Raw genomic sequence first — 57,671 nt, 5'->3', positions numbered from 1 at the left:
GGCTGAGTCTTAGCTACTCGTTCATTAATGCGCAGACCAACATCGCGCGATCCTGTGAAGGATACGAAGCGAGTACGCGGATGATCGACAAGATAGTCGCCAATTTCGGAACCTGAACCAGGTACAAAGTTCAAGACGCCTGGAGGAAGTCCAACCTCTTCCATCAATTCAACGAACTTTGCTGCTATGACAGGGGAAGCGGAAGAAGGCTTTAACACGACCGTATTCCCAGACACAATTGCAGCACATGTCATACCAGCCATGATCGCGAGCGGGAAGTTCCACGGTGGAATGACAACCCCAATACCAAGTGGAATATAAGTGAGTCGATTGTCTTCCCCTGCCAGAGCTGTTAAAGGTTGAGGGCTGCTTAGTCGAATTATTTCTCGAGCATAGAACTCTAAGAAATCAATGGCTTCTGCTACATCTGCATCAGCCTCGGCCCAGTTCTTGCCGACTTCGTAGACAAGCCAAGCTGCATAGTCGAATTTGCGGCGGCGCATGATGGCTGCTGCCTTGAACAGATAACCTGCACGCACATCTGGAGCGACGTGCTGCCACTTGCGGAATGCCGCATCCGCAGCTGCAATCGCCGATTCAGCAAGTTCAACGCCAGCTTGGGCAACATGGCCAACGACTTGTTCAATATTCCCTGGATTTGTGGAGGTGCTTCGCTTCTCGGTTATGATTCGCTCGCCGCCGATTACAAGCGGGTAGGTGCGTCCCAACTGCTCCCGCACGTTTTCCAAGCCCTTTTGCATTGCTTCACGATTCCCCTCTGCCGTGAAATTCGTGAATGGCTCATTTCGATAATCGATTACTGTCATGTTAATGACCTCCTTAACCATCCGTTATGTTTGATTATTCTTGATATGAATATATAAAAAGTTCAGTGCAATCATTCTGACAATGTCCCTCGTTAAGCTGGCTACGCCTTAAACATGGATTTGAGCACGAATCCAACATTAGCTGGCCGTTCAGCGAGTCGGCGCATGAAATATCCATACCAGTCGTTGCCATACGGGACATACACGCGCATGGTGTAGCCTTCGTCGGCAAGCTGCTGCTGCGCTTGATTACGGATGCCGTACAGCATTTGAAATTCAAATTGTGTGCGTGGAATGTTATGAGTGCGAACGATTTGCTTGACGTGCTCGATGATGTGATCGTCATGTGTGGCAATGGCGGCGTAGTTGCCGTTGGCTAGATGCTGTTCAATGATGTGGGTGAAATTGCGGTCGACATCAACCTTATCCGGGTAAGCGACCTGTGGTGATTCTTTATAAGCCCCCTTGACGAGACGCAAGTTCGGCTTATAGCGATTCAGTTGATCGATATCCTCACTGCTTTTGTACAGGTAAGCTTGAATAACGAGTCCAACTGTACTGCCGAACTCTTCTCTCAGTGTATTGAACATCTCGATGGTGGCTTCGTTGTGACCGTAGTCCTCCATATCAATGCGCACGAAGTTGTTATGGCGTTGAGCCGTATCGAGGATGGCGCGCATATGATCAAGGCAGAGTTCGGGCGAGATGTCCAGGCCTAGTTGTGTCAGCTTAACCGAAAGATTGGATGTTACCTGATGAGCGGCGATTTCATTTAGCGTGCGAATACAATATTGTGCTGACTCTGCTGCTTCTTCTTTGGTGGAGATAAATTCGCCAAGATGATCCAATGTGGCTACGATGCCGCGATCATTAAGCTGCCTAACCGTTGTAATCGCTTCCGAAATTTGCTCTCCCGCGACGAAGCGCTTAGCTCCGAACCGCAAACCGTATTTTTTGGCGGTTCGATTGGCAAGCCGATTCTTCGAGAGAAAGAGAAATGCATTGCGCATGATTGTTTCCATGGCGTGTAGCTTCCCCTCTGTACGATATTGTTGTTTGCAGTTTGGTTGAAATAGTGTTCAAAAATTATACACAAATATAATTTATGATTAATTATAATCACATAATATACATAAAGTAAATCATTATTTTAGCATCATATGGAAAATGGGTTGCCCGATAATTGACGCTTGCCAAGCGAGATATTTGTGTTTTCATTGCTTTTTTACACTGTTTTTGCCATAATTTAAGAAAAAATAGAGAAGAATCGGTGATAGAATGCTAGAGTCGCAACAGATACAATCATGGTTCGAAGGCGTGCTGAAAGCGACGAATGACGCAGTTACAATCGTAGATCCGGAAGGGACGGTTATGTATTGGAATGAGGCTGCGGAGCATACGTACGGAATCAAAAGTGATGCAATCGTAGGTAGGAAGATAGGGGACTATTTTCAGCGGGAATCCATAATGCTGCTGCAAGTTATGGAGAGTGGACAGGAAGTTCGCCAAGTATATCATGAGCCGAGCCCAGGAATGCATGTCATGATTAACGCCATCCCGGTGTTCAATCAGGCACAGCAACTAATAGGCGCTATTTCGATAGAGCGTAATGTAACGCAGTATGTAAAGCTTAGCGCCGAGATGGTCAGCCGTCCGATTGAAGAAGGAATATCGAATGCATTGCTGCCGCTGTCCAAGGAGAAGCAGAGCAGCTTGGCAGCTTTAGCCCGAATGAGATGCCCCTTGCTGTTGACCGGATCAGCTGGAGTTGGAAAGAAGTCGGTTGCGAAATGGATGCATTCATTTTGCGCCCGTGAAGGGCAGTTCGTATATGTGAGCTGCAGCGGCATTCCAGCAGGTTTACTAGAGGCTGAACTGTTCGGGTATGAGGGAGAACATCCGCGTATAGGCAAGCTGGAGCTGGCTAGGAATGGAACCCTCTATTTGAAGGATGTGCATATGCTTCCGGCTTCGGTGCAAGAGAAGCTTGCAGAGGCGCTGCAGGAGGGGAAATATTATCGTTCGGGAGAAGTTGAAGCGAAGCAGCCGATTGAGCTTGATGCGCATGTAGTGGCCTCTATCCCGCATGAAAATGGGGAGAGGACAATGCAGCAGCCGCCTCAATCCGTCTTGCAGGAGCTATACTATGTGTTCCAGACGGAGCATATCCCTTCTCTGGCGGAGCGTCAGCAAGAGCTACCAGAGCTGTCGCGTTACTATATATACGAAGCGGCGGAGAAGATGGGCGCTGGCATCCCGAATCTCGGTGCAGATGCACTGGCTGCGATTACATCTTACAGTTGGCCTGGCAATATGGCGCAGCTGGCCAATGCGATGCAGTATGCATTAGTATCCTATATGGGACGCGGCGGTGATGGATTCGTTTCTGCGCAGGATTTGCCGGACTATGCCCGGCTTACGACGCTAAATGAATTGACGCAGCCGGAGCTTCCGTTAAGTGTGCATTCGGAAGAGATGGAGAGAGCGCTTATCTCAGAGACGCTGAATCGGACGAAGGGGAATAAGGCGAAGGCGGCAAGGCAGCTCGGCATATCGCGCGGAGCGCTATATTATAAGATGAGGCAGTATGGACTTGAAGGTTCATAGATTTACAGCTGCATCATAGAATAGACAACTTAGAAATGATAGGAACAGGTGAGACATCAGATGAAACTTGGATTGGCCTCATTTCAGTGGCTCGTATTTATTTTGGCGGGGAGCCTCGTTGCCCCGCTGGCTGTTGGTCATGCATTTGGATTTTCGCCGCAGGATATTGCGGAATTCATGCAGCGGACTTTTTTAATTATTGGGATCTCAGGCGTCCTGCAGACGATGTTCGGCCACCGGCTGCCGATTATGGAGAATCCGGCCGGGTTATGGTGGGGCGTCTTTGCCGTGTACGGCGGACTCGTCGCAGCAGGTACACTTACGCTAGAAGGCGGACTACGCCAGTTGGAAATGGGGATGCTGATTGCGGGCGCACTCTTTATCGTCATAGCAGTGTTGCGCTTGACAGCGGTGATTGGCAAGCTGTTTACCCCGCTAGTCGTGGGAACCTATTTGCTTCTTCTCGTTGCACAGCTAAGCGGCTCCTTCATGAAGGGAATGCTGGGTGTCGGATACAGTGCCTCCACACATGTGGAACTTCAGGTCGCCATTCCCGCGCTTATCACATTATTGTGCGCCATGCTGCTGCCTCGAAGCTCGAAGGCGTTTTTGCGCAATTATTCAGTGCTAATCAGCCTGTGTATAGGTTGGCTGCTGTTTTATCTGCTTGGTATTACGGAGCCGATTCAGCCTTCTTCTGCTTGGGTGTCTGCTCCGATGCCATTTGCTTGGGGATTGCCTGAGCTCGATTCGGGGATCGTTATGACATCTCTGTTCGTCAGTCTGCTCCTTATTGCGAACATGATGACGAGCATTCGCGTTATGGAAGGCGTAATGAAGAATGCTGGAGAGAAATCCAAGCCGGTCAACTATGATCGTACGATGCTGATGATGGGTGCGAATACTGGCTTAGGGGGCATCTTCTCGGCAATGGGGTGCGTTCCAATTTCCGGTACGGCAGGATTTATTATGACGACTCGCATATATGAACGTCTGCCATTTATTATTGCTTGTGTGTTGATTGCGGGCATTAGCTTTTTCCCGCCCGCAACGGCCTTCTTCGCATCGATTCCGATGCCGGTTGGTTACGCTACGATTTTTATACCGTTCGCTTCGATGGTTGGACTTGGGATGAAGGAATTCCAGTCGATCTCAATGAATGAACGCAATCGTTTTATATTGGGCGTGTCGATCATGATGGGAATTGGATGTATGTTCATTCCAGCGGAAGCAGTTGGTGAACTTCCAGGACTGCTGAAGACAATGGCGAATAATGGCTTGATCGTAGGCATGATTCTCAGTATGGCAATGGAGCAGGGAAGTCGATTATGGGATCGTAAAGCCGGGAAGATTGAGCTGAAGCAGTAAAAGGAAATTGTGTTTACGAACTAGATCAGTCAAAACCAGGCTGATGAAAAAATGATAAAGGCGTCGGTGTCAATTAGAATTTGGCCACGGCGCCTTTCTTGCTGTATTACAGGTAGAATCCGGTATTATTCGTTCAGTTCATCATTTTTCAAAGTCAGGAAGATCAGTACCCCCATCATGAATGTTGTCAGTCGATCAGCGGTTAACAGTCCATTCCACTCCGTAGACATCCACATACCGAACCATTCGCCCCCGATGACCTGAAAGCCAAAGAACCATACACATAACCCTAGTATGAGTCCGATGATGGATACCTTTTTGGCCTTGTGGAACGAAGGCGAGTCTGCCTTAAGGTGAGTAAACAAACGAAGGGAGCCCCACATACAAATGAGTGCGATAGCTGCCTCGGTAATAATAATCGCAATATACCCGATGTGATGAAGTGTCGTTCCGGTTATAGCGCGATACCTAATGTTATTGTCGGGAAATGTTGTATCCATGCTTAGTACGTGCTTCACGAATTGAAAGTTCGTGTTGTAGTCCGTAATATTGCCAAAGGCAACGAGGAAAACATATAGCCCGAAGAATAAAACGGCTAATGCTTTCGTAAATCGGATCAGCATGCCTGTCGTAAGATCCATTTACAATTACTCCCCCTTTTTTTCTATGTCATGATTTAACAATTTTACTATAACAGTCATGAATATGGTGTCAATTTATGAATGTTTATGTGGTATAATTTAGTAATTGATCGAATTACATTTACATCATGAATGCTAGGGAGGATCTTCATATGGATATCGCATATAAACGCTCACTTATACACCAGCTCGATCTAGCTGTACAGTCGATTCATGGCATTATGGAACAGGTAACGGATGCTCAATTGGACTTGCAGCCAATGCCGAATAAACGTTCCTTGCGGGAGATGCTTGCACATTTGGCGCTCATTTGTGCTGCTGATCTGCATATTATGAATGAAGCAACTCAGAAGGAAATGGAACATTTTTATCATATACATACGCCCAACACGATAGATGATATGAAAAATACGCTCGCAAAATCCCATCGTTCTCTTGTTGATGAAATGAATTTATGGTCGGAGGAGCAATGGATGGAAATCAAACATGCTTATTGGGGAACAGCCTATTCTCGCTTCGAGTGGATGCTGGAAATTGTGCTTCACTTGGTGCATCATCGAGGTCAACTGTTCACATTGCTGTGCGAGCATGCATCAGAGCCGAAAATTCTAATGTTTGAATAAGGCGTTGAATGGAGGTTGAATCGTAATGGATGAAGCAGAGCAGAAGATTGAGTTGAGGCCTCTCCAGCTTACGGACGGGTACGAACTGTATGAAATGCTTCAAGCGATCGGACCGGGGGAGAACGGCTTTGTAAATAGCGCGTACGGAATGAGGAGGGGGCAATTTCGAAGTTTCTTGAGACAGCATTGGAACATTTCTCAAGGGATCGGTCTACAGCCCCAATATGTCCAGCAGACGATTTATTGGCTGTATGTGAATGGTAAGGCAGTCGGCTATGGAAAGCTGCGGCATAGACTGAATGAGGCGCTGCTGGAACGGGGCGGACATATTGGGTACGTTATCAGGCTTGATGAGCGGGGGAAGGGCTATGGCACCTTGATTTTGCGTGAGCTTGTTCGTGAAGCAGCCCGTCTTGGTCTTACTGAAGTGCTGCTGACAGTTGATAAAGATAATATTCGTTCCCGTAAAGTGATCGAAGGCAATGGGGGAACGCTGCGTGAATTGAAAGATGGAATATGCAAATATTGGATTCCAATTGGTTCGGATTTGGATGTTTGAGATGAGGCGTTCATCTTGTAGTTCGCTCAAGGGGAGGACACTGCATGGGGGTAGGATTCAATGAACCGTTTTCCATGTTCGATTCGATGTCTGCCATCTTTCCGATTTTCTTTATTGTATTTATAGCAATTTTCCTCTTTGTGATCATTAAGAATATAATGCAATGGAATTATAATAATCAACAACCGATCCTTACGGTGGAAGCGATAGTGACGGATAAACGTACTGAGGTGTCCCATCGGCATCATGCGAACCATCACAATTACTATTCTACGCATTACTACGTAACGTTCGAGGTAGAGAGCGGAGATCGGCTGGAGTTTCGTATAAAAAATAAGGATTACGGTATGTTAGCTGCAGGTGATCGGGGGAAGCTGACGTTTCAAGGGACACGCTTTCAGGGATTTGAGCGATATCACGTTCGATGAATTGGATGTAGATATGCTATGAACGGCACTGCGACTGGCGAATTCATTTGGAAGCGGCTATCATAAAAGAACATACTGACTAGGAACTACACAAAGGATGATTGTACATGTGGTGGATTGGAGCAACAGCGCTATTCCTTATTCTATGCATCGTTATTGCAACACTAGCGGTGAGCCGATATGCTTTCCGCCAGGTGACCATGTGGGAGCGAAGCACACTTGATAAGGCATTTGAGACAGTGGAAGGGTTCGGCTTAATGAGCAGGCAGGAGTTTGATGCCATTCATAAAGAGGACGTATCCATTAATTCGGCTGATGGTCTTGTACTAAGAGGGTACTATATCGAGCCTTATCCTGATCGCAAGAAGGTTGTCATTATCGTACATGGCTATACGGCCAATCATATCATTGGATCGCAGTTTATTCGCTTATTTATCGATGAGGGCTATAATGTGCTCCTTGTCGATCAACGCAGTCACGGCAGAAGTGAAGGGATGTATGCGACGTACGGCTATTATGAACGTGAAGACCTTGATCGCTGGGTTGAATGGGTACGTGAACGAGTTGGCTCCGATGTCTATATTGGATTGCATGGTCAGTCCATGGGCGGAGGAACGGTGCTGATGTATGCAGGCATCAATAAGCATGCTAAGTTTATTATTGCGGACTGCCCGTATTCGGATATGGAAGACTTAATGAAGTACCAGATGAAGGAATTGAACCGTGTGCCGCATTTCCCTTTTATTGCACTGCTGGAACGGCGCCTGAACCGACTTGCGAAGTTTTCGATGAAGCGGGTGAAGCCGATTCAGGAGGTTGCGGATAAACCAATCCCGCTATTATTAATTCACGGTGGCGAAGATACATTTGTTCCGACACGCATGAGTGAGCAGATCTATCGAGAGAAGTCAGTAGGAATGACAAAGCTGGTGATTATCGATAACGCTGTACATGCGAATGCGTACCCTACAGCTCGGCAGCAGTACGAGGCTGCCGTGCATGACTTCCTACAGGCAGTATATAAGCACAACGGCGAGGGTGGAAATAAGACCTGGGGAAATAACGCTGCGAATGGAGCATGATGCTCTGCTATTTGGTACAGTTTCATGAGAAATATTAATACACTGCATTAGGACGATGACGGAGAAGAATGACTGCAGCATGCAGAAATTCTTCTCTTTTTTTTCAAACTCCTTGTTTCAGGACTGAAGCATGTTTTCTGAAAACGATGTCGAAACATTGAAAAAATAACACTAGTAAGCATATAAATATAGTATAATATAGGCTACTACATGACAAAAAATAGCAGATTTCGTACTCCTCTCGGGATCACTCCATTCATAACTGCAACACAAGTATTCACTCCGAACGAGATCATGTTGCCTATTTCATCATGCATCAATCAACCTAGACCTTTCATACTGACACATCATGACAATAGTCAACGTTTGAGAGGACGACATTCTATCTTTCTAATTCTGTTATCTCTCATTTCATAAGGGACTGTCTCCCTGTTCGTTACACACTTATGCAGCTAGTTCGAACAGGCGTATATTTCGCTAAGGGGGGATGCTTGCTGCCAAGATCATCGCAATTCAGATTGTTAACGTAATTAGGCATGAGGGGGGATGTCGACTAGAAACAGACAGAAAACAACATAATTCCAAAACAAACAATATTATTCGTTGCGATTCCACAATGATGGTGATAGTATGAGATCAAATACAGGTAAAATAAACCAATTACGAGGCGCGTGGATTATCTAATTTATCCAAATTGTTGAGGAGTGTATTCGATGAAACGAAGCATGTTCAAAGTACTTGTCCTTTCCTTAATGGCTGTAGCGCTTGTTGCAACTGGGTGCTCTACGGGAAGCAAATCTTCCTCAAGCAAGGCGGAGGTGGATAAGGGGGCGATTTCCGATCTTCCACAATCAATTAAAGAGAAAAATATAAAAATCATGGTGATTCGCAAAATCGGCGGTGACGACCATACTGCGCAATTTTTGGCAGGAGCGAAGCAGGAAGGCGAGTCAATGGGCTTTGTCGTAGATACGTTCTCTGCGAACAATGATTCTGCCAAGTTTCATGATGCGATTGCACAAGCAATGGACAAGAAGTATGACGGGGTTATTATTTCCCACGGTGATGACGCTGCTACGATTGAAGATGTGAAAAAGTTGACAGAAAAGGGCATTCCGGTCGTTACATTCGATTCTGTTCCGGAAGTATCTTCTGTCAATGGCGTAACGATGACTTCTCAGGATGATGGACAATTAGCAACCTTAGCTCTCGATAGCATGAACAAACAGCTCAATGGAAAGGGGAATATTGTGTATTTGTGGGTTGACGGATTTCCTCCAATGGTAGCCCGCAACGGAATCTATCAGCAATTTTTGAAGGCTAATACCGGCATTAAGGAAGTAGAGCGCTTTGGCGTTGCTGCTTCAGATACATCGGTACAAACGCAAAATGCAGTCGCAGCGATGCTGACCAAGCATGGCAAGGGCGAAATTGATGCAATCTTCGCAACATGGGATGCGTTCGCGATCGGAGCTGCGCGGGCGTTGAAAGAAGCAGGTCGTGAAGAAATTAAAATTTATGGCATCGACGTCTCGAACGCAGACTTGCAATTGATGCAGGAGAAAGACAGCCCATGGAGCTCAACCGCTGCTGTTGATCCGAAGGTAATCGGCGCAGTTAACCTGCGTTTGCTGGCGAAGAAGATTGCTGGCGAAGATACACCTCCAAAGTATGATCTCAAGCCGACCTTGATTACTCAAGTACAACTGAACTCATTAGGCGATGGTGTCAACATGGAGAGCCTCAATAAGATTATTCCAGGCTGGGGCATGAGCACAGAATTCGAGGAAGACTGGATGAAGGCGCTCAAGAAGGCTCATAAGTCTCAATAACACGAGCTACATGTATACACAGTGACAGCGGACAGGCAAGCGCCGGATTTAACAACCGGCCAGCACAAGCAGCGCTTGCCTGCTTACGGTGACAGGGGGCAGGGAGATGGAGAAGACAAGCAAGATACTCCTGGAAATGAAGGATATCTCAATACAATTTCCCGGTGTACAGGCACTGAACAGGGTTCAATTCACGACAGAAACAGGGACTGCACATGCGCTGATCGGTGCTAATGGAGCAGGGAAATCAACCTTGATGAAGGCATTGTCGGGTGCTTACAGCCACTATACCGGCGAAATTCGGATGGATGGCGAGCTGGTGACGATTCGTTCGCCTCGCCATGCGAAGGATCTTGGCATTCAGATTGTATACCAGGAAGTTGATACAGCGCTTGTCCCCTATCTGACGGTAGGAGAGAACATTATGCTGGATGAGATGGTTCACGCGATGGGATCAAAGCATTGGATGCGTTGGAATGCTATACATTCCGCAGCTGCTCAAATTTTGCGGAGGATGAACGTTCAGGTACCTACCAGGAAGCTGATAAGTGAATTAACGCTGGCAGAAAAGCAAATGGTGCTCATTGCGCGGTCGATTTCGAAAAAATGCCGTTTTCTAATTTTGGACGAGCCGACGGCACCTCTGAGCCACGCAGAGACTGCGGAGCTGTTTCGCATCGTGCGCAATTTGAAGGCGGAAAATGTGGGGGTTATTTTTATCTCTCACCGCTTGCCGGAGTTGTTCGAAATTTGTGACGATATCACCATTATGAGGGACGGAAAGCTTGTTACGAAGATGCGGATTTCGGATACAAGTCCAAACGAAACCGTTGAGCTCATGCTGGGCAAAAAGCTGGATGAGCAGTTTCCTGAACGGATCAGTTCCATTGGCGATATGCAGTTTGAGGTTCGCAATCTGTCAGATGCCTGTAAAATTGCAAATATTAATATGCACGTGTGCAAAGGCGAAATCGTGGGTATTGCCGGATTGGTTGGAGCGGGCAAGACGGAATTGTGCAAGGCCATGTTCGGGGCGTCGGACATTCGAGCAGGGCAGACCCTCCTTCATGAACGTGTGCTGAAAGTTCGCAATTCCTATGATGCGGTAAAGGCTGGTCTGGCACTTGTGCCGGAAGAGCGGCGCAAGGAAGGAATATTAATATTTGAGTCGGTCGTAAATAATCTCACCGCTGTGAATCTATCGAAGTTTTGCAGGTGGGGGTCTTTTCTGCAATTCCGCAAAGAGAGAGAAGAAGCTGAAAGATTGATCGGGGAACTGGACATAAAGACTCCTAACGAGCAGACAAAGGTGCAACATTTATCTGGGGGCAATCAGCAGAAGGTGGCGATCGGCAAGTGGCTATTGGCTGATGCGGAAGTGTACATATTCGATGAGCCTACGAAGGGTGTGGACGTTGGGGCAAAGAAGGACATCTTCGAACTCATTTCGAGGCTGGCAGAACAAGGGAAGAGTGTAATCTACGCCTCCTGTGAATTGTCGGAAATCGTGGGGATTACGGATCGTGTGTACGTATTGTACGACGGGCATATCGTGAAGGAGCTGCACACGAACGATACGAATGAAGAAGAATTATTGTTCTATTCAACAGGAGGGAAATAGGCATGAGTATAATTCGTCGTAGTCAAGCTCCAAGTAGAGCGCCCAAATCGTTTGACTTTTTCGATTTCCTATATAAATACGGTACGATTATTACCATTCTGCTATTAATTGCGGTTTTTGGTTCGCTGTCAGACAGTTTTTTGTTGCCGTCCAATATTATTAATATTTTGCGCTCGATTTCTATCGTTACGATTATTTCGATCGGGATTACGATTTCGTTAGCAGTTGGCGGCTTCGATCTATCGGTCGGTTCCGTCGCTTCGCTTGCGAATGCGATAGTCATTTCTATGTTTGTCTGGCATTCACAAAACTCCTTAGTCGCCATTCTGGCAGCAATTGCAGTGTGTCTGGTTGCAGGTGTGGTGAACTCTTTTATGATTGTGAAGGTCAAAATTCCCGACATGCTCATGACACTTGCGACAATGTTCATTATTCAAGGGTTAGCGCTTACGTATACAAGAGGCGCTACTGTCTCGCAAAACATGGTCATGCCAGACGGGTCATTTGCAACCGGTAAAATAAGCGCGCTATTTTCTAAGATTGGACAAGTTCCTTGGATTATTATCATCATGCTCATCGTTGTGATAATTGTTCATGTGTTCCTGAATTATACGAAGCACGGCAGATATATGTACGTTATTGGCGGGAATATGGAGGCTGCCAAGCTGTCCGGTATTGCGGTTAATAAATATCGGGTGATAGCTTATTTGATGTCTGCCGGTTTTGCAGCTATCGGCGGCATCATTCTTGCTTCTCGTGTCATGACAGCAGAAGTTAATGCAGGGGCTCCATATTTGATGGATGCTGTTGCGGCTGCCTTCATCGGCTTTTCCGTAGCGGGAGCAGGGAAGCCGAATGCATTTGGTACGTTTGTTGGAGCGATTCTCATTGGTATCCTGCAGAATGGTCTAGTCATGATGTCTGTTCCTTACTACGCGATGGACATTGTGAAGGGAACGGTTCTTGCATTCGCGTTGGCTTTAACGTATTACAAGAAAAAATGACGCTTCAGGAGGGAAAGGAATATGAAATATTCGACGTACTTTACAATGAAAGAAGCAGATGTAATCGACTATACGTTAACGAAGCTGAATGTATTTCCTGAACATGCGAACTTAACCTGCACGGAGATTGGCGACGGCAACTTGAACTATGTGTTCCGGCTCGTAGATGAGGAGTCGCAGCGCTCTATTATTATTAAGCAAGCAGGTCCTGTTGCTCGTATATCTGATGAATTCAAGGTATCTCCTGACCGCAATCGAATCGAAAGCGAGATATTGAAGATTCACAACGAGCTGGCACCAGGGCTCGTTCCTGAGGTATATCACTATGACCCGATTATGAATTGCTGTGTGATGGAGGATTTGTCCGATCATGTGATTATGCGTACGGCATTATTAGACCGGCAGCAATTCCCGCTGTTTGTCGACCATATCACGACATTTATGGCGAACACACTGCTGCTTACTTCTGATGTGGTTATGAATCATAAGGAGAAGAAGGAGCGGGTTAAGGCTTTCATTAATCCCGACTTATGCGAGATTACGGAAGACCTAGTTTATACGGAACCGTTTTATGATTGTGCGCGGAACGATGTTTATGAACCGATTCGCGCATTTGCGTCTGAGCATCTATGGTCAGATAAAGCGCTGTTGCTGGAAACTGCGAAAATGAAGTATGAATTCATGACGCATGCACAGTCTCTCATCCATGGTGATTTACATACAGGTTCAATCTTCGTCAAGCAGGATTCGACGAAAGTAATCGATCCTGAGTTTGCTTTCTATGGGCCGGCAGGCTATGACGTAGGGAACGTTGTGGCGAATCTTATTTTTGCCTATGTGAATGCTGAGTGTACGATGGAATCAGGTGATTTGAAGGAGAAGCACAAGGAATGGCTCGCTGATACCATTCAGGAGATCGTTGACCGGTTCCAGTTCAAATTTTTGGCACTGTGGTCCACCTCTGTTCGAGATAAGACGGCTGCGTATCCAGGCTTCGATCGCTACTATCTCGATTCGATAATGCAGGATGCAGCGGGTGTCGCAGGCTTGGAATTGTGCCGGCGAACGCTTGGTATCGCTCATGTAAAGGACATTGCAGCAATCGCAGATGCTGCTGCAAGAGAACGTGCTGAACGGATGTGTCTCATGATGGGCAAGCGACTGATTATGGAGCGTTCTGATATGATAAAGGGCAGTGATTATTTCCGTATTATCAGTTCAAGCAGTGAAATGTACAGCCGCTAGAAGAAGGGGAGGGTGGAAGGATGAGTCAAGTTAACAGCAGCAATACAGTCAGCATGATGTCATCGGTTCGATTAGAGGATGAGAAGGATACGCTGGTTATTCTGGATCAGACACGTCTTCCGAACGAGACCGTATATCTCGAGCTTCAGAAGCTAGAAGATATATGGGACGCTATTTATCACCTCAAGGTGCGCGGTGCGCCTGCAATTGGCATTGCAGCGGCATTTGGAGTGTATCTGGCTGTGAAGGGTTCCCCTGCCGATACGTATGAGGCATTTGCCGCAGAATTTAACAAGGCGAAGCAGTACTTGGGTTCGTCGCGCCCGACGGCAGTGAATTTATTCTGGGCTTTGGATCGTATGAAAGCGAGGCTGGAGCGTGAACAAGGACACTCCGTTGCAGCGATTAAGGAAGCATTAAGGAAGGAAGCAGAGGCGATTCGAGCCGAAGACGAGCAAGTATGCGAGAGCATCGGGCGCCATGCGCTGTCACTGCTGCAGCCGAATTGGGGGATCTTGACGCATTGTAATGCGGGCGCTATCGCGACAGCGAAGTATGGAACTGCGCTTGCTCCTATTCATCTAGGGCAAGAGCAAGGCTATCAATTCAAGGTATATGCGGATGAGACACGGCCACTGCTGCAGGGCGCTCGATTGACAGCTTGGGAGTTAAAGGAAGCCGGCGTCGATGTGACCTTAATTTGCGATAACATGGCATCCATTGTCATGAAGGAAGGCAAAATACAAGCCGTGCTGGTTGGTTGCGACCGTGTGGCGGCGAACGGTGATGCAGCAAATAAAATTGGCACCTCAGGAGTTGCTATCCTTGCCAAGTATTATGGTATTCCGTTCTATGTATGCGCGCCGCTGTCTACGATAGATTTAGAATGCAAAACCGGGGATGACATCCGTATTGAGCTGCGGCCGGATAGTGAAGTGACAAGCAAGTGGTATGAACAGCCGATGGCTCCAGAAGGTGTGAGTGTGTACAACCCGAGCTTTGACGTCACGGATCACACGCTAATTACGGCAATCGTGACGCAGCATGGGATTGCGTATCCCCCATTTGCAGAATCGCTGCCTGACATGTTCCGCAAGGAATCTATTGCAAAGCAGGGGTAGATTGATTAATGGAAGAAATGCGATACGATCATTATCTATAAATAAGAGAAATCCCCCAATAGCAACTTCTAGATAGAGATGCGACGAGTTGCTGTTGGGGGATTATTTTGATGTCTGTAATTCGATTATTCGCATTCGTAAAGCGAAATTCCCTTCGTGTTGGCTGCTTCTCGCCAAGCATCGTCCAATCGTTGATCGGTCACAATCGTATGAATCCAATCCAAAGGGCAGATGCTTGCAAATGAGGTTCGATCGAATTTGGTATAGTCAGCCGCTAAATATACCTTGTTCGCTCGTTCTGCAGCAATGCGTCGTACTTCAGCCTGCTGCTCGTTTGAATCCGTCAGCCCATGCTGAAGACTAATGGAACGGCAAGAAAGAAATGCCATGTCGAAGAAATAGCTCTTCATATTCAATTCTGCATTTCTGCCTAAGGCCGACATGGAGCCGGAAGATATTCCTCCGCCAATAATGACTAAATGCACACTAGGTTTATCCAACAATTCATTGATGATTTTGATTGAATTGGTGACGACAGTCAGACGTTGATCCTGAATCTGTTGTGCAAGGTATAGCGAGGTCGTGGAAGCGTCTAAAAAAATAGAGTCCCCGTTTGAAATGAACTGTACGCATTGCTCCGCTATGCGCTTCTTCCCATCGACATGAATATGCTCGCGCAATTGAATATTTATATCGTTTTGCACACCGTCTGGAATATATGCACCTCCGTAAGTGCGGGTGAGTATCCCTTCTTCCTCCAGCTGCTTCAGATCTCTTCGAATCGTTTCCTCTGTAACTTGAAAGAGTAAAGTGAGTTCTGCGACGGTTACGCTTTTCTTTTCCATAATCATGTCTTTAATTTTTGTTTTTCTGGTTATTGGCAACATGTTGTGCAATCTCTCCGCTTTTTAATCGATTTTATCTTATTATATCATATCCCGATCGGGAATTACGATTTTATGAACTGTAATAAAACAATATAAAGCAACATAATACATTGACAAAACATGTGTAAAGTACGAAAATTTAAGTAGGTCGTGCTGAGGACTGAGATCGTCCAACACCTCTTCATAATATGGACACGAGCCTGATAACAGGAGGTACGAGTGAATATGACACAACTCAACTCAGACATGGATGTAAAAGCTTTCATTTGTGAAATCGGCAGAAGGATGTATGCAAGGAGCTATGTTGCGGCCAACGACGGAAATATTTCAATAAAGTCCGATGAGAATACGATTTGGACAACGCCGACGGGAGTCAGTAAAGGCTATATGACACCCGATATGCTGGTACAAATGGATATGAAGGGGAACGTGCTTGCAGGTACATATAAGCCTTCTTCCGAGGTTCGAATGCATTTGCGAGTATACGCGGAAAATCCTGAAGTGAGGGCGGTTGTCCATGCTCATCCGCCTGCGGCAACCGCATTTGCGATTGCTGGTATAGATCTTGATCAAGCGATTTCGCCTGAGGCAATCGTGAACTTAGGCAAAGTGGCGGTTGCTCCATATGCAACACCGGGAACACAAGAGGTTCCGGATTCGATTGCGCCATATTGCAAGGATTATCATGCAGTTCTGCTAGCCAACCATGGCGCGCTGACATGGGGGCGTGATATGACGGAGGCTTATTTCCGAATGGAGTCATTGGAGCATTATGCACTGATGTACATGTATGCGAGCAGACTGATTGGCCATGCGAACGAATTGTCGCGTGATCAGGTATCCGAACTGTTGTCGATTCGTAATCGAATGGGAGTAAAGGGGGGCGGATTTCCCTCATTTAGAGGAGAAAGGGAAGACACAAAACTTTTTGATCAATTGGTTGAAAAGGTGGCAGCACGCGTAGCTGCGCAATTGCAATTAGAGTCATAACCTGACTGCAGCGAAATGGTCATAAATACATAGCAACAGCCCCAAGCACGAAGCGAGCCTAATTGCTCCGATGTTTGGGGCTGATTTGTGTTTTTACTTGTTTTTTGAAGATTTTTTTGATTTTGTTGATTTCGTAGATTTGGATTTTTTTGGGGATGAGGACTTGCTAGAGCCGCCTTTTTTGGATGAAGATGAAGAACTGCCATGATGATAATGGTATTCCCCATTCTTTAGTCCCCATTTGGCGCAATTGGTTTTGCAAGTATGGCCGCCCTTAGCGTCAGTACGTCCAGGATGGCCTGATGCAACAGAAGTCAATGAGGTCAAAGTAATGATGCAGGCTGTGCTTACGGCTATCATTTTGCTCCATCTCGAAGTTGTCATTGTTATATGCTCCTCTCTCTTCGAATAGGTATCATGGATCATCGTTATTATAGTTCCTCTATTTCCAAAGCACTAGGAAAAATTTATTGAATTTTGGACAAGATCATGGAATATCGTGTTTTTTGCCATTATGCAATTCACGATTGCTATGAGATAATAATAGATATAAGCGTCTGCAGGAAACGATTCTGCACCGGATAACGTTAGAATGATGAAGGAGAATGACGATCATGGCGGGCATAGATGAAAGATTAATGAAGCAGATCGAATTTGTGAAGGAAATTGATAAATTGAAGAATGTGTTTCGCCGTTCTTATTTGCTTGATGGAAGCCGCCATGAAAATGATGCAGAGCATACCTGGCATTTGACCGCAATGGCGATGCTGCTGCACGAATATACAAGTGAACGAAACTTGAATCTGCTCCGCGTACTCAAAATGTTGATAATCCATGACGTGGTCGAAATTGATGCGGGTGATACATTTGCGTATGATGCAGAGGGGAATGCAAGCAAGTACGAACGTGAGTCGAAGGCGGCCAAGCGTTTATTTGGCATTCTACCGGAAGATCAGAAGCTTGAGCTTACTCAATTATGGACGGAATATGAGCAGCGTCAAACACAGGAGGCTCAATTTGCTGCCGCGTTGGATCGACTTCAGCCTTTGCTGCATAACTATTTGACAGAAGGAAAGTCGTGGAAGGAGCATAAGGTGACGAGCGATAAGGTGTTGGCGCGGATTCAAGCGATTCGCGATGGAGCCCCTGAACTGGGCAAGCTGGCAGAACAACTCATTCGAAGCGCAGTGGAAAAAGGCTATCTTGCCCCATAAATAAGCAAGTGAAACGATGTAAGGGAAGGACAATATAGTCCTTCCCTCGCTTTTATAGTTATACATCAAGCACCCAGCGATTGCGGGTTTCACTGGCGCCCTCCAGCGCCCATCCATTATGCTCATAGTACGCATTGAAGCTGGACCGAGCGGGACAAGCAGCTTCTATTTGGATGGGGGGAGAGCGTATCCAGCATTTGTCGCAGCAAATGCTGGCCTCTATACGTTTCAGCTACTGCAAATTGATATAGTGAAATGCGTTCGCTCCCTTTTCGCGGGTAGAAGCGCAGAGCGCCTGCTATACGAAGACCGCTGACTGCGACGAGCAACTGTTTACGTCTTATGACAGCAGCGACTCCATCAGGACAGTACAGCTCCCCGCTCGCCATGCCATCGTGGCGCAGATCTATTGTATTGGAGAAAAAGCGTATAATTGCGGGAGTCTCTTCCCATTTCGCCAATCGGATTTGCATGAAGATCCATCCTAACTAACTCTTCCCTATTTTCCTACTAGAACGAACACATTATGATCGGGAGCCTCCATCACGGCCACATGGCCAGATTCGGTAGGGAACGGTTCGCGAATCCAATGAATATCTGATCTTTCTTTGAGCTTAGCATAGGTATCATATACATCGTCAACCAGCAGCTCAATATCGATCTCCTTCAACTCTTTGTTGTTCTGCAGGACGAGCTCTGAACTGTGCTCCTCAGGAAAAGACATCCCGACAATTGTCCATGTACCGCCATCTGGCAAAGGACGTTCAATGATCCAGCTTTTCTTTAATCCAATCGCAGTGTAAAAATCAACAGATTGTTCGACATTTGCCGTATATAATGCGGCACACTCCATTTTTCTAATCATATAAAATCCTCCTTGTAATGGAAACTGTCTACGGTAACATCTAACCATGACAAAAGATGTCATAGTTATAGCTTATTCTTTATTACAGGTAGGAGGCGTTCCGACATGAATAAATCCCAGCGAATGATTGAATTAATGATGCTTGTAAATAAGAAACAGCAATTCACGGCTCGGGAGCTAGCTGAAGAATGCGGTGTGTCTGTTCGAACGATATTGCGAGATTTGCGTCATTTAGAGGAATTAGGCGTTCCATTATATACAGAGTACGGGCGAAATGGCGGATTTCGCTTGCTGAAGGAAAAGCTGCTTCCGCCGCTTTCATTTCTGGAGGAAGAGGCATTTGCAATCTTTTTTGCAGCTCAATTGCTGCAGGAGTATAAGACGATACCGTTTGGTAAAGAGGCTATGCAGGCATTGTCGAAATTTTATCAAGTACTTCCTGCTGCGACTCAAAAGCAAATTGATGCCATGCAGCGCTGTGTGCGATTCTGGGTTCCCCCTCGTGAACAGGATATCCCTCATTTGCAGCATTTGCTTCATGCTTCACTGGACAAAAGAACACTTCAAATCAGGTATGCTTCTACTCGGAGAGTTGAAATGCGCGAAATTGTCCCAATCGGATTGTATGCCCACAACGGCTATTGGTATTGCCCAGCTTATTGTATGAAGAGAAGAGGATACCGATTGTTCCGAGCGGATTGCATGCTTGAGGTAGCAGAAGTGGAGCGTATACATACCGATGTGCCGATCAATCTATTGACCTTGGAGGAGTGGTTCGAACCTCCACAACATAAAGACGGCTCCGTTCATGTTCCTTTGCGTGTTGAGTTGACCAAGCTTGGCGTACGGAAATGTCAAGCCGATCCATGGCTGGATAAAGCGATGACGGTGCGTGAAGAAGGAACTGGATTCATTCATATGGACATAGCAGGTTCCGAAATCAGTTATTTAGCAGATATTTTATTCGGTATGGGAACGGATGCCTATGTCCTTGAACCAATGGAGATCGTAAATATTATTCATCAGAAGGCAGAGCAGGTAGTTGCGCACTATCGAGGGAACAAAAGCTAAATATTGTATCTCTATGACCAGTCTATTAGGGGGATAAACAGGGGAGAAACCCCGTCTTTGGGCATATTGAAATTGTATCATCCCAATATATACTAAACAGAGAAGTAATCGATTTGGATTAGTAAAAATAGGAAGATCGTATTAGAATAGAGTTCCAACATGAATTGACATTATTAACCATATGATGCTAAGGTTATAATATCGCTTCATGATTGTAAAAGAGGTGTCGCGCTTATGATCCTTACCGTCTCCTTTGGCAGACAGAGCCGTGATTGGTTCGACATCGATGTAGCGGATGATTGCACAGGGGTGCAGCTCAAGGCCATTCTCGGGTTGAAGCTATTCGGTGAACCGCCTAAAAATCATATGCAATATATATTGGAGGTCAAGCAACCAGAAGGGCTGTGGATTACTGTTCCTGAACAGGTGCGATTGCTGGAGGCGGGTGTCCGTGAAGGCGCGTATATCCGTGTGCAGCGAGCATTTTCCACGACGAATGAGGCAATCCCATCGTATGGAAGTCGTTCCTTGTTCCAACTCGATGAAATGGATGATCAAGCAGAATCGTGAGAAGAGGAACGAGACGAGGAGTTGTTCGATGTGAATGTAATGTATCAGAGATCGCCTCGAATCAAGCCGGAACTGCCTGAGGAGAAGCTTGAAATATTGCGTCCTCCTGCAGAACCGTCGAGACCGACGTTCTCTATAGTTACCATCATTATTCCGATTGTAATGACATTGGTCAGCATCGGTTTTTACATATATATGTCTATGTCAGGCAAGATGGGCAGCAGCAATTATATGATGTTTCAAATGATAACCATCTCTATGATGCTTATGTCCTATACGTTGCCTTTCTTTCTATATCTAAGCAACAAAAAGGCCTACCAACGCAAAAAGGAAGAACGAAGTCGGATGTACATGGCTCAACTAGAGAAGCACCGACTCGAACTTGAAGCGAAGCAGGAAGAACAACGAGCGGCTATGCAAGCGATTCATGGTGATCCGGATGTGTGCTACCAAATTGTGAAAAATCGTAATAGTAGCCTGTGGGAGCGCGGGCCGACCGACGATGATTTTATGGAAGTCCGCATTGGCACCGGAGAAGTGCCTTTTTATATGCCCATACTTACCCCTAGAATTGATGGATATGAGAAGGATCCGCTCATTGATGCAGCTCACAAGCTTGAACAAGACTTTCGTACTGTCGAAGCGGCTCCCATTACTTTGCCGTTGTATGATTCCAAGGTAATAGGTATTGTCGGCGATAAGGCTGCGGTAATGGATGCGGTGCGTATTGTGATTGCCCAGCTAACGACTAAGCATTCACCTGATGAAGTGAAACTCGCTGCCCTCTATGATGAACGCGATGCGGATGACTGGAGCTGGCTAAGATGGCTGCCGCATACATGGAATGATGAGCGGACTGTCCGCTACTTGGCGGATCGGCGAAGCATGGTGCATCAACTGGCAGATCAACTCTACGGTATTTTGAATCGTCGCAAGAGCTTCCAGACAAGTGGAAAGAAGAAAAAGGCGCTTCCGATCTATGTTGTGCTGCTGCCCGACAGTTTACTGATAGAGGAAGAGCCGTTATACCCAATTCTATTGGAAGAAGCAGGCCGTGTGGATAGCTGCACCATTGTACTGTCCGATCGCAAGGAACGGCTTCCAATGCAATGCCGGCTAATTGTAGAGGTGGGCGCTGGAGCGGGAGTGTCAACGCAAAAAACGGATCAGGAAGGAATTATACAGCAATCTTTTCATATGGATCATTTGTCAGATGACAAAATTGACACGCTGGCTCGTTATATGGCGCCAATCCGGTTGAAGCGCTCGGCTGCCACGGATTTACCTCCTGTTTTAACCTTGTTCGATATGTTTGGGGTTGAACAAGCTGAGCAGTTGGAACTGGCGAAACATTGGAATCAGAATCGATATCCAGATACGCTGCCTGTACCTGTCGGTGTTCGTGCCGGCGGGAAGCTTGTTTCCTTAAATCTGCATGACAAGATTGAACGGAAGGGCCATGGTCCGCATGGTCTAATCGCAGGGACGACGGGCTCGGGCAAAAGTGAAGTTATTCAGTCATTGATTGCTTCTCTTGCTGCTAACTACCACCCTCATGATGTTGTATTCCTACTGATTGATTATAAGGGCGGTGGGATGTCTAATATATTTGGGAAGCTTCCGCATGTTGTGGGTACCATTACGAATTTGGACGATAACCTGATTGAACGTGCGAAGGTGTCGTTGCGTGCTGAGCTCATACGTAGACAGCGCGTATTGAATGATGCTGGAAATATGCAGCATATCGATGAATACTACAAGTCGTCACTACGGCATCAAAAGCCGCTGCCGCATTTAATGATTATTATCGATGAATTCGCTCAGCTTAAGAAAGATCAGCCTGAATTCATGGATGAGCTTATCAGTATTGCGGCAATAGGCCGCACGCTAGGAGTTCATTTGTTACTCGCTACCCAGAAGCCGGCGGGTGTGGTAGATGAGAAAATATGGAGTAATACACGATTCCGCATCTGCTTGCGTGTGCAAAGTGAAGGTGACAGCCGGGATATGTTGAAAATTCCTAACGCTGCTTGGATTACACATCCTGGGCGCGGCTACTTCCAGGTTGGAAGTGATGAAGTATTCGAAGAACTGCAATTTGCTTGGAGTGGAGCTCCTTATTTAGTCAAGCCTAAAGAAGGGCGTCCGCTGCGCATTGAAGTGAGCGAGGTTCGCCTTAACGGGAAGAGAGAGCCGCTCCTTCATAGTGATACCTTATCATCCGCTTATGAAGAAGAGGAGCCGAAGAAGCAGCTTCAAGCATTCATTGAGCTGGCTGTGGAGGCGGCAGATCGAGAGGGAATTGCTAGGCTTCAGGGTCCTTGGCTCGCACCTCTGCCTCATGAACTGGAGTTAAGCGAATTGTACAAACAACCGGGGGCGTTAGATGTTGTTGGCGATGGAACACAGGGATTACAGCCTGTCGTCGGCCTATTGGATGATGTAATGAACCAGCGGCAGGAACCGCTTGGCATTGACTTGGATCATGAGCATTGGGCTGTATACGGCATGCCGGGAACTGGGAAGACGACCTTCGTTCAGACACTCCTCATGTCTCTTGCCCGACAATACGATCCAGAGACTTGGCACGGTTATGTTGTGGACACGGGGCGAATGATGAATGATTATGCAGCCCTTCCTCATATCGGGGCAGTCATTGCGGGTGACGATGAAGATCGAATAAAGAGACTGTTCCGTTATTTGCAAGCGATGGTCACGGAACGAATGGAATTGCTGTCTCAAGCTGGTATGAAGACGATTGCTTCGTATCGGCAGGTGACGAAGAAGGCTGTGCCGAATATTGTTATAGTCATTGACGGTTACTTAAACTTCCGTACCTCCTATCCGGATGAAAATGAGCGCCTTGAATATCTCCTTCGAGAAGGAGGAAGTTTGGCTATTACTTTTGTAATTACAGCCAACCGTGTAACCGACATTTTTGACAAGTATAGAAGCAATATTTCGAATGCTGTATCGTACGAATTGGCTGATCCGAGCGATTATTATTTTGCTGTCGGAAGGCCGACCAGAGCTTTAGGAGGGCTTCAGGCCGGACGTGGCCTTGTAAAGTGGAAGGGAGCGCCTGTTGAGTTCCAAACGGCATACCCTGCTGAAGGACAGAGCGATGTGGATCGGGTACAGGAGCTGCGTTCACAAATACGGATGTTGGAGAAAGCATGGCAAGGGACTGCTGCTCCACTGATACGAAGCCTTCCAGAGAGAATTCGACTAAGTGATCTGTTGAAGCTGAACGAAGAGAACCTGGAAGACAGCAGCGCGGAGCTTCTCCAAGCAGAGCGGTGGCATCCTGTTCCGGTCGGTGTTAGTACCGATGATTTGGAACCGTATTTAATTAACTTGAAGGAAGGCCCGCACTTCATCGTGGCTAGTCCTATGGAATGTGGCAAAACGACGTTCTTAATCAGTTGGATGTTGTCCTTAGCTTATTACATGTCTCCTGAACAGTTGCATATCTATGCAATCGATGTACGTTATGGGGATAATGGAATTGCTTCCTTGAAAGATCTGCCTCATGTAAGAGAAATCGTAACAGAGGAAGAGCGAATTCCTGGATTTGTCCAACATGTATATAGTGAAGTGACGACTCGGAGCAAGGACGGTGGCTATCCGTTAATACTGCTAGTAATGGATGATGCGGATATGCTGTGCAAGCAACTGACCGACTACACGGTGAAGGATCAACTGTCTGCTATCGTCCGTCAAGGAAGGGACAGAGGGGTACATATGGTGTTAGCTGGCGTACCATCTGATTTTCCGACATTCGGCGTTGATTGGTTCAATGATGTTCGGGCTTCGCAAGCCGGTTTTTTATTTGGATCGATTGATGCGAATGATCTGTCTTTTTTCCGTATTCCGATCTCGGAGTCCCAAACTTCGAGCTTAAATGGGTCTAAAGTTCTCCCTCCAGGGCAAGGTTATTTTGTAAAGCGGAAATTTGTGAAAATAAAGACGGTTGTACCGTACGATGAAAAATGGACTCCGGCCGCATGGACAACACAGATAAGCAGGCGTTGGAAAGTGCGGGTCTGATGGGGGGTGGAAACATTGATGACAAGCAATGAGCCGCATCAGCAAGCTCATGATGGCAGAAGCGGTATTGAGCTTAGCAAAAAAGAACTGTATTTTCTAGCCGGCATTATTGGGTCGGATCGCTTGCTGGGGGTCGAGGATCCATTCCGCGGATACTTGACAGAGGAAATTACAGAAGAATGGAACAAAGTCAAAGCATCGCTTCTGCGTAAAGGTTATTTGACCGAAGCTCCAGGCGGCGTAGAGCTTGGGATACCATCACACGTATATTCGACTGTAGCTGTGACGGGATTGGCGAATCGCTCTTGCTGGGTTCGCTTCCTTGATACAGTCGCTGAGCCTGGTCGCAAGGAATATGAAGGGTATTTTCACTTTACGGATGACTTGACTATAGAACGAGTACAGGCTCAGGAACAAGCGGATATGTACTACTTTCTTGAATATGGTTCGACGAATGAAGCATGTTCTGTCATTGTGAATCGGATGCATTGGGCCGAGCAGGATGAGAGCGATATAACGGCTGTTATGCTGTCTAAGAGGCACTTTCACAAGCTATATGAACAAGCAAATGAACTAACCGTTGAACAAATGGTCAGCCAGCTTATGACCTTCGATGGGGAGGAAGAGGGAGCAGTTGCGCTTGCGCATTCTCTGAAGCATCGGACAGCATCTGGTGAGATGTTATTTCTCGTATGGAATGAGAAGACGTGGGATGTGCAGGGAGCTGCGTTTCTTGTCGGAGGAGCTCGAAATTGGCTCATACGGCAGAGTTCTAAGGGAGATGAGGATTGGTTAACTGCAACTTTAACAACGAAGGAACAGCTGGAGAGTATGTTAATCGATTGGAATCGCCAGCATTCTATGGAGGAAGGAAGGTGATATCGTGCGCATTATCGTTACGCCGGATGCGCTTCGTGAGGGGAGCCGTCAGCTGCAGGCAACAGCGGAGCAATTGGAAGCTATTCAATCGTCATTGGAACGGTCTCTTCAATCAATAGAGTGGGAGGCATCTATTAAGACTGCTGTCGAAGAGAAATGGCAGCAGGCTGCACGGTTATCTGCTCAAATACATACGCTTTTGTACGAATTAAGCAAGCAGCTTCAATCCAAGGCTGATCAGTTCCAAACGGCTGATCAGCAAGCGCACCCGATACTGGGTCAAGCTTACCAGATCGGTTCGGCGGCGTCACTATATTCAACGATCGGGATTGGGGGGGCATCGTTAATTATCCCTGCTGTAGGGACTCAGGTAGGAGCCATATCGAATCCGAATGCGGTTGTGCGAGCAATTGGTAAGCAAGAGGATAAGGGATCAGGATGGAACTGGAAGCCTACGGTTCCTGAAATGTATGGTTATGGGAAAGATGGTTATCGCATGATGAATATGGCGAAGAGCGGGTTCAATGTCAATGTGCGTGGAGATGGCTATGCGACCATCAGTGGGGCGAGATCCAAGTTCGCGCTGTCTGAGGGGATACAGGGAACGAGATATGCGGCATCTAATGCAGCGAATCATACGAATGTATGGAAATTCGTAGATCCGGCAGTTGCAGCGAAAGAGTCGCTATCCATTAAAGGCTGGAGTGCGAAGCTTGGATATGCAGGGCTGGCATATGATACAGGAACGGCAGTTATGACTGATTATGACAAAGGAGGCCCAAGTCGTGCTGCAGCTAGTGCAGTCGTAAATGGCTCGATTGGAGTCGGCACGATGGCAGCAAGCGCAGCAGTGGGCGCTTGGGTCGGATCAGTCGTTCCTGTTGCAGGCACAATTGTTGGTGCAGGAGTAGGCCTTGCGACTGGAGCAGCGATCTCCATGGTTACAGAGGTCACGATTAATGGCAAATCGATCAAGACCCATGCGGTGGATGCCGTAGATACTGTAGTGGATACTGTGTCTGATACCGTTACAAGTGGAACGAAAACAGCTACTGAAGCTGTTCAGGAAGGGGTTAAAGCGGTGAAAAGCGGTGCGACAAAGGCAGCCGGCAAAGTTGTAAACAAGGTAACCAATATGTTCGGAAGTGCCAGTGCAGGCAAGTTGCTTCCTAGCTGATGCTCCAATAGGTTTAACAGACGGTTTTAATTTGTGACATAAGCACTATACAACAATGATGCTGGACAGGTTTTTCGGAACAGCACCCGACCCTATATGTGTGTATTGTTTTTAATATAAGCTCAACGCATCAGTTCTGAAATTACACAAAGGTTTAGGAATGCAGGAGTAGAAAGGGAAGGATGAATGATGGAGAATCAAGTCGGGCAACAACATGTTGCGAAGGAAGAGAATGAATTGCTTCCGCTCGGCTCTGTAGTGCTGCTGCGTGAAGGAAGTAAGAAATTAGTGATTTACGGCCGCAAGCAGCTTCAGGTGACTACGAATCGGTTGTTCGATTATTTGGGCGTTGTGTATCCAGAGGGATATATTGACGAGAATTACTCTTACTTGTTCAATCATGAAGATATAGAAGTGATTGCTCATGTTGGCTATACCAATGAAGAAGAAGAGCAGTTTCAGCTTGTTCTCCAACGTGTGCCGTTGGCTCCAGAGTCCTCTTTATAGATTTGGGACCGGAGACTCTTTTAATAGGGCGGTAGAATTCATGTACAATTGTGGGCAGATAGATTTGAAATATTTACTTTTCATTCAATTGTCTACCAAAGGGAGGAATCATCATGGCAGGCCGCATATTAATTACACCGGAACAGGTTGATCAAGTAGCAAATCAATTTAAGCAAGGTGGAGACCAGAGCCAACAAATCGTAGCGTCTCTTACTCAGTCGATCCAAGGCATGGAGGGTCAATGGGAAGGGATGACGAAGCAGCGCTTCTTCCAGGAATTCCAGGAGGCAAGCAAGCAGATGCAATCATTCGTACAGACTCTAAATACGATTAGTGAAGAGCTGAAGGCGATCGCACAGAAGTTTCGCACTGTCGACGAACAGCGGTAATTATTTATCTCTTAATATTAAATACGAAGAGGAAGCCGGGCGTTGGAAATACTCCCGGTTTTTCTTACATCATATCGAAGATCATCCGGGAGGATAGGAAACAATGTCATTTCAGCCACAACCAGGAGATACGATCATTATTCACGATACAGAATATCGGTTCGGAGAACATCCGGCAGCTCCTGGACTCGTCTACGCGCAGGCAGGCAGACAAGGTGTCATCTATCAGCTTCTCCCACCCCAAGGAAATGCTGCAGAGGCGAAGGCGTTAAAAGTATTCAACCCGAAGTATCGTGTCCCTTCTATGGTATATCAGTCCGAGCTGCTAGAGTCCTATAGTGAGTTGACAGGGTTAAAGGTGTGCAGTCGGAGCGTATTAACCCCTGAGAAAAACGGAGGACTGATCCACAAACATACGGACTTGCTATATGCAGTGGCAATGCCGTGGATTTATGGTCCTACTTGGTTGGATATCGTCGCAGAACGCAAAATGCTGACACGCCAGCAGAGCTTGCTCATGGCCAAATCCCTGGCTCGTATATGCTCTGGTATGGAGCAGAGGGGGTTAGCACATTGTGATTTGTCTGCGCCGAACATCATGCTTCCTTTTTTCTCGGAAGTTAAGCAGAGCGCGAATGCCTCACCGATACAATTGGTTGATGTAGAGCAGTTGTACAGTCCCAAGCTGGATCGTCCAGACGTCCTATTCAGTGGTTCTCCAGGATATGCTGCACATCGAACGCTTCTAAGCGGCATGTGGAGCGCTTATGCGGATCGGTTCGCGGGCAGTATCCTGCTGGCAGAAATGCTGGGATGGTCGTCTGCGCAAATTGTGCAGAAATCATGGGGAGAAAGCTATTTCGATCAGCGTGAGATGCAAACATCATGTGATCGGTACGAGGTATTGAAGCGTGAATTGCAGGAGCTCTATGGGAATAAAGTCGCGGAGCTGCTGACCCGCGCTTGGGAAAGCCAAGATTTAAGCAGCTGTCCGACCTTCGGCGAGTGGCTGGTTGTTCTTAATGGAATTGATGAAGAGAAACAGATGGCGATTGATGCTCCGCTTCATGTTCAACATAAGGAAGGTAAGGATGCTCTATCGAATTCTGAACATTCAAAACCGATGATAGCCGACTCGGAAAACGCAGTACATTTTGCTGTACAAACGGAAAAAGACGAAATAGCTGCTGCTTCTGCATGTGATGAAGCAGATCCTGATATCGTGAATCGATTATTCCGCCAAGCCAGAGAGCTGGAAGGGCGCAGTCAGTTGCAAGGTGCGTTGGAAGTATATCGTTCCGCTCATCATTTTGTTGTGGACGGAAGCCCCATGCAAATCGAATTGACTGCTGCCATCGCTGACTTAGAGCATAAGCTTGCTGCGGAAGTGCAACAAAAGTCAGGAAGTAAGGGGAAGTTTAGTAAACGTGCGATTTCTATCATTTGTATCGCTTCAGCGGTATTGATCATTGGATGCGGTGCCGTTGTGGCAAGCATGATGAATGCAAATGCTGCTACGAAGGCGGCGGAAGAGCAGGCGCTTCTCGATGCGAAGCAGCTAGAAATGCAGAATCAGCAGTTGAAGGCGGAAGAGGAACGGAAGCAAAAGGAAGAGCAACAGAAGCAAGAGGAAGCTAAACGGCTGCGTGAGGAGGAACAGCGCAAGCAGGAGGAGCAAAAGCGAAAAGCGGAAGCACAGCGTGCGAAGCAGTTGGAAGCACAGAAGAAGAAGGAAGCAGCTGAGAAGGCGGCAGAACGCAAACGTCTCCAAGCCAAGTATGATCAGCAAATGCAATATGAGAAGTATCTAGCATGGAAGAAGCAGCGGGACGAACAGCTCCGTATCGAACAGGCACGTGAACAGGGACGTCAACAGGAACGTAAGCGGCTGGAAGCAGAACAGGCTGCGAAGAAGGCTGCTGAGCTTAAGAAGGTTCGCAACCGAGATGTTGTTCTGCTGATAGCATCCTACAATAAAACATATAATGCGATCAAGCAGGACAATATGAAAAATGCAAAAACCTATGCCTTAGAGTTCGTAGAGCGTTACGAAAAGGATCCAAATTTTTTCAAGAATGTCGGGAAAGTCGGAACAAGAGCAGCACATATATATAAATTCTTGCAAGATACAAGCTATAAAATACCGGATATTTAATTCGGAACATAGAGTGTTATGAATACACGATATGAGGTGAACTGGACGAATGAACTACACGATACAGGCTTCACAGCGAACACCTGCACTTCTCATATATTTAATAGATATTAGTGCCTCTATGAACATGACGATGGCTGGAAAAAGGCGTATTGATGTGGTGTATGACGCATTATCTCAGGCTATTCGTCAGATGGTGTTCCGTTCAACGAAAGGCCATAGGCTGACACCTCGCTATCGGATAGCCATCTTAGCATACAGTGATGATGTGTATGATGTATTGAATGGAATTAAAGGAATTGATGAGATTGCAAGTATGGGAGCATTGCCGGATTTGACTCCGGTTCGCTTTTCGGATGCGGCCAAGGCATTTCTGCAAGCGGAAAGATTGCTGGAGGCAGAGCTGCCTTATATGCAGGATTGCCCGGCTCCTCTCATCTGTCATATGACAGATGGAGTTGCTACAGGCGATGATCCGGCGCCTATCGCAAAACGAATTATGCAGATGGGCGTTCCGGATGGAAATGTTCTTATTGAAAATATTTTTATAACGGATTATATGCTGGATACACCGATTGAGGAGCCGCGACGGTGGAAAGGGATATTGCATGATACGGTGCTAACGGATGAGCATGCGCAGAAGCTTCGCAGCATGTCATCGGTCTTGCCGGAAAGTTATCGCGAAATGTTGGTGGAGGCGGATTATCATCTTGCTCAAGGTGCCTACATGATGCTGCCAGGCAATTGTCCGGAACTAGTGTCGATTGGCTTCCAAATGTCTGCCGCTACCCCTGTTCGTTAATCGCTTTTGAAACTAACGGCAGCCCTTGCCTAGATGATACATAGAAGTCGGAATGTAATCCGGCACGCAACAAAAGAAGTTCAAAGTTCCTCAATACATATACAGCTTGGAATGTGAGGGAAAGGCAAGGTGAATCCGCATGAGTCTGACATCCTATCACTTTACATCTAACCAGCAGGTGGATCAGCCTTTAACGACGATTGTGCAATCGCCTTTTCGCTGCCGTTTCGCCTACGCTAAAGCGGGTGAAACGGCGCTTTATAAAGAGAATAATCAAGATTTTTTAGCTTTTCGCATTGATGAAAATGCGCTCAGCTTTATCATGTGTGATGGAGTTAGCTTGAGCTATCGGGGAGATTTTGCCGCGCACTTTCTAGGAACTCATCTCCTGAATTGGATTTCTGCTACTGGCCATGCAGAGCGGAATGAAGCTTCTTTCCATGAATATCTTCATTCTTTACGTGAATGTGCCGCCGAACAGATGTCGCGCTTAACGGTTCCATCGGATCTTCCATTGCTGCTGCGAGATGTGCTTGAGGATAAAAAAAGGATTGGCAGTGAAACGATGTTCATTTGTGGTCGGGTTGACGTCTTTAATGGCATACATCCGTACCATCGCATTTGGCTAGCTTGGCATGGAGATGTAAGGCTTCGCTTATGGCAGCACGGACAGGAGAGCGGCGAGTTTCTCGGAGGGTCAAACTCGACCAGACAGCGTTGGTCAGCTGCTCGCGGTTTGATTGGCGGGCGAGCATGTACTTGGCAGCAGCAGGCGGAAGGTCGAATTCCATCTCGGCTGTTGGTGTATACGGATGGTTTTTCGGATCTGGATGACAGGCAAGAGCCACCGAAGGATGAGCAGATGCGTCGCAAACTTGAGCATACGAATGGTGAATGGCTAGGGGATGATGCCTCATTCCTTGATATTATCTGGTAAGTTGGCAAAAAAATGTTGGATTGAGACAAGATAACGATGCTGTATGCTCATTCGTAAGGTATAATCGTAGCATAGATAAATTGAAGCTGTGTCTTCCTTTTTGAACATATTAGAAGCCTAGAGAAATATCAGCATACAACATGGGGAAGACAATTGAGCTGAGAAAGGTTGCAACATGAAGAGAAAACATGCAGATCGCTACGATTGGAAACGGATCTTGTCCAAGCAGTTCGCGCTTACTCAAGTCGATTCTTCAGATTTTACAGGATACATCTCCCTTATTAAAATCAATTCGGTAAGGCAGCCGCTTGTCGTAACTATGGATGGAAAGAGATTAAAGCTAGTTGATGTAGGATATTGTTGGATGCAATATTTCCCTTTGGATGAGCATTATTCGATAACTACGGTATTTAATGAACGGGGACAGGTTGTCCAGTGGTATGTAGATATTTGTGAGCCGTTTGCACTGGATGAACGCGGCATACCGTATTTTGTCGATTTATACTTGGACGTTGTTCTGCTGCCGACGGGACATGTTTTTTTGCTGGACGAGGATGAATTAGAAGAGGCATTAGAATGGGGACGGATATCCCATGATCAATATCGTATTGCAGTGAACGAGGCATCACGACTCTTTCATGAGGTGAAAGAGCACTCGTTGATAGGGCGCAGCAAAGATGATTATATAATGATGCTGCAATTGCTAGAGAAATGATAAGAAGACTGAGAATCAGTCTTCTTTGTTTTATTTCAGGGAGTGCTCCAGCCCTTATATTTCACAAGTTGAAACTTTTTCCACAGTTAAAGCGTCTAAACAATGTACCACGTTAGATGGTGGAGATTCCCTTTCTTTAATTGATGTAATCGCTCACAATCTCAGTTTTACGTTGCTCAACTCACGTTCACGTTGCACAAGTAGAAAGTTAGAGAGTAGGGACATGAATACAATAATTTCCATGTGCGATAAAGGAAAGGGTGGGGCTTGTATTGTTTCCAGTCGTTTATTCAACTTTATGTGAGCAAGCACTCAGGACATGGATAGCAGAAAATTATAGCATAGGGACAGTTCAGCGCGTTACATATACGCACTATGACTTTGACCTATGTGGATACGGCTAAAGGGCCTATGATATAGCTGAATTCCGCTTGGCACGAGAAGTGCGCTTGAACCGCGATTCAGAAAATTGTCCTTACTGTGGAATGCATTCCTAGAAGGGTATCAGTCCATACGTCCGTTAAGCGCAGACGATATTCGAGCGGTTCCCCTATTTGTTGCAGCGCGTCAATTGTGGCTGATGGCCCTATGCCTCCACGATTTACAAATTGTCGGCAGCATAGATTCAGGCGACGATTTTATTGATGAGAAGATGGACTATTTCAACTCATTGCCTGTTGAACTTATAGGCAATATATAGGTAGTATGGTAAACAAGCATGACATGCTTGGCAGGAGGGACAACATGAATGTAAGAAAGCTGCCTAGAGAGCAGAAGGAAAAATGGATTGAGGATTTGAAGCAATATTTCGAAAATGAGCGGGGAGAATCTCTTGGAATGTTTGAGGCAGAGGAGCTTGTTGATTATTTGCTGCAAATATTCGAACCTTACTTGTACAATCAGGCAATAGAGGATGCTCGCACAATGATTGAACAGCGCATGGCTGGCATTGAAGAGGATCTTTATGCGATGAAAAAGTCGGTTGCTAAGGATCGAAGATAGCGACATGCCGTTTACATTTGCACATCCGCTGTATGCTGTTCCAGCAAATCGAAGCGTGTTGCACCGCGTTTCTTGAGTGCGATAGGACTTGTACTTGGCAGGCAGGCGCCTGATTTTGAATATTTTATTCTGCTTGAGCCGTAGTGATCCTGGGCAGTTGTTTAATATGGAGGGGATTCGATTGCACATTCGGAAGGCGATTGCAGGTGATGCACCTGGTATTGCGCGTGTTCATGTTGACAGTTGGCGCACAACCTACCAAGGGATTGTATCCGATACCTATCTATCAGGCTTATCTGTACAAGCGAGACAGACGATGTGGGAGCATGCGATTTCACAATTGACAGCAGATAAATGTATCTTTGTTGTCCAACAAAAGTCTGGTGAAATTATTGGATTTGCCATGGGAGGGCCTAGCCGAAGCGAGCAGTTCCCGAATCGCTCGGAATTATATGCGCTTTATTTATTGTCGTCGGTACAATGTCAAGGAATCGGGAAAATGCTCATATCTCATGTTATGCGATATATGAAGTTATGCGGATATATAAGCATGCTGGCGTGGGTGCTGAAGGGGAATAGCGCCCTTCAATTTTATCGCCGTACGGGAGCCGTAATCGTTGGTGAGGATGATATTGAGATAGGTGGCGAAACTCACACAGAAATCGCTATGGAATGGGCGCAGTTATCGATTTCATAATCAGTCGTTACTTATTGAGTTCTTAATACTAATCCTTTATTTCTAGGCACTTAAGCCGAGTTCTTTCTTATCTTATTTCTAATCAAAAGCAGGTGATAGGCTTTGATATCAACCATTCACTATCAATTGAGACAATTGGAAGGATCGACAGCATTGTATGCCTACGGTACAGAGGCATGCGAAAAACAAGGACTGTTTGAAGTCGATTTTGTGGAGTATGAGCGAATGTGCCAGAAAGGGCTAGTTCCTTCTATTGAGGAAACGGTATATTTAATTCGCAAGAGTGAGCATGACCCTAACTTCTACGGTGGAATTCGGGTGTTTTTTCATTTATACAAGCATTATTTACAACATGGCGCATATGCCGAGGAGTATGGTCAGATGGTGTAAGCTTGTCATTTGAAAGTAAATGAGTGAGTCGTGTTGGTTCATAAAGTTTGATAGGTGAGAGTGTATGGTAAAGAGGAGGACAAATGTGTTGAAAGTTCACATTACAGCATCGAAAACGCAAGATATTCCGTTAGAACTGCTACTACTGGCAGATCCCGAGGAGGCTGCCGTTAATCAATACCTAGATCACAGCATTGGATATACCCTTACAATTGATGGAGAGGTTATCGGAGCTGTGCTGCTTCTGCCGACGCGCCCACATACACTTGAGCTTGTCAATGTGGCTGTATATGAAGCATGGCATGGACGCGGCTATGGCAAGCAGCTCGTTTTGCATGCCATTCAAAGTGCACGCGAGCTGGGTTATCGAGTGATGGAGGTCGGTACAGGGAACTCCAGCCTGTCCCAGCTAGGCCTATATCAAAAATGCGGCTTTCGAATTTGCGGAATTGATACCGATTTCTTCGTCATCCATTATGATGAACCAATCGAAGAGAACGGAATTCCCTGTGTGGATATGATACGACTTCGTTTGCTCTTGTAAACGTGTACTATAATGGATATATAGATATATCCTTACGTTGAGAAGAGTGGGAGCGTGCTGCATATGAATCGATTTACGGATGAGGAAATTCGAAGCATTCGGAGACAGGCGATGGCCATTGAGCGAGAAGGCAAATTGCCGGAACAACTGTTGCAATGGATATACGACCGGGGATTGTTCAAACTGTTCATTCCCTCTGAATTACAGGGGAATATGACATCGCTTCCAGAAGCGTTGCAATGGTTCGAGCATACGTCATGGATTAATGGCAGCTTCGGCTGGCTGGTCACGATTGGTTCTGGCGGAGGCTTCTTTGCCCCATTTATGAAGCTAGAGGTAGCGAAGGAAGCTTATATGAGGAAGGATGCAGTTGTAGCTGGTTCGGGGCATCCAAGCGGTACGGCTGAGAAGGTGAATGGAGGATATCGGGTGAATGGGTGCTGGAAGTTCTGCAGCGGCTCGACCTATGCGACCGTATTTACAGCCAACTGCGTGGTGGAAGAGCGTAATGCTGCGAGCGCTATAAAGGATACGGCAGCAGAGCCGGTTATTCGGTCGTTCGTATTTCGGCCGGATCAAGTCGAGATCGTGAAAGATTGGAATGCATTTGGATTGAAGGCTACGGAAAGTCATTCGATTGTAGTGCACGATCTATTTGTTCCTGATGAACGAACCTTTAGCATCATGGAGCCAAATGGGCTCTATGATGATCCGATATATGACTATCCGTTCTTGCCGTTTGCAGAAGCGTCTTTTGCTGCCGTAAGCATCGGTGTTGCCAAGCACTTCCTCGATGAGGCGCGAGATATTGCGGAACGAAACCGTAACGTTTGGATGAATGCTACTGTGAATCGATATGTGTATGTTATGGATAAAATTAGCGCTCAGAACGATATTCTGACGGAAGCTGCAAATGTATTCTATCAGGCCATTGAGCAATCGTGGAGCCGGCACATTGGTGGCCAACAGCTATCAGAATCAGATATACAGGATGTGTCGCAGCGCTGTAAGGAGGCTGGACAAGCTGCCTTATCTTCTGCAAATGCAATCTTCCCATACTTGGGCATTCATGCAGTAATGGAGGATGCAACTATTAATCAAATTTATCGCGACTTGCAGACTGTATGTCACCATTCCTTATTAGTGAAATTCGATTAAGTTTCAGGTGTAAAAAGAAAAAGAGGCAAAGCGGAGAAAGAAGGGGGACACCCATCCGAATTCTCTACTTTGCCTTTTTTATATTGTTGCGGGGTATAGGATCAGCGCTTATACCAGATGGCAGGCCACAAAATGTCCTGGCTTCGCTTCGCGGAATTCAGGGACTGCAGCGGCACATCGTTCTGTTGCTGCAGGGCATCTAGTACGGAAATGGCACCCGCTTGGCGGGTTAATCGGGCTTGGCAGTTCACCGCTTAATACAATCCGTTCCTTCTGAGCTTCGATATCAGGATCGGGCACAGGAATGGCTGACATGAGCGCTTGTGTGTAAGGATGAAGCGGCTCTGAGTAGAGCGTGTTGCTGTCCGTCAGCTCAACCATTTTGCCCAAATACATGACGGCAACACGATCGCTAATATGCTTGACCATGGATAAATCATGGGCAATGAATAAATAGGTGAGCCCGAATCTAGTCTGCAGATCCTTCAGCAGGTTGACGACTTGGGCCTGAATGGATACATCCAGCGCTGAAATCGGTTCATCACAAATAATGAGCTTGGGATCAACGGCAAGTGCACGGGCAATACCGATGCGCTGACGCTGCCCTCCAGAAAATTCATGCGGATAACGTGTAGCATGATCAGGATTCAAGCCGACAAGGTCAAGAAGCTCCTCGATTCGCTTCTTCTTCTCGGCACGGCTAGATGCAAGCTTATGAATTTCAATTGCCTCTCCGATAATATCAGAGATTGTGAGGCGCGGATTAAGTGAAGCGTACGGATCCTGGAAGATCATCTGCATCTCACGGCGCATGGCCGCCATCTGCTTGCGCTTCAGACTATAAATATTGGTCCCATTGTAGATTGTACGACCGCCTGTCGGTTCGTAAAGACGTAAAACAGTTCGTCCAACTGTAGACTTCCCACAGCCAGACTCCCCAACCATACCGAGTGTTTCACCCTTATGAATGGTGAAGCTTACATCGTTCACTGCTTTCAGAACATTGCCGCGGCCCAAATGAAAGTACTTCTTCAGTCCTTGTACCTCTAATAATGTTTCTCTGCTCATCTTGCCACCTCCTGTGCCAGTGGATGCAGAAGCCAGCAGTTCGCCTGATGCGAATCACTTACATTCGTTTTCTCTGGATCAGAGCTCATGCAGATCTCCATTACATCATTGCAGCGTGCGCAAAACCCGCATCCGGCAGGCGGCTTAATCAAATCTGGCGGAGTTCCATAGATCGGGATAAGAGGCTCATCCTTCTTCTGATCAAGTCGAGGCAACGAACGCAGCAATCCTTTTGTATATGGATGCTGTGGATTTTTGAAAATATCCCATTTCGTCCCGGTCTCAACGATTTTTCCTGCATACATAACAATGACACGGTCGCATAAATCAGCTACGATACCCAGATCATGAGTGATTAAAATAATCGATGTCCCCATTTCCTGCTGCAGTTGCTTCATGACGCGCAAAATTTGTGCCTGTATTGTCACGTCAAGCGCCGTTGTCGGTTCGTCGGCGATAAGCAGGGATGGGTTACAAGCAAGTGCGATTGCAATCATGGCGCGCTGGCGCATTCCGCCCGAGAACTCATGCGGATACTGCTGGAAACGGGAAGCGGGATTCGGAATTCCGACCATGGACAGCATCTCGATAGCACGCGTCTTTGCCTGTGCAGAGCTCATTTTCTGATGCTTCGTTAATACCTCCGTAATTTGCCGGCCAATCGTCATCGTTGGATTGAGTGAAGTCATCGGATCCTGGAAAATCATGCCGATGTCTTTGCCGCGAATTGATTGCATCTCTCGTTCTTTCAGCTTTAGCAGATTATTGCCTTTGAAACGAATTTCGCCCTGCTTGACCTTGCTAGGTGGGCTTGGCAGCAGACGCAATATCGACTGTGCCGTTACACTCTTGCCGCATCCAGATTCGCCTACGATGGCCACAGCCTCGCCTTGATTTACATGAAAATTGACGCCGCGTACTGCCTTCACCTCGCCGCCGCGAACGTGGAAAGAGACGTGAAGGTCGTTGATTTCCAATAATGGCTTCATATTCGTCATCCTCCTCGTCTACTTTTTCATTTTCGGATCGAGTGCATCACGCAGTCCGTCGCCGAACATGTTGAATGCAAGCATCGTTAAGCTGATGAAGAATGCAGGAAATGCAATACGCCAAGGATATACGGTCATCGCCTTCAATGCATCGCTAATCATCGTTCCCCACGAAGCAGCAGGGGATTGTACGCCAAGCCCAAGGAAGCTAAGAACTGCTTCGCCAAAGATAGAGACAGGAATTGCTAGCGTGAGTGTTACGATGATTGGGCCGAGTGAATTGGGAATCAAATGACGGAACAAGATCCGAGCTCCAGATGCCCCAAGGGAACGGGAGGCAAGGACGAACTCTTGATTTTTGAGCTGCATCATTTGCCCGCGTACAATCCAGGCCATATTGATCCATCCGGTGAAGCATAATGCAAGAATAATAACGCCAAGACTTGGCTCAAAAACAACAACAAGCAGAATCGCTACAAGAAGATCAGGAAGTGTAAATATAATTTCGGATGCTTTGTTCATGAAGTCATCAAGTTTGCCGCCAACATACCCCATAATACCGCCATAAATAACGCCAATAATGAGGTTGATGCAGGCAGCCGAAAAACCGACGATGAGCGAAATTCGTGCCCCCATCCATGTACGGGCGAACATGTCGCGGCCGAGATCGTCCGTGCCGAACCAATGCTCTGAGGAAGGTGGCAAGTTTGTTTTGTCTAAGTAATTCGTCTCGTAGTCATATGAAGTTAACATTGGTCCAATGACAGCCATAATAATGAGAAGAACAAGAATAACGAGACCTGTCATCGCGGCCCAATTGCTGCGTAATCGAAGCCATGAGTCGCGCCAGGCGGAAATACTTTCACGTTCAATCGCCTCCGCCGCATGTTCGTCGATGTTCGCTTTTTTGAATTGCTCAGGCTTGATAGAGGTCTGCTGCAATGGATTTTGTTTATTGTATGTAATCATGCCGCTTTCTCCTTTCCTTTGACAAGCTTAATGCGAGGATCAATAAAACCGTATGCCAAGTCAGTAAGGAAACGAGCCAGCATCAATATAACGCCATAGAACATGGTGATGCCCATAATAAGAGAATAATCACGGTTCGTAATACTGATTACGAATACTTTGCCAAGTCCTCCGATTCCAAAAATGTGCTCGATGATAAATGACCCGGTCACGACACCTGCAGTGAGCGGCCCAAGATAAGTGACGACTGGCAATATGCCGTTACGAAGAATATGTCGGCGTACGATGACTCCGGCAGTCAGTCCCTTGGACTTGGCGGTCTTAATATAATCGGAATGCAGAACTTCCAGCATACTGGAGCGGGTCAATCTGGCGATGAAGGCAATAGGCAGAGCGGATAATGCAATGGTTGGCATAATATAGGTAAGCGGCCCACTCAGACCAAAGACAGGCAGAAGCTTAAGCTTCACGCCGAGCACATATTGCATAAATGAGGCAAGAACAAAGCTCGGAACGGACACGCCAATAACGGCAAGCACCATAGAAAAGGTGTCAATTAATTTACGGTGCCGCATCGATGCAGCAATTCCAAGTCCAATTCCAATGATGACGGCCACAATTAATGCGCAAATGCCAAGCTTAAGTGAATAGGGGAAGGAATCGCGAATGGCCTGGATAACCTCACGATCCTGCATTTTCATAGAGATACCAAGATCGCCATGCGCCAACTTGTTCAAATACACAAAATATTGCTCGTAAACGGGTTTATCGAGTCCATATTGTTCGAGCAGCCGAGCCCGAATCTCTGGCGGGACTGCTTTTTCCGACATAAAAGGATCGCCTGGTACTGCCTTCATCAACAAAAAGGTGAGCGTAGCCAGAACCCATAGGGATATAATGAGATACATTAGCTTGGTAAGGACATAGCGAATCACATTCCACCAGCCTCCTGAAGAATAATTTCAACCGATAATGGTAAAGTCGGGATACATATGAACGAAGTCCGCATATGCACCCCGACTATTTACATGCTCATTGACATGATAGATTCATTAGTGTTCTGCCAGATGGCCGCGAGTGAAGTTCATTTGTCCTTGGTAGTCGATAAATACATTCTTAACATACGGCTTCTGCAATTGAACGCTTGTATAATAGAAAATCGGCATGATGGCCATATCCTCTGCAATCAGCTTCTTCTCAGCCTGCTTCATCAATTCCATTCGAGCTTTTGGATCTGTGGAAGCCTTCGCATCCTTCACCAGTTTATCGAATTCAGGATTGCTGTATCCGATATCGTTGTTGCCGCTGCCTGTCATATACAGATCGATAAATGACATAGGATCATTATAGTCGGTTGTCCAGCCGGCGCGAGCTACTTGATAGTTCAATGCTGTACGGTTTTTCAGGAATACGCCCCACTCCTGGTTTTCAACCTTTACTTTGATACCAAGCGTGTTTTTCCACATATTCGCGATAGCTATAGCAACTTTCTTATGCATTTCATTCGTATTGTGGGCGAGCGTGAATTCAGGCATTTCGGTCAGGCCGGACTCTTTTAAGCCTTTTGCAAGCAGAGTCTTTGCTTCTGCGGCATCTTCCTTGAAGTACGCACTGTCATCTGTTTCATTGCGATATTCAGCGTCTAACCCAGCAATACCTTTAGCAACTATACCGAATGCAGGCGTTTGACCAGCAAGCGTGACTTTGTCAACGATTTGCTTACGATCGATAGCCATGGCAAGTGCCTTGCGGATATTGACATTGTCGAATGGCTTTTGCTTATTGTTGAACAGGTAATAGTACGTGGAAGCATAGCCTTTAATATGAAGCTCATCTGGCTTCGATTCCTTCAGCATCGCAATTTGGTCAACAGGAATTTCACCTGTTGGCTGGCCAGCTATTTCGAGTGCTCCTGTTTCATACATGCTCACTTCTGTAGCAGGATCTTCTACCATCGTCATTTGAACTTTTGTGAATTTGATTTCATCTTTTGCATAGTAATTTTCGTTTTTAACAAGCTCGAGCGAGTTTTGGTGCTTCCAGTCAGAAATTTTGAATGGGCCATTGGAAATGATTGTGTTCGCTTCAGAAGCCCATTTTGAATTGCGATCGTCTGTGTGGACGGGGAAGTAGGATTGGAAGGAAAGCAAGCTTAAGAAGTAAGCAGTTGGTGTTGTCAATTCAACTTCCAACGTGTATTCGTCAAGTGCTTTAACGGCTACGCTATTCGGATCTGTGGATTTCTTTTTGTGGTAATCTTCTGCGCCTTTGATGTAATACAGCTGATAAGCATATGGCGGAGCCGGCTGCATCGTCGGATCAAGCACGCGTTTCCATGATTTTTCAAAATCTTTCGCAGTAACAGGGTCGCCGTTCGACCATTTGGCGTCTTTGCGGAGATGGAAGGTATACTTCTTCTTCGCTGCATCTTCCTCCCATTTTTCTGCAATGCCCGGAATGGCTTTTCCGTGTTCGTCCATTCGTGTGAGCCCCTCATAAATGTGGCTCAATATTTGGAACGAAGTCGTGTCCTGAGACGTTCCTGGATCAAGAGAAGGAGGTTCGCTCTTCAGGTTGAAGCGGAAGGTCTGATCCGCAGCGAGTGCCTCGTCCTTGTTTTCTTCTTTTTTCTCGCCTGTCCCACTGTCTCCAGAATTCTGAGTTTCGCTTGGCTTGGACTCAGGGGCAGGAGTGCTGCTGCTTCCGCAAGCGCTTACAAACGCGCTTATTGCCAGCAAAAGCGTCAACATAAGCATCATGGATCTACGTTTCATGCGTGTACAGTTCCCCTCTCAATGGAAATTATCATTTGCACCATACGCCAATCATACACAGATGCAGGTCAGAGGAGATAATTGACACCTGGTTTGTAGCATATACTATCATAGCACTCGAATTTCGTCTTCCTTTTTTGTATCAATTTTATAAAAAATTTATCAAATTCGTAACATATACCGCATTGACAGAATGTGTACTAAGGTACAATGTAGTATCGGAATACGCTTGTATCAAGGAGGGAGAAGCATGTTGCCAATACGAAATTCAGCAAAAGCGATCATTATTCAAGATGAAAAAGTGCTACTTACGAAAAATAAGGATCATGAAGGCTTTTTCTACTTGTTCCCTGGAGGTGGTCAAGAGCATGGAGAGCAACTGAGTGAAGCATTGAAGCGGGAGTGCGTGGAAGAAATAGGGTGCAATATCCGTGTGTATGATCTTGCTTTTGTACGGGAATACATAGGAAAAAATCATCAGTTTGCAGAATGGGATGCGCATGTTCATCAAGTAGAATTTTATTTCCATGCTGACATTGCTGCTCCGCTGGAAGCGGAAGTATCCATGCAAGGAACGAATCCAGACGAGCATCAAGTTGGTGTAGAATGGGTTGCGTTGTCAGCGTTAGATCAAATTCGGGTCTATCCTGCGCAATTGATACCGAAACTGCAAGATGGAAGCGCAAAAAATGTGTATATGGGAGATACCAATTAAGCAATAATCGTTATCGTATCGTGAGGTTGGAGATATTTGTTTTTAGATGCAATTGAGGATGAGGAGCTCGTATCAGAGACCCTGTCCTTTTTTTATTTGGCAGAAGATTGTAGCTTGCGAAATGAGACAGCACCCACTATAATGATAATGATTATCAATATCACAAGTATGTACATAAAACTTTTTTGGAGGGCTATATACATGAGCACATTGCTTGTTTATGCGAGTATGACAGGAAATACGGAGGAGATGGCAGAGGCTGTTGCAGAAGGTGTGAAAAGCACAGATGAGTCTCTTACGATGAAGGAAGTCATGGATGCTTATGCATCTGAAATGGCGGACTACGATGGGATATTGCTTGGCGCGTATACGTGGGGCGATGGTGAGCTTCCCGATGAGTTCCTTGATTTCTTCGAGGAAATGGATGATGTTGATCTGACAGGAAAGAAAGCGGCTGTGTTTGGTTCATGTGACTCTTCCTACGCTCAATACGGTGCTGCGGTTGATATTCTGATTGATAAGTTGCGTGAACGTGGTTGTGAGGTCATACTGGATGGCTTAAAAGTAGAGTTGACGCCGAAGTCGGATGAGAAGGAACAGTGCAGACAATTTGGCAGCTCCTTTATTGGCAAGCTTCGTGGCTAATTTCTATCTTGTAATTTTGTATTAATGAATTGGTTATATTTTGCGCGTTAGAAGAAATAGCAGCTCGTCCGCTCATGCAGCGTGCGGGCTGTTTTTATTTGCGATAATAAGGGTATATCAAATTGTTGGCTGTTAGACAACTATGGGTGAATATGGCATGATTTTGTGTAGATGGAATCCATCAATAGGAGGGAGATACTTATGCGCAAGACAGAACTATTCTTTCCAGTTCCGGTTCTTAGCACACCTCGCACACGAATGAAGGAGATGACATTTCACGATGCTGAGGATATGTTCAAGTATGCATCCGATGAGGAGATTTCCCGGTTTGCAACCTGGCCCGCTCATCAGACGATCGAAGATTCTCAGCGCTTTCTGAACTTGATTAGTCAACGATATCATCACGGAGAAATTGCACCGTGGGGCATATATGACAAGCAGTCTGAGCGGCTTATCGGCACATGCGGCTTCGGATATTGGAATCAGAACCATGCGCGCGCTGAAATCGGCTACGCCCTATCAAAAACATATTGGGGTCAGGGCATCATGACAGAAGTTGTGGATGAGGTCATTCGTTATGGATTTTCGAAGATGAAGCTTGTCCGGATCGAGGCTCGCTGTTTTCCAAATAATTATGCTTCTATACGTGTGTTGGAGAAATGCGGGATGGAGCAAGAGGGGATGCTGCGCAAGCATATATTGGCAAAAGGACGCTATGAGGATGTCCTCTTGTTCTCTATTATCAACAAAGCTGTGTTGAATTAAAATATAAAAAACATAAAAAGAGCAGTACAGGTTATCAAAAGGTATTAACCAGCAATGCTCTTTTATGATTCAAGCTCGATTAGTTTTATTCTGTGTCCGTCCTTTTGATACGCTACCAATTGTTTAGCAGGGTGACAGTTTTGGTTTTGCTGTCCCAACCAAAGTGATAGTCGAATACGTTCTGCAGCAGACGGAGAGGAATGTAGGTTTTGTTGTTTATAATTTTGGGATATGTCGTAAGGACGGTATCCTTGCCATTTACCTTCATTTTGTCCGTGAGCGAGCTCCATGTGATATCGGATTTATCGCCTTCAATATATACGGTGTGGCTGAATGCCTCCCATCGTACCTTCAAATTCAATTGTACGCTTAAATCCTTAACAGGGATGTAAGTCATTCCATTCTCGATAAGGCCTTCATGGGTTAAGGCGTTTCCATCCATATCTACCACACGTACGGCCGGGATTGACGGCTTGTGAGGCATATGTGAGGTCAGCTCGCCTGCATATGCGATGCCTGAACTGATGAGAATGGTTGATATAAATAGACAACCTATTAGAATGGATAGGCTATAATTCCATTTGCGAGTTACATTATTCATGAGAACCGGAAAACCCCCTTTAACAGATATAACGATTTTGTAACAAAAAAGTTGCAACATATCAAAACTCTTTTTTGGAGCTGGACAAGTACGGGAACTGCATGAGAAAATAAAAAACATTCCTTCGAAGTTAGTACCAATCACATTGATCTTAATCTGGGGGAGTTCACGTTGGATAAAATCATCATCATCTCCTTGCTTACTTTACTTATCCATTTATTTGAGACACTGTCCTATGCGGTGCGATACGCAGGCGTGCGTACAGGCAGGCTTGCGGTTGCTCTATCCTTAACCGGTATTATTGTCCTCGTATCTCGTACTTCGAACTTGCTTCAAGGCCCTATGACAGGGAAAATGATTGACTATGCGAAGCAGAATCCGGAATTTGATTTGGAAGGTCAATTTCGAATCGTGATTGGCGCTTCCACTGCAGGAACACTACTCGCGATGCTCTTATTCCCAACTGCTGTTATGATTGCAACGAGAGTCATACGTCATTTAGAAGTCTCAGGCTCTATTCCGAAATTAATTACCTCGGTATCTCTTGATCAGCTCCGACATGTAAAGCATCATCTTCGAACACCGACCTGGAGAATGCTTCGCTCGCTGCGAATTCTGGGTATCCCGAAGCGATTGCTGTTATTGAACTGCCTGGTCACCAGCATTTATACGATAGGTGTTCTTGCTGCACTTTACGCATCAGCGCTCAATCCCGAATATAGTACGGCTGCTTCCCAATCTTCCGGTCTTATTAATGGACTAGCTACGATCATACTCACGATCTTTGTCGATCCGCAAATGGCAATGCTTACCGATCGCGCAATGGGCGATGCAAAAGAACGAAATCGACTAGGAAAAATATTCGCACTCCTGATGTTTTCAAGAGTAATAGGAACAATTGTAGCTCAGCTTCTGTTCTATCCAGCTGCTGCGTGGATCTCCTGGGTTGTACAAATACTTTAACGGTATGTACTTGCGTTCGACATGTGTTTCATTACCCATATTTATGAAAAATGAACCGTTCTTTCTCTAGTAAAGGACAACGGACGATATCCCTGCTCTTCGAAAGAAAGGGCAGGTATTTTTGTTGTTCCTTGCAATTGTTGCTATTCGAAATAGAGTTGAGTTGGAATTGAAAACGCTCTGTTTTTTTGTAGATCTGCGCAGAGAGGTGTTGCAAACAGTCGATTTATAGTAATATGAAAATAGTTTATTTTTCCAATCATCAAATGGAATAGGAGTGCTCAATTTTTTATGGTGGGGAAAGATCGCCCAAGTGTGGTTGTGCTCGGCGGCGGTATCGCTGGCATGAGCGCAGCACATGAATTAATGGAACGTGGATTTCGTGTCTCTGTGTATGAATGGAGAACGATTCCTGGAGGGAAGGCGCGCAGCATGCCGGTGCCTAATACGGGAACGAATGGGCGTCCTGATTTGCCAGGAGAACATGGATTTCGGTTCTTCCCGAAATTTTACAAGCATGTTACCGACACCATGAAACGCATTCCCTATCAGCACCCAAACAGCACGGAACGTTCCACGGTATTTGACAATCTCATTGAAGGAACGAATTTGGGGCTTGCCTTCTTTACTCGTCCAATGCTGCCTTTTCTGACCGAATTCCCGCAGTCTATACGCGGTTGGCGCACACTGCTAAAATCATTATTCGATAACAAGCTAGGCCTAAGCGAGAAGGACGTAGATCGTTATGTCAACTGTCTGTGGCAGGTGCTCACAAGCTGTGATGAACGGCGGCTTCTGGAATATCAGCGCGTAGCATGGTGGGATTTCCTTCAGGCGGAGAAGCAATCTGCAGAATTCAGGAACATCTTCACAGGTCTTACTCGCATATTGGTGGCGGCACGGGCGAAGGAAGCGAATGCCTGTACGGTTGGTACAGTTGCCGCAACAGTAATGCTTGATATGGTGCTGCCAGGAGGGAGCGCTGATCGCTTATTGAATGGGCCGACCAATGATGTATGGATCAACCCGTGGCTCACTTACTTGAGACAAGGGGGAGTCGATTATCATTGTAAGGCGAAGGTGGAGCATATTCATTGCAAGAATGGGCGAATCCAGGGTGTGACTATCAAGGAAGAGGAACGGTCGCATATTGTAACTGCAGATTATTATATAGCAGCACTGCCGGTTGAGGTGATGGCGGAACTCATTACAGAGGATCTTATCGAGGGTGATCCGCTGCTGGGAAGACTGCCTGAGCTTGCAAAAAACGTCGAATGGATGAACGGCGTACAGTTCTATTTAAAAGAGGATGTCCCTATCATTCATGGTCATGTCATTTATATGGATAGTCCATGGGCACTGACTTCTGTTTCGCAAGCTCAATTTTGGCCGCATTTTCCGATGGAAGGCTTCGGCAATGGAGATGTGGCAGGGATTATCTCGATCGATGTGTCGGACTGGAAAACTCCGGGGATTGTATATGGGAAGCCCGCAATGTACTGTACAAGCGAACAAATTAAGATAGAAGTATGGGAGCAATTGAAGCGAAGCTTGAATCAAGGACAAACGGTATTGAGAGATGATATGATTGTGCATTGGTATCTTGATGAAGATATTCAATTCCCGAATCCACATGAAGTGATCAACATGGAGCCGCTTCTCGTTAATCATGTGCATACCTGGAACCTGCGGCCGAATGCATATACCGCAATTCCTAATCTGTTCCTTGCTTCGGACTATGTTCGTACCAATACAGACTTGGCTACGATGGAAGGGGCGAATGAGGCAGCAAGAAGAGCAGTGAACTGCATCATTGAACGTTCTTCGATAGATGCCCCACTTTGCAAAATATGGGATATGTATGATTATCCACTGCTATCGGCATGGCGCTCCAATGACCGCTCCCGATTCCGTAAAGGACTGCCGTGGAACGGAAAAATCATTGGCTAACTAACAAACATCGTGTACAAGGCACAGAATCGTTAGGGAAAGGAATAGTGAGGTGTGATCCATTCCATATTGGCGCATGAATTCAAAGGGTTGCTGTACATTATGAGTGCAAGTCTAATATTCCTAATCATCACCCCAAAGTTCATGTTCGCCCATTACCGTCGCAAATTGCTATTTATCTGTATTTTATTTGTATTAACGTATTTTTATATTGCTTATGAAGATATCGATCCATTGTTGTACGGTATTCATTTAACCCCTGTGTCCCTTGCGCTGGCGGCTCTGTTCGAAGGGCTATTGCCCGGACTATTTACATGGCTGGCATTTAACTTTTGCACATTGCTTTTTTTGCAAATGTACATCATGCCTACATTCGTCGGCTCTACATTGCTGCTCGTAACTGGAATTATTCTGCACTACAAGCAGGTGCTGCAAAGTACATACTTTAAAATTTTCCTGATGTCGCTTCTCCTGCTGACGGTATATTTGGTTGGCTATTTCATATTCTTCGATAATTGGAGTGCTGTTCAGCAGTCAGAACTGGTGATCGCAATTATCGGAACCTATCTGTCATCCATGTATGTAAGCTGTATTTATCATCATGTTAAAAATCAAGAACGAATGCGGGAAGAACTGTTTCGTGCTGAAAAATATCAAGTTATTGGGCAGCTTGCCGCTTCAATTTCACATGAGATTCGCAATCCGCTTACAACTGCGCAAGGCTTTCTGCAGCTTATGAATCGTAAAAATTTGACAGCAGAGCAAATTCAAACGTATCGAAATTATGCAGCTTCCGGCATTGAACAAGCCAATTCAATCATTACTGACTATTTGAATTACGCGAAACCGACAGTGGAAACCGTACGTCCCTTACATGTGCAGGAAGAAATAGATACGGTTGTACCAATGGTATCTCCGCTATGCTTGTTGTCCAAGGTCGAGATGGTCGTCCAGCATCTATCGCAAAAACCGATGTACATTATGGGAGAATCGAAGAAATTTCAGCAGTCGCTGCTCAACATCATGAAAAATGCAGTCGAGTCCATGCCGGATGGAGGAGTGCTGAAGGTTACCACCTGGTCGGATAATGAAGGTGTGCACATTCATATTAAAGACACCGGGGTCGGCATGAGCAACTACCAAATCAAGCGAATCGGGATGCCTTTCTATACGACGAAGGAGAAGGGGACGGGTCTTGGGCTCATGGTCGTTATCAGTTTAGTAAAATCGATGAACGGAACGATATCGTATTATAGCCGACCTAATGAGGGAACTACTTGCGTGCTCCAATATAAGCAAGTGCATTTATAATTCTTTACTTCGATGTGAAGTGCAAGTGCTGTCAAATGGGGAACGAATGTTCTGGATGAATGCGCGAACAAAGGACATTCTTCAAGGAAATAGAATTCGCTAAAGAATGTCCTTTGTATAGGTGAATGTGCTGCGTTTCATTAAGGAATATAGTCGACCGTATCTTCGTCATCCGTGCATACGAGCGGCGATAGCTTAGCCGTCGGTTCATGAAGAATCCACAACTCGTGCAGGGCGCGTGTGCAGCCAACATACAGCAGCTTCGCATCAAGCAAGCTGCTCGGGTAGCGCTGCTCATCGACGTCAATGACCAGAACAGCATCGAATTCCAAGCCTTTGGACAAGTAAACGGGAAGAACGGATATTCCACCCTCATACTGCTGCTCATTTCCATCAATCAGGTGGATTCGCTGCTTCAGATCTCCTTCGGCTTCAGCTTGTAGCACGACGTGCAGCTCCCTTGCTTCTTCTGCTGTTCGGGTTAATAACGCAATCGTATTATGCCCGCTGTTCTGGAAGTCTGCGATCATTTGCTTCAACTGCTTTGCTCTTTCGTCGGCCTTACTGCTGACGATACGCACCTTCTGCCCGCTGCGGAATACAGGAACGGCCAGCATATCTGTTCCGACACCGCGTTCTAGGATGACATTCGCGAACCGAATGATTTCCATCGTCGAGCGGTAACTGCGTGTTAAAGCGAAGTAATCTGTGGCTTCCGCTTCGAACAGCTCCCTCATCTCTGACCAATCATGTATCCCGGCATAGGCGTGAATCCCCTGTGAGAGGTCGCCTAGTATAGTGAAAGAGTGGTTCTTGGCGAAGCGATCCAGTACCGCAATCTGTAACGGTGAGAAGTCTTGAGCCTCGTCGATGACGATATGGTCGTACCGGTATTCCGATGGAATTCCATGCAGAAGGATATGCAGATAAAGCAGCGCTGCCAGATCTTCATGACGTACAGTATTTTTCTTTAGATATGCGAACGTCTCTTTACGTACAGGTTCTGGAATAACGAAGCTGTTAGAAGCAGTCTCACTGTCCTTAGCTTTTGGGTCGAATAGGGAACGATACATGAGCCACGTATCCAAAGCAGGCCATTTTTTCATGTAGGCCTTGAGACGCTGCGTAGACAGCTTCTTCTTATCCTTCAGTATCGTCTTGGAATGTTCTCGCTTTAGCTCCATCTGAATCCAGCGCTGAATGCGCGCCATTACTCGTTCTTTGCGCTTCGCCGGTTCATAGGAGCGATATTCTTCATGGAACCAGCTGTATATGGTTGCATATGGAAGGACATTTCCGTCCCAAGGTGAAAAGTCGATGGTAGGAACCGCATGCTGTTCGGACTCCTTCATCAGTTGCTCAATATGAGTGAGGAAGGCAAGAGAGCCTTTGAATCGGCCAGACACTTGGTCACTTAATACAGGACGTGAATCCAAGGAGCCGTACCATGTTTCAACCTGTTCCATTGGTGATGCGAGCGTAACCGATAACTGCATATCCATCACGGCCAAGGCCCAGTCAGGGAACGTCTGCTGCTGGATGTTGCCGACACCCAGTTCAGGCAGGACATCGGATATATAGTTCAGGAACATGCGGTTCGGCGCAAAAATCATCATCTTCTCAGCACGAATCTGCTCCTGATATTGATAAAGCAAATAAGCAAGGCGGTGCAGGGCTACGGTCGTCTTACCACTACCAGCGACCCCTTGTATGAACAATGCAGTATTCTTGGGAGCGCGAATGATTCGATCCTGCTCCGCTTGAATCGTAGATACGATATCGCGCAGTCGATTGTCCTTGTTCTCTCCTAATCGGTAGACGAGAAATTCGTCTGTGACATGACTGTCGCCTTCAGAACGATTATAGGTGTCTACGACTCTTTGCAATTGTTGGCTGCGTACTGCCAGGTTGCGCTTGAGATGTACGATGCCCTCGATAGGGCCGTCTAATGAATCATAAGATACCGGAGCGGTTCCGCCGGAGAAGGAATAGAATAAGCTCGCTATTGGTGCTCTCCAGTCAATCACGAGCGGGTACGCTTCATTCTCGACTTCTGCACTGCGATGAACTCCACGTTTGCCGATATACAGCTTAAGCGCTTCGTTCTTGCCATTTTCTTCGAAATCGATTCTACCGAAATAAGGCTCTTTGCGAGCTTGAGCCAAGCGTTCTTCCTGCTGTTTGCGATTGTCCTCTAATACTTGCAGTGTGAAGTCGTGCCCTGTATAAGGGACTACATGATGAACCTTTTCGTATTGTTGCTCGATGATGTCGAGCGTGTCTTTCAGACGGTGTTGCTCTTCTTGAAAGGCACTTTGAAACGTGTCGCTCACCTTCAGTTACCTCCTAAGAAAGGATTGTATGCTCTTTTCCACTTCCTTGATCGAAACCTCAAAATATGGAAAGAGAAGAACTAATATATCATAACGAGGCTAAAAAGGCAATGAAATTTTGGTTCCCTAGAGAAGGCTCTAGAATTCGGCAAGAGCCGCGGGGCGGCTATATTCGTCAAAATGTACGCTATCAAGCCATATATAATGATGATAGGAAAAGTAAGTATTAACCTCGATATTCATACCATAATGATGTAATGCGTCGTATTGAAAAGTGGACAAGAGAATTTCGACACCTAGATTTTGATTTCCATGTTACAAGTGAGAGTAATCCTAAAAGAGGAGGTGTGTCATTCAAATGAAACATTCCAAACGATTTCTTCTCTTATGTACAGTATTTGTTATGATGTCAGTTATGCTAAGCGGATGCGTGCCTGGAGACGGCTCGTACTCAGAGCAGTCACCTGCAGGCTTCTTCTGGGGAATATGGCATGGATGGATCGCACCGATCTCGCTTATTATTGGATTGTTCAAAGACGGAATTCGTGTTTACGAAATGAATAATACAGGCTGGTGGTATGATTTCGGATTTTACATAGCAATTGTAGGCGGCTTTGGGGGCTTTGCATTTGGACGAAGAAAAGGGGATCATCATTAAGTAGACTGTAAGCTAGTTGTCGATATAAAAGGATTCTTTGCATACTGTCATGCGAGGATCCTTTTTTATTTGACTAGGAGATGTGATTTATTAAAATGGTCTACATGACAAAAATGAAAGGAAATTGTAAGGCATAACAATGGTTACATTTCATCGTAACAGGTAAAGTATGTTGTACAGAAAAGGTTTACGAAGGAGTGTAATTCGAATCGATGTTGGAAGTCAGAAATGTATCCAAAATATATGAAGGAAAAGTGTCCTACAAGGCGCTTTCAAATTTGAATTTATCGATAGGAAATGGCGAATTCGTCGGCATCATGGGGCCTTCTGGGAGCGGGAAGACCACATTCCTGAATGTCGTGTCCACGATTGACAAGCCATCGTCGGGAGAAGTGTTGATTGGCGGCAGTAATGCGCATGCTCTTAATAAGCGCAAGCTTGCCTTGTTCCGCCGTCGGGAACTCGGATTCGTATTTCAGGATTTCAACCTGCTGCAAACATTAACGGTAAAGGAAAATATCGTGTTCCCCCTTACGCTGGAGAATGTGAGCATTAAGGAGCAAGAGCAGCGTGTTAAGGGTATCGCAGATAAGCTAGGTATTGGTCATATTTTGGACAAGCGCACCTACGAAATATCTGGCGGTCAGTGTCAGCGCACTGCGATCGCAAGAGCGATTATTCATCAACCTAAGCTGCTGCTTGCGGACGAGCCGACTGGTAATTTGGATTCCAAATCAGCCAAGGACGTGCTTGAAATGATGGAGAAAATCAACAAGGAAGATGGCACCACAATGATGATGGTAACCCATGATGCGTTTGCAGCGAGCTATTGCGACCGTGTCATTTTCATCAAGGATGGTACGCTGTACCAAGAGCTGCACAAACACGATCAACGACAAGTATTCTTCCAAGAGATTATGAATGTATTGTCGGCATTGGGGGGAGCGGAAGATGAACTTTCGTCAGTTCGCGTTTAAGAACGTTTTTCGGAACAAACGGCTGTATGCCGGTTATTTCATAAGCTGTGCGTTCTCCGTCATGATTTTCTTCGTCTATTCGATGCTGGCTTTTCACCCGGAATTGAATATGGCTGGCAGCGGCAAGTATGGCAGGGGCGCGCAAGCAGGGATGGAAGTCGCGCAGTATATCATTTATGTATTTTCCTTCTTCTTTATCCTGTATTCAATGAGCGTCTTCCTGAAGACTCGAAAGAAAGAGTTCGGTGTCTGCATCATGCAGGGGATGTCTGATATGCAGTTGAAGCGCCTCGTATTTGTAGAAAATATCATTATTGGATTTGCTTCAACCGTTGCAGGTATATTGACTGGACTAGTCATGTCTAAGGGAATGCTCATGCTGGGTTCATTGCTGTTGTATTTGGATGATCCATTGTCATTCTATTTCCCAACGACGGCGTTGTGGTTCACGTTCGCAGCTTTCATGGCATTGTTTATTGCGATTTCATTATTTACGGCTACCATATTGCGTACAAGTTCCTTGATTGACCTGCTGAAAGCTTCGACGAAGCCGAAGCCAGAGCCTAAGGCTAATGCGGGGCTCGCGATATTTGCAGCACTATGCATCTTGGGCGGCTATGGAACTGCGTTCGTAGTCCGTGGGGAACAGGTCTTATTCGCCATGCTGCCTGTCGTCGTTCTAGTCTCAGTAGGCACTTATTTCTTATTCACGCAGCTAAGCGTATTCATCATTCATAGGCTGAAAAAGAAGCAGAAGCTGTACCGCAGAAACACAAATATGCTGACATTGTCGGACTTGGCCTATCGGATGAAGGACAATGCACGGATGTTCTTCCTCGTCGCGATTATTTCCACGGTAGCTTTTACAGCTATTGGTACACTCGTTGGCTTCAAGGCAATGCTGACAAATAGTGTGGCAGACCTGATGCCGCCTATGTCGTATGAATCGAATACAATGAGCAATAATCAAGAGCAGAAACATGTAGCTATGATTGAATCAGCACTCAAGAAAGAAAACATCAAGTATGATGCCTACATCATTCATAGTAAAACAGCAGAATTCAAAGACGGATCAATTATAAAGGTGATTGGTGCAACGGAATACAATTCATTCGCTAAAGAGCGCATTCAGCTCGGTCAGGGTGAAGGATTCATGCTGGCAACGATAAGCAATGATTTTGGCAATATGAGTTCCACTTCAAATTGGTCGAAGGGGCAGTCCTTGACAGTGAAGCAGACAGGTAAGTTGAAGCTTGTTGACTCACTTGAGATGACCGACGAGGTGAGACAATATGTGTCGGGCGGAGAAGTGCTGGTACTGTCAGATGAGGACTTTAAGGCAATCCCGCTTGCGAAGTTCGACGAAACACATTATATCTTTAACATGGAAAACTGGCAGGCGACAAAGGCATTGTCAGCAGACCTGGAAAAGCAGTTCCAAACTGAAAAGCAGCAAGATTTCCGCTTCCAATCCAGAGCGACATCGATGTCAGAACTCAATCAAGGGATGGGACAAATATTGCTGACTGGCTTATTTGTCGGAGTCGTGTTCTTCGTATCAGCAGGCAGCTTCCTGTACTTCCGCCTATTCTCGGATTTGGATAACGATCTTATCCAGTACCGGGCAATTTCGAAGCTGGGATTGACTGAAGGGGAACTATCCAAGGTTGTTACGACACAAATCGGACTTCTGTTCTTTGTTCCGATCATTGTAGCTATCGTCCATGGAGCAGTTGCACTGAATACGTTGCAGAACTTGTTCCCGAACGTATCGATTTTGAAAGAAATCATACTCGTATTAGGTACGTTCTTTATCATTCAGGTCGTGTACTTCTTATTCATCCGAGCAAACTATGTAAGAAAGCTGAAAAAAGTATTGTAATGACGAAGGAATATCGCAGTAAATCGTTATTGGGGGCAGGCCGTATTATGGCTTGCTCTCTTTTTTTGATTCAATAGCACAGCAGCTCTGGTGAACATGACAAAAATGAAAGGAAAATGTAAGCAACAACAATGGTTGCATTTACTAATTCGCAGTACAGTAAAGATATCGAAATGACAAGGAGCGTGTGAGACTGTGTTAGAGGTTAAAAATGTTTCTAAAGTATATGAAGGTAAAGTTTCCTATAAAGCCTTATCTAATTTGAACCTGACCATTCGAGAAGGCGAATTTGTTGGCATCATGGGGCCGTCAGGGAGCGGGAAAACGACATTTTTGAACGTAGTATCGACAATCGACAAGCCCACATCTGGAGAAGTATTGATCGGTGGGAGTAATGCTCACGCCTTAAATAAGCGCAAGCTGGCATTGTTCCGCCGCCGTCAGCTCGGATTCGTGTTTCAGGATTTCAACCTATTGCAAACTTTGACGGTGAAGGAAAATATCGTGTTCCCGTTAACATTGGAAAATGTGAGCATTAAGGAGCAGGAGCAGCGTGTGCAAGCGATAGCGGAGAAGCTGGGCATCAAGCAAATTTTGGACAAGCGCACGTACGAAATCTCTGGGGGACAATGCCAGCGGACGGCAATCGCTCGTGCGATGATCCATCATCCGCAGTTGCTGCTTGCGGATGAACCGACAGGGAATTTGGATTCGAAGTCAGCTAAGGACGTTCTCGAAATGATGGAGAAGATCAATAAAGAGGACGGCACGACGATGATGATGGTTACACATGATACATTCGCTGCCAGCTACTGTGATCGCGTGATCTTTATCAAGGACGGCTCGCTGTACCAGGAGCTGCACAAGCATGATCAACGACAAGTGTTCTTCCAGGAAATTATGAATGTGTTGTCGGCAATAGGAGGCGCGGAAGATGAACTTTCGTCAGTTCGCGTTTAAAAACGTTATTCGCAACGCGCGGCTGTATGCCGGTTATTTTATAAGCAGTGCTTTCTCTGTTATGATCTTTTTCGTGTATTCAATGCTGGCTTTCCATCCAGAATTGAATTTGGCAGAGAGTGGGGGATTCGGAAAAGGCGCACAAACAGGGATGCAGGTTGCCCAGTATATTATTTACGTCTTTACGTTTTTCTTCATCCTCTATTCGATGAGCGTCTTCTTGAAGACACGGAAGAAAGAATTCGGTGTATGCATCATGCAGGGAATGTCCAATATGCAGTTGAAGCGTCTCGTATTTCTAGAAAATACGATCATTGGATTTGCCTCGACTGTAACCGGTATAGCAGCAGGATTGATTATGTCCAAAGGGATGCTTATGCTCGGTTCGTCCATGTTGTATTTGGAGCATTCGTTATCGTTTTACTTGCCAACAAAGGCGATTTGGTTTACATTTGTGGCTTTTATACTGTTGTTCCTTGCAATCTCATTCTTTACGGCGACAATCTTGCGAACAAGCTCACTTATTGACCTATTGAAAGCCTCGACGAAGCCAAAACCCGAGCCGAAGGCGTCGGTATGGCTGGCTATTTTGGCTGCCATGCTGCTGCTGATCGGTTATGCGATAGCTTTTGTCGTACGCGGCGCCCTTGTTATGCTGGCCTTGCTGCCAGTTGTCATTCTCGTATCGATTGGCACCTACTTCTTGTTCACACAGCTCAGTGTATACATCATTCACAAGCTGAAGAAGAACAAGAAGCTGTATCGCCGCGGTACAAATATGCTGACACTGTCCGATCTGGCCTACCGGATGAAGGACAATGCGCGAATGTTCTTCTTGGTCGCGATTATTTCAACAGTAGCGTTTACAGCGATCGGCACGCTTGTCGGGTTCAAGGCGATGTTGACGGAAAGTGTAGCCGGCTCTATGCCGCCATTATCCTATGAATCGACAACTGGCGATAAGCAGGAGCAGAAACATATTGCCTACATTGAAGCAGGGCTGAAGAAGGAAAATATTAGTTACGACTCTTTTGTCATTCATAATAAGGATGCGAAGCTGAAGGATAGATACTCTTTTAATGCGATACCAGTATCTGATTATAATCGAATCTCGGAGGATAAGATTGCTGTAGATGCAGGAAGCGCGATATTGCTGCAATTCAAGATGGATGACTTCGGGTATAACCGAGGAAAGACGGACTGGTCGAAGGGGCAGACCTTGACCCTGAGCAATGGTAGCAAGCTTCAATTGGCAGATGTGCCTCAGATGAGCAGGGATGTTCGCCAATACATGACTGCACATCATGTGCTTGTGATATCGGATGAAGATTTCAAGGTGCTGCCTGCTTCTAAGACAGATATGACAAACCATATTTACATTATGGATAATTGGCAAAGTACGAAGAAACTGTCCGAGCAATTGGAAAAGCAATTGAATGCGGATCAGGCTGGTGCCAACTACCGATTCAGTTCGAGAGCACTTGCGATGACGGAAATGAATCAGGGCATGGGACAGATTTTGCTGACAGGCTTGTTCGTTGGCATCGTATTTTTCGTGGCGGCAGGCAGCTTCCTGTACTTTCGCTTGTTCTCGGATTTGGATCACGACATTATTCAGTATCGTGCCATTTCGAAGCTCGGCTTGACAGAAGGGGAATTGTCAAAAATTGTATCCACTCAAATTGGCCTGTTGTTCTTTGTTCCGATCATCGTAGCTGTCCTTCATGGAGCTGTGGCATTGAACACGCTGCAAAATTTGTTCCCGCAAATCTCTATTTTGAAGGAAATCGTACTTGTGCTCGGTACATTCTTCGTTATACAGGTACTCTATTTCTTGTTCATCCGAGCAAACTATGTGAAAAAACTAAAGAAGGTGTTGTAGGACGGGTTCAGTCATACGCATCGATAGTAAGGAGCAGACCGTTGATCGGTCTGCTCTTTGTTATGGGCTTTAGCCCGTTGAGTGCGTGAACCGCACGAAACAAAAAACCACCCGCTATGCGGGTGGAGGGATCGAGGGTTTGACCAACAAGACCATCCCGATAAAATTGAGATGTTCAGGCTCAATGAAAGGAACGGTCTTAGATGGCAAACAAGAACTATAGTCTAGCTCACACGAAGTGGATGTGCAAATACCACATTGTGTTCACCCCG

At 46.0% G+C, this 57,671-nt stretch carries 55 protein-coding genes and 1 pseudogene (1 of these 56 running past the window's edge); 42 read left to right on the top strand and 14 right to left on the bottom strand.

The window, feature by feature from the left end; all coding sequences use genetic code 11:
• Nucleotides 1-827 carry the 5' portion of an L-glutamate gamma-semialdehyde dehydrogenase gene (gene pruA / locus NO352_RS13815; protein WP_289355912.1) on the bottom strand. The gene continues 721 nt to the left of window position 1, outside the view, so the window shows 827 of its 1,548 coding nt (coding positions 1-827); it begins with the start codon at nt 825-827; its stop codon lies beyond the left edge, outside the window.
• Between the two features lie 101 nt (nt 828-928).
• On the bottom strand, nt 929-1,849 hold the full coding sequence (locus NO352_RS13810; RefSeq protein ID WP_040735816.1) for a proline dehydrogenase family protein: 921 nt from the start codon (nt 1,847-1,849) through the stop codon (nt 929-931).
• A 256-nt stretch (nt 1,850-2,105) separates the two neighbouring features.
• On the opposite strand from NO352_RS13810, the gene NO352_RS13805 reads away from it, so the two are divergent.
• Complete coding sequence (locus NO352_RS13805) at nt 2,106-3,434, top strand: sigma-54-dependent Fis family transcriptional regulator (RefSeq protein WP_005546467.1); 1,329 nt, start codon at nt 2,106-2,108, stop codon at nt 3,432-3,434.
• 60 nt (nt 3,435-3,494) lie between these two features.
• Nucleotides 3,495-4,802, top strand: a complete 1,308-nt coding sequence (locus NO352_RS13800) for a purine/pyrimidine permease (RefSeq protein WP_289355911.1) — start codon at nt 3,495-3,497, stop codon at nt 4,800-4,802.
• A 125-nt stretch (nt 4,803-4,927) separates the two neighbouring features.
• Here NO352_RS13800 and NO352_RS13795 read toward each other — a convergent pair whose 3' ends face one another.
• Nucleotides 4,928-5,443: a DUF2165 family protein gene (locus NO352_RS13795; RefSeq protein WP_005546472.1), complete on the bottom strand. Its 516-nt coding sequence runs from the start codon at nt 5,441-5,443 to the stop codon at nt 4,928-4,930.
• Between the two features lie 152 nt (nt 5,444-5,595).
• Here NO352_RS13795 and NO352_RS13790 point away from each other — a divergent pair, with 152 nt between their 5' ends.
• The 9 genes from NO352_RS13790 (at nt 5,596) to mtnA (ending at nt 14,958) form a co-directional block, all read left to right on the top strand.
• Nucleotides 5,596-6,066: a DinB family protein gene (locus NO352_RS13790; RefSeq protein ID WP_289355910.1), complete on the top strand. Its 471-nt coding sequence runs from the start codon at nt 5,596-5,598 to the stop codon at nt 6,064-6,066.
• Between the two features lie 25 nt (nt 6,067-6,091).
• The gene (locus tag NO352_RS13785; protein WP_005546476.1) at nt 6,092-6,625 is read left to right on the top strand and encodes a GNAT family N-acetyltransferase; all 534 of its coding nucleotides are present in this window, start codon (nt 6,092-6,094) and stop codon (nt 6,623-6,625) included.
• A 44-nt stretch (nt 6,626-6,669) separates the two neighbouring features.
• On the top strand, nt 6,670-7,053 hold the full coding sequence (locus NO352_RS13780; protein ID WP_289355909.1) for a DUF2500 domain-containing protein: 384 nt from the start codon (nt 6,670-6,672) through the stop codon (nt 7,051-7,053).
• A gap of 107 nt (nt 7,054-7,160) precedes the next feature.
• Nucleotides 7,161-8,135 (top strand): alpha/beta hydrolase, encoded by a 975-nt coding sequence (locus NO352_RS13775; RefSeq protein ID WP_268599738.1) that lies wholly within the window; start codon nt 7,161-7,163, stop codon nt 8,133-8,135.
• Between the two features lie 713 nt (nt 8,136-8,848).
• Complete coding sequence (locus NO352_RS13770) at nt 8,849-9,967, top strand: sugar ABC transporter substrate-binding protein (RefSeq protein ID WP_005546481.1); 1,119 nt, start codon at nt 8,849-8,851, stop codon at nt 9,965-9,967.
• A gap of 106 nt (nt 9,968-10,073) precedes the next feature.
• Entirely contained in the window at nt 10,074-11,588 is a 1,515-nt protein-coding gene (locus NO352_RS13765) for a sugar ABC transporter ATP-binding protein (protein ID WP_268599737.1), read from the top strand.
• A 2-nt stretch (nt 11,589-11,590) separates the two neighbouring features.
• Nucleotides 11,591-12,592 (top strand): ABC transporter permease, encoded by a 1,002-nt coding sequence (locus NO352_RS13760; RefSeq protein WP_005546487.1) that lies wholly within the window; start codon nt 11,591-11,593, stop codon nt 12,590-12,592.
• Between the two features lie 21 nt (nt 12,593-12,613).
• Nucleotides 12,614-13,837 (top strand): S-methyl-5-thioribose kinase, encoded by a 1,224-nt coding sequence (gene mtnK / locus NO352_RS13755; RefSeq protein ID WP_005546489.1) that lies wholly within the window; start codon nt 12,614-12,616, stop codon nt 13,835-13,837.
• A gap of 20 nt (nt 13,838-13,857) precedes the next feature.
• Nucleotides 13,858-14,958 carry an S-methyl-5-thioribose-1-phosphate isomerase gene (mtnA, locus tag NO352_RS13750; protein ID WP_289355908.1) on the top strand — a complete coding sequence of 367 codons (1,101 nt, stop codon included), beginning with the start codon at nt 13,858-13,860 and terminating at the stop codon, nt 14,956-14,958.
• Nucleotides 14,959-15,083: 125 nt separating this feature from the next.
• Here the strand turns inward: mtnA and NO352_RS13745 are convergent, their stop codons facing one another.
• Nucleotides 15,084-15,845, bottom strand: coding sequence for a DeoR/GlpR family DNA-binding transcription regulator (locus NO352_RS13745; protein WP_289355907.1), 762 nt, complete (start codon nt 15,843-15,845; stop codon nt 15,084-15,086).
• Nucleotides 15,846-16,070: 225 nt separating this feature from the next.
• Here NO352_RS13745 and NO352_RS13740 point away from each other — a divergent pair, with 225 nt between their 5' ends.
• The gene (locus NO352_RS13740) at nt 16,071-16,835 is read left to right on the top strand and encodes a class II aldolase/adducin family protein (RefSeq protein ID WP_005546495.1); all 765 of its coding nucleotides are present in this window, start codon (nt 16,071-16,073) and stop codon (nt 16,833-16,835) included.
• A 93-nt stretch (nt 16,836-16,928) separates the two neighbouring features.
• Here the strand turns inward: NO352_RS13740 and NO352_RS13735 are convergent, their stop codons facing one another.
• On the bottom strand, nt 16,929-17,195 hold the full coding sequence (locus NO352_RS13735) for a YHYH domain-containing protein (protein WP_326101062.1): 267 nt from the start codon (nt 17,193-17,195) through the stop codon (nt 16,929-16,931).
• A 254-nt stretch (nt 17,196-17,449) separates the two neighbouring features.
• Here NO352_RS13735 and NO352_RS13730 point away from each other — a divergent pair, with 254 nt between their 5' ends.
• Complete coding sequence (locus NO352_RS13730; RefSeq protein ID WP_268599734.1) at nt 17,450-18,049, top strand: HD domain-containing protein; 600 nt, start codon at nt 17,450-17,452, stop codon at nt 18,047-18,049.
• 122 nt (nt 18,050-18,171) lie between these two features.
• Here NO352_RS13730 and NO352_RS13725 read toward each other — a convergent pair whose 3' ends face one another.
• Together NO352_RS13725 and NO352_RS13720 are read right to left on the bottom strand one after the other, a co-directional pair.
• Nucleotides 18,172-18,522 carry a GNAT family N-acetyltransferase gene (locus NO352_RS13725; protein WP_289355906.1) on the bottom strand — a complete coding sequence of 117 codons (351 nt, stop codon included), beginning with the start codon at nt 18,520-18,522 and terminating at the stop codon, nt 18,172-18,174.
• Nucleotides 18,523-18,548: 26 nt separating this feature from the next.
• Nucleotides 18,549-18,914, bottom strand: coding sequence for a VOC family protein (locus NO352_RS13720; protein WP_268599732.1), 366 nt, complete (start codon nt 18,912-18,914; stop codon nt 18,549-18,551).
• 105 nt (nt 18,915-19,019) lie between these two features.
• Between NO352_RS13720 and NO352_RS13715 the strand changes: the two genes are divergently transcribed.
• The 17 genes from NO352_RS13715 (at nt 19,020) to NO352_RS13635 (ending at nt 35,957) form a co-directional block, all read left to right on the top strand.
• Nucleotides 19,020-19,985 carry a helix-turn-helix transcriptional regulator gene (locus tag NO352_RS13715; protein ID WP_289355905.1) on the top strand — a complete coding sequence of 322 codons (966 nt, stop codon included), beginning with the start codon at nt 19,020-19,022 and terminating at the stop codon, nt 19,983-19,985.
• 234 nt (nt 19,986-20,219) lie between these two features.
• Complete coding sequence (locus tag NO352_RS13710; protein WP_289355904.1) at nt 20,220-20,555, top strand: hypothetical protein; 336 nt, start codon at nt 20,220-20,222, stop codon at nt 20,553-20,555.
• Between the two features lie 30 nt (nt 20,556-20,585).
• On the top strand, nt 20,586-24,605 hold the full coding sequence (gene essC, locus NO352_RS13705) for a type VII secretion protein EssC (RefSeq protein ID WP_289355903.1): 4,020 nt from the start codon (nt 20,586-20,588) through the stop codon (nt 24,603-24,605).
• Between the two features lie 18 nt (nt 24,606-24,623).
• Nucleotides 24,624-25,484, top strand: coding sequence for a hypothetical protein (locus NO352_RS13700; protein ID WP_005546509.1), 861 nt, complete (start codon nt 24,624-24,626; stop codon nt 25,482-25,484).
• A 4-nt stretch (nt 25,485-25,488) separates the two neighbouring features.
• Nucleotides 25,489-26,661 (top strand): WXG100 family type VII secretion target, encoded by a 1,173-nt coding sequence (locus NO352_RS13695; RefSeq protein WP_289355901.1) that lies wholly within the window; start codon nt 25,489-25,491, stop codon nt 26,659-26,661.
• Nucleotides 26,662-26,850: 189 nt separating this feature from the next.
• Nucleotides 26,851-27,168 carry a DUF4176 domain-containing protein gene (locus tag NO352_RS13690; RefSeq protein WP_005546513.1) on the top strand — a complete coding sequence of 106 codons (318 nt, stop codon included), beginning with the start codon at nt 26,851-26,853 and terminating at the stop codon, nt 27,166-27,168.
• Between the two features lie 113 nt (nt 27,169-27,281).
• Nucleotides 27,282-27,557, top strand: a complete 276-nt coding sequence (locus tag NO352_RS13685; protein ID WP_005546515.1) for a WXG100 family type VII secretion target — start codon at nt 27,282-27,284, stop codon at nt 27,555-27,557.
• Nucleotides 27,558-27,660: 103 nt separating this feature from the next.
• Entirely contained in the window at nt 27,661-29,712 is a 2,052-nt protein-coding gene (locus NO352_RS13680) for a serine/threonine-protein kinase (RefSeq protein ID WP_289355900.1), read from the top strand.
• Between the two features lie 49 nt (nt 29,713-29,761).
• Nucleotides 29,762-30,514: a vWA domain-containing protein gene (locus tag NO352_RS13675; RefSeq protein WP_005546518.1), complete on the top strand. Its 753-nt coding sequence runs from the start codon at nt 29,762-29,764 to the stop codon at nt 30,512-30,514.
• Nucleotides 30,515-30,653: 139 nt separating this feature from the next.
• Nucleotides 30,654-31,451, top strand: a complete 798-nt coding sequence (locus NO352_RS13670; RefSeq protein ID WP_268619938.1) for a hypothetical protein — start codon at nt 30,654-30,656, stop codon at nt 31,449-31,451.
• A 175-nt stretch (nt 31,452-31,626) separates the two neighbouring features.
• Entirely contained in the window at nt 31,627-32,166 is a 540-nt protein-coding gene (locus NO352_RS13665; protein ID WP_005546525.1) for a DUF402 domain-containing protein, read from the top strand.
• 469 nt (nt 32,167-32,635) lie between these two features.
• Nucleotides 32,636-32,866: a hypothetical protein gene (locus NO352_RS13660; protein ID WP_157266793.1), complete on the top strand. Its 231-nt coding sequence runs from the start codon at nt 32,636-32,638 to the stop codon at nt 32,864-32,866.
• A 44-nt stretch (nt 32,867-32,910) separates the two neighbouring features.
• Nucleotides 32,911-33,168 carry a DUF2164 domain-containing protein gene (locus tag NO352_RS13655; RefSeq protein ID WP_289355899.1) on the top strand — a complete coding sequence of 86 codons (258 nt, stop codon included), beginning with the start codon at nt 32,911-32,913 and terminating at the stop codon, nt 33,166-33,168.
• Between the two features lie 181 nt (nt 33,169-33,349).
• Entirely contained in the window at nt 33,350-33,865 is a 516-nt protein-coding gene (locus tag NO352_RS13650; RefSeq protein ID WP_289355898.1) for a GNAT family N-acetyltransferase, read from the top strand.
• A 102-nt stretch (nt 33,866-33,967) separates the two neighbouring features.
• Nucleotides 33,968-34,255 carry a hypothetical protein gene (locus NO352_RS13645; protein WP_289355897.1) on the top strand — a complete coding sequence of 96 codons (288 nt, stop codon included), beginning with the start codon at nt 33,968-33,970 and terminating at the stop codon, nt 34,253-34,255.
• Between the two features lie 85 nt (nt 34,256-34,340).
• Nucleotides 34,341-34,799: a GNAT family N-acetyltransferase gene (locus tag NO352_RS13640; RefSeq protein ID WP_483311836.1), complete on the top strand. Its 459-nt coding sequence runs from the start codon at nt 34,341-34,343 to the stop codon at nt 34,797-34,799.
• Between the two features lie 63 nt (nt 34,800-34,862).
• Entirely contained in the window at nt 34,863-35,957 is a 1,095-nt protein-coding gene (locus NO352_RS13635) for an acyl-CoA dehydrogenase family protein (protein WP_289355895.1), read from the top strand.
• Between the two features lie 108 nt (nt 35,958-36,065).
• On the opposite strand, the gene NO352_RS13630 is transcribed toward NO352_RS13635, so the two are convergent.
• The 5 genes from NO352_RS13630 to NO352_RS13610 form a co-directional block, all read right to left on the bottom strand.
• Nucleotides 36,066-37,025 carry an ABC transporter ATP-binding protein gene (locus NO352_RS13630; protein WP_268599727.1) on the bottom strand — a complete coding sequence of 320 codons (960 nt, stop codon included), beginning with the start codon at nt 37,023-37,025 and terminating at the stop codon, nt 36,066-36,068.
• The gene (locus NO352_RS13625) at nt 37,022-38,014 is read right to left on the bottom strand and encodes an ABC transporter ATP-binding protein (RefSeq protein ID WP_005546534.1); all 993 of its coding nucleotides are present in this window, start codon (nt 38,012-38,014) and stop codon (nt 37,022-37,024) included. Before NO352_RS13625 ends, NO352_RS13630 begins: the two co-directional genes overlap by 4 nt.
• An 18-nt stretch (nt 38,015-38,032) precedes the next feature.
• A complete protein-coding gene (locus NO352_RS13620; protein ID WP_289355894.1) occupies nt 38,033-38,983 on the bottom strand; it encodes an ABC transporter permease in 951 nt (316 codons plus the stop codon).
• On the bottom strand, nt 38,980-39,918 hold the full coding sequence (locus NO352_RS13615; RefSeq protein WP_005546538.1) for an ABC transporter permease: 939 nt from the start codon (nt 39,916-39,918) through the stop codon (nt 38,980-38,982). Before NO352_RS13615 ends, NO352_RS13620 begins: the two co-directional genes overlap by 4 nt.
• A 117-nt stretch (nt 39,919-40,035) precedes the next feature.
• On the bottom strand, nt 40,036-41,757 hold the full coding sequence (locus NO352_RS13610; protein ID WP_005546540.1) for a peptide ABC transporter substrate-binding protein: 1,722 nt from the start codon (nt 41,755-41,757) through the stop codon (nt 40,036-40,038).
• A 250-nt stretch (nt 41,758-42,007) separates the two neighbouring features.
• Between NO352_RS13610 and NO352_RS13605 the strand changes: the two genes are divergently transcribed.
• The 3 genes from NO352_RS13605 (at nt 42,008) to NO352_RS13595 (ending at nt 43,882) form a co-directional block, all read left to right on the top strand.
• Nucleotides 42,008-42,472 (top strand): NUDIX domain-containing protein, encoded by a 465-nt coding sequence (locus NO352_RS13605; protein ID WP_005546543.1) that lies wholly within the window; start codon nt 42,008-42,010, stop codon nt 42,470-42,472.
• 201 nt (nt 42,473-42,673) lie between these two features.
• Nucleotides 42,674-43,117: a flavodoxin gene (locus NO352_RS13600; RefSeq protein WP_005546545.1), complete on the top strand. Its 444-nt coding sequence runs from the start codon at nt 42,674-42,676 to the stop codon at nt 43,115-43,117.
• Between the two features lie 201 nt (nt 43,118-43,318).
• The gene (locus NO352_RS13595; RefSeq protein WP_005546546.1) at nt 43,319-43,882 is read left to right on the top strand and encodes a GNAT family N-acetyltransferase; all 564 of its coding nucleotides are present in this window, start codon (nt 43,319-43,321) and stop codon (nt 43,880-43,882) included.
• 112 nt (nt 43,883-43,994) lie between these two features.
• Here the strand turns inward: NO352_RS13595 and NO352_RS13590 are convergent, their stop codons facing one another.
• Nucleotides 43,995-44,483, bottom strand: a complete 489-nt coding sequence (locus NO352_RS13590; protein ID WP_289355893.1) for a copper amine oxidase N-terminal domain-containing protein — start codon at nt 44,481-44,483, stop codon at nt 43,995-43,997.
• A gap of 171 nt (nt 44,484-44,654) precedes the next feature.
• Between NO352_RS13590 and NO352_RS13585 the strand changes: the two genes are divergently transcribed.
• The 3 genes from NO352_RS13585 (at nt 44,655) to NO352_RS13575 (ending at nt 48,707) form a co-directional block, all read left to right on the top strand.
• On the top strand, nt 44,655-45,446 hold the full coding sequence (locus NO352_RS13585) for a lipid II flippase Amj family protein (protein WP_005546548.1): 792 nt from the start codon (nt 44,655-44,657) through the stop codon (nt 45,444-45,446).
• A gap of 291 nt (nt 45,447-45,737) precedes the next feature.
• Nucleotides 45,738-47,396, top strand: a complete 1,659-nt coding sequence (locus NO352_RS13580; protein ID WP_262866589.1) for a hydroxysqualene dehydroxylase — start codon at nt 45,738-45,740, stop codon at nt 47,394-47,396.
• A 102-nt stretch (nt 47,397-47,498) separates the two neighbouring features.
• Nucleotides 47,499-48,707: an ATP-binding protein gene (locus NO352_RS13575; protein WP_206703740.1), complete on the top strand. Its 1,209-nt coding sequence runs from the start codon at nt 47,499-47,501 to the stop codon at nt 48,705-48,707.
• Between the two features lie 140 nt (nt 48,708-48,847).
• Here the strand turns inward: NO352_RS13575 and NO352_RS13570 are convergent, their stop codons facing one another.
• On the bottom strand, nt 48,848-51,040 hold the full coding sequence (locus tag NO352_RS13570) for a HelD family protein (protein WP_005546550.1): 2,193 nt from the start codon (nt 51,038-51,040) through the stop codon (nt 48,848-48,850).
• Nucleotides 51,041-51,398: 358 nt separating this feature from the next.
• On the opposite strand from NO352_RS13570, the gene NO352_RS13565 reads away from it, so the two are divergent.
• From NO352_RS13565 to NO352_RS13540, 6 genes and pseudogenes are all read left to right on the top strand, one after another.
• Complete coding sequence (locus NO352_RS13565; RefSeq protein ID WP_005546551.1) at nt 51,399-51,698, top strand: hypothetical protein; 300 nt, start codon at nt 51,399-51,401, stop codon at nt 51,696-51,698.
• A 212-nt stretch (nt 51,699-51,910) separates the two neighbouring features.
• Nucleotides 51,911-52,675: an ABC transporter ATP-binding protein gene (locus NO352_RS13560; RefSeq protein ID WP_005546552.1), complete on the top strand. Its 765-nt coding sequence runs from the start codon at nt 51,911-51,913 to the stop codon at nt 52,673-52,675.
• On the top strand, nt 52,650-54,557 hold the full coding sequence (locus tag NO352_RS13555; protein WP_289355892.1) for an FtsX-like permease family protein: 1,908 nt from the start codon (nt 52,650-52,652) through the stop codon (nt 54,555-54,557). The genes NO352_RS13560 and NO352_RS13555 overlap by 26 nt, the downstream gene beginning before the upstream one ends.
• A gap of 195 nt (nt 54,558-54,752) precedes the next feature.
• Nucleotides 54,753-55,517: an ABC transporter ATP-binding protein gene (locus NO352_RS13550; protein WP_289355891.1), complete on the top strand. Its 765-nt coding sequence runs from the start codon at nt 54,753-54,755 to the stop codon at nt 55,515-55,517.
• Nucleotides 55,492-57,399 (top strand): ABC transporter permease, encoded by a 1,908-nt coding sequence (locus tag NO352_RS13545; protein WP_289355890.1) that lies wholly within the window; start codon nt 55,492-55,494, stop codon nt 57,397-57,399. The genes NO352_RS13550 and NO352_RS13545 overlap by 26 nt, the downstream gene beginning before the upstream one ends.
• A 203-nt stretch (nt 57,400-57,602) precedes the next feature.
• Nucleotides 57,603-57,671, top strand: a pseudogene (locus NO352_RS13540) (IS200/IS605 family transposase); the annotation flags it as partial.

This window comes from Paenibacillus sp. S-12, assembly GCF_030363895.1.
GTDB classification, from domain to species: domain Bacteria; phylum Bacillota; class Bacilli; order Paenibacillales; family Paenibacillaceae; genus Paenibacillus_B; species Paenibacillus_B alvei.
This window is presented reverse-complemented; position numbering and strand designations above follow the sequence as displayed.

Bases quoted from the DNA above. Each gene is read 5' to 3' on its own strand.
- NO352_RS13600 (WP_005546545.1), top strand. From the start codon at position 42,674: ATGAGCACATTGCTTGTTTATGCGAGTATGACAGGAAATACGGAGGAG.
- NO352_RS13670 (WP_268619938.1), top strand. From the start codon at position 30,654: ATGAGTCTGACATCCTATCACTTTACATCTAACCAGCAGGTGGATCAG.
- NO352_RS13655 (WP_289355899.1), top strand. From the start codon at position 32,911: ATGAATGTAAGAAAGCTGCCTAGAGAGCAGAAGGAAAAATGGATTGAG.
- NO352_RS13620 (WP_289355894.1), bottom strand. From the start codon at position 38,983: ATGATTACATACAATAAACAAAATCCATTGCAGCAGACCTCTATCAAG.
- NO352_RS13610 (WP_005546540.1), bottom strand. From the start codon at position 41,757: ATGAAACGTAGATCCATGATGCTTATGTTGACGCTTTTGCTGGCAATA.
- NO352_RS13700 (WP_005546509.1), top strand. From the start codon at position 24,624: ATGACAAGCAATGAGCCGCATCAGCAAGCTCATGATGGCAGAAGCGGT.
- NO352_RS13630 (WP_268599727.1), bottom strand. From the start codon at position 37,025: ATGAGCAGAGAAACATTATTAGAGGTACAAGGACTGAAGAAGTACTTT.
- NO352_RS13665 (WP_005546525.1), top strand. From the start codon at position 31,627: ATGAAGAGAAAACATGCAGATCGCTACGATTGGAAACGGATCTTGTCC.
- NO352_RS13725 (WP_289355906.1), bottom strand. From the start codon at position 18,522: ATGCAAATCCGATTGGCGAAATGGGAAGAGACTCCCGCAATTATACGC.
- NO352_RS13580 (WP_262866589.1), top strand. From the start codon at position 45,738: ATGGTGGGGAAAGATCGCCCAAGTGTGGTTGTGCTCGGCGGCGGTATC.
- NO352_RS13745 (WP_289355907.1), bottom strand. From the start codon at position 15,845: ATGTTGCCAATAACCAGAAAAACAAAAATTAAAGACATGATTATGGAA.
- NO352_RS13685 (WP_005546515.1), top strand. From the start codon at position 27,282: ATGGCAGGCCGCATATTAATTACACCGGAACAGGTTGATCAAGTAGCA.
- NO352_RS13715 (WP_289355905.1), top strand. From the start codon at position 19,020: ATGAATAAATCCCAGCGAATGATTGAATTAATGATGCTTGTAAATAAG.
- NO352_RS13555 (WP_289355892.1), top strand. From the start codon at position 52,650: ATGAACTTTCGTCAGTTCGCGTTTAAGAACGTTTTTCGGAACAAACGG.
- NO352_RS13800 (WP_289355911.1), top strand. From the start codon at position 3,495: ATGAAACTTGGATTGGCCTCATTTCAGTGGCTCGTATTTATTTTGGCG.
- NO352_RS13735 (WP_326101062.1), bottom strand. From the start codon at position 17,195: ATGATAGCCGTAAGCACAGCCTGCATCATTACTTTGACCTCATTGACT.
- NO352_RS13790 (WP_289355910.1), top strand. From the start codon at position 5,596: ATGGATATCGCATATAAACGCTCACTTATACACCAGCTCGATCTAGCT.
- NO352_RS13680 (WP_289355900.1), top strand. From the start codon at position 27,661: ATGTCATTTCAGCCACAACCAGGAGATACGATCATTATTCACGATACA.
- NO352_RS13760 (WP_005546487.1), top strand. From the start codon at position 11,591: ATGAGTATAATTCGTCGTAGTCAAGCTCCAAGTAGAGCGCCCAAATCG.
- NO352_RS13605 (WP_005546543.1), top strand. From the start codon at position 42,008: ATGTTGCCAATACGAAATTCAGCAAAAGCGATCATTATTCAAGATGAA.
- NO352_RS13545 (WP_289355890.1), top strand. From the start codon at position 55,492: ATGAACTTTCGTCAGTTCGCGTTTAAAAACGTTATTCGCAACGCGCGG.
- NO352_RS13720 (WP_268599732.1), bottom strand. From the start codon at position 18,914: ATGATTAGAAAAATGGAGTGTGCCGCATTATATACGGCAAATGTCGAA.
- NO352_RS13710 (WP_289355904.1), top strand. From the start codon at position 20,220: ATGATCCTTACCGTCTCCTTTGGCAGACAGAGCCGTGATTGGTTCGAC.
- NO352_RS13740 (WP_005546495.1), top strand. From the start codon at position 16,071: ATGACACAACTCAACTCAGACATGGATGTAAAAGCTTTCATTTGTGAA.
- NO352_RS13690 (WP_005546513.1), top strand. From the start codon at position 26,851: ATGGAGAATCAAGTCGGGCAACAACATGTTGCGAAGGAAGAGAATGAA.
- NO352_RS13770 (WP_005546481.1), top strand. From the start codon at position 8,849: ATGAAACGAAGCATGTTCAAAGTACTTGTCCTTTCCTTAATGGCTGTA.
- mtnA (WP_289355908.1), top strand. From the start codon at position 13,858: ATGAGTCAAGTTAACAGCAGCAATACAGTCAGCATGATGTCATCGGTT.
- NO352_RS13795 (WP_005546472.1), bottom strand. From the start codon at position 5,443: ATGGATCTTACGACAGGCATGCTGATCCGATTTACGAAAGCATTAGCC.
- NO352_RS13730 (WP_268599734.1), top strand. From the start codon at position 17,450: ATGGCGGGCATAGATGAAAGATTAATGAAGCAGATCGAATTTGTGAAG.
- NO352_RS13775 (WP_268599738.1), top strand. From the start codon at position 7,161: ATGTGGTGGATTGGAGCAACAGCGCTATTCCTTATTCTATGCATCGTT.
- NO352_RS13590 (WP_289355893.1), bottom strand. From the start codon at position 44,483: ATGAATAATGTAACTCGCAAATGGAATTATAGCCTATCCATTCTAATA.
- NO352_RS13810 (WP_040735816.1), bottom strand. From the start codon at position 1,849: ATGGAAACAATCATGCGCAATGCATTTCTCTTTCTCTCGAAGAATCGG.
- mtnK (WP_005546489.1), top strand. From the start codon at position 12,614: ATGAAATATTCGACGTACTTTACAATGAAAGAAGCAGATGTAATCGAC.
- NO352_RS13780 (WP_289355909.1), top strand. From the start codon at position 6,670: ATGGGGGTAGGATTCAATGAACCGTTTTCCATGTTCGATTCGATGTCT.
- NO352_RS13595 (WP_005546546.1), top strand. From the start codon at position 43,319: ATGCGCAAGACAGAACTATTCTTTCCAGTTCCGGTTCTTAGCACACCT.
- NO352_RS13785 (WP_005546476.1), top strand. From the start codon at position 6,092: ATGGATGAAGCAGAGCAGAAGATTGAGTTGAGGCCTCTCCAGCTTACG.
- NO352_RS13765 (WP_268599737.1), top strand. From the start codon at position 10,074: ATGGAGAAGACAAGCAAGATACTCCTGGAAATGAAGGATATCTCAATA.
- NO352_RS13805 (WP_005546467.1), top strand. From the start codon at position 2,106: ATGCTAGAGTCGCAACAGATACAATCATGGTTCGAAGGCGTGCTGAAA.
- NO352_RS13560 (WP_005546552.1), top strand. From the start codon at position 51,911: ATGTTGGAAGTCAGAAATGTATCCAAAATATATGAAGGAAAAGTGTCC.
- NO352_RS13565 (WP_005546551.1), top strand. From the start codon at position 51,399: ATGAAACATTCCAAACGATTTCTTCTCTTATGTACAGTATTTGTTATG.
- NO352_RS13675 (WP_005546518.1), top strand. From the start codon at position 29,762: ATGAACTACACGATACAGGCTTCACAGCGAACACCTGCACTTCTCATA.
- NO352_RS13635 (WP_289355895.1), top strand. From the start codon at position 34,863: ATGAATCGATTTACGGATGAGGAAATTCGAAGCATTCGGAGACAGGCG.
- NO352_RS13625 (WP_005546534.1), bottom strand. From the start codon at position 38,014: ATGAAGCCATTATTGGAAATCAACGACCTTCACGTCTCTTTCCACGTT.
- NO352_RS13575 (WP_206703740.1), top strand. From the start codon at position 47,499: ATGAGTGCAAGTCTAATATTCCTAATCATCACCCCAAAGTTCATGTTC.